At 66.2% G+C, this 56,107-nt stretch carries 60 protein-coding genes (2 of these 60 only partly in view); 21 read left to right on the top strand and 39 right to left on the bottom strand.

Going from position 1 to position 56,107, the window contains the following annotated elements:
* The 4 genes in view from EYZ64_RS01025 to EYZ64_RS01010 are tightly spaced (at most 9 nt apart) and all read right to left on the bottom strand, a layout consistent with a single transcriptional unit that may run on beyond the window.
* Positions 1–431 carry the 5' portion of a TIGR04338 family metallohydrolase gene (locus tag EYZ64_RS01025; RefSeq protein ID WP_135451482.1) on the bottom strand. Its footprint begins 40 nt before the window's first position, so 431 of the gene's 471 nt are visible here — the first part of the coding sequence; it begins with the start codon at positions 429–431; the stop codon falls past the left edge of the window.
* Positions 428–1,171 carry a DUF2786 domain-containing protein gene (locus tag EYZ64_RS01020; RefSeq protein WP_135451481.1) on the bottom strand — a complete coding sequence of 248 codons (744 nt, stop codon included), beginning with the start codon at positions 1,169–1,171 and terminating at the stop codon, positions 428–430. The genes EYZ64_RS01025 and EYZ64_RS01020 overlap by 4 nt, the downstream gene beginning before the upstream one ends.
* Positions 1,172–1,180: 9 nt before the next feature.
* Positions 1,181–2,173: an alpha/beta fold hydrolase gene (locus EYZ64_RS01015; protein WP_135451480.1), complete on the bottom strand. Its 993-nt coding sequence runs from the start codon at positions 2,171–2,173 to the stop codon at positions 1,181–1,183.
* Positions 2,170–3,009 carry an alpha/beta hydrolase gene (locus tag EYZ64_RS01010; RefSeq protein ID WP_135451479.1) on the bottom strand — a complete coding sequence of 280 codons (840 nt, stop codon included), beginning with the start codon at positions 3,007–3,009 and terminating at the stop codon, positions 2,170–2,172. The genes EYZ64_RS01015 and EYZ64_RS01010 overlap by 4 nt, the downstream gene beginning before the upstream one ends.
* A 24-nt stretch (positions 3,010–3,033) precedes the next feature.
* On the opposite strand from EYZ64_RS01010, the gene EYZ64_RS01005 reads away from it, so the two are divergent.
* Positions 3,034–4,059, top strand: a complete 1,026-nt coding sequence (locus EYZ64_RS01005) for a sigma-70 family RNA polymerase sigma factor (RefSeq protein WP_135451478.1) — start codon at positions 3,034–3,036, stop codon at positions 4,057–4,059.
* Positions 4,060–4,091: 32 nt separating this feature from the next.
* Here the strand turns inward: EYZ64_RS01005 and EYZ64_RS01000 are convergent, their stop codons facing one another.
* Positions 4,092–4,988 (bottom strand): endonuclease domain-containing protein, encoded by an 897-nt coding sequence (locus EYZ64_RS01000; protein WP_135451477.1) that lies wholly within the window; start codon positions 4,986–4,988, stop codon positions 4,092–4,094.
* 155 nt (positions 4,989–5,143) lie between these two features.
* Positions 5,144–5,635 carry a VOC family protein gene (locus EYZ64_RS00995; protein ID WP_135451476.1) on the bottom strand — a complete coding sequence of 164 codons (492 nt, stop codon included), beginning with the start codon at positions 5,633–5,635 and terminating at the stop codon, positions 5,144–5,146.
* A gap of 212 nt (positions 5,636–5,847) precedes the next feature.
* On the opposite strand from EYZ64_RS00995, the gene EYZ64_RS00990 reads away from it, so the two are divergent.
* On the top strand, positions 5,848–6,972 hold the full coding sequence (locus EYZ64_RS00990; RefSeq protein ID WP_135451475.1) for an NDMA-dependent alcohol dehydrogenase: 1,125 nt from the start codon (positions 5,848–5,850) through the stop codon (positions 6,970–6,972).
* 59 nt (positions 6,973–7,031) lie between these two features.
* Here EYZ64_RS00990 and EYZ64_RS00985 read toward each other — a convergent pair whose 3' ends face one another.
* Positions 7,032–7,448, bottom strand: a complete 417-nt coding sequence (locus EYZ64_RS00985; protein ID WP_135451474.1) for a YkvA family protein — start codon at positions 7,446–7,448, stop codon at positions 7,032–7,034.
* Positions 7,449–7,526: 78 nt separating this feature from the next.
* Complete coding sequence (locus EYZ64_RS00980; RefSeq protein ID WP_167857662.1) at positions 7,527–8,303, bottom strand: SDR family NAD(P)-dependent oxidoreductase; 777 nt, start codon at positions 8,301–8,303, stop codon at positions 7,527–7,529.
* Between the two features lie 72 nt (positions 8,304–8,375).
* Here EYZ64_RS00980 and EYZ64_RS00975 point away from each other — a divergent pair, with 72 nt between their 5' ends.
* Both EYZ64_RS00975 and EYZ64_RS00970 read left to right on the top strand, forming a co-directional pair.
* On the top strand, positions 8,376–9,095 hold the full coding sequence (locus EYZ64_RS00975; protein WP_135451472.1) for a pirin family protein: 720 nt from the start codon (positions 8,376–8,378) through the stop codon (positions 9,093–9,095).
* Positions 9,073–10,317 (top strand): PQQ-dependent sugar dehydrogenase, encoded by a 1,245-nt coding sequence (locus tag EYZ64_RS00970; RefSeq protein WP_135451471.1) that lies wholly within the window; start codon positions 9,073–9,075, stop codon positions 10,315–10,317. Before EYZ64_RS00975 ends, EYZ64_RS00970 begins: the two co-directional genes overlap by 23 nt.
* On the opposite strand, the gene EYZ64_RS00965 is transcribed toward EYZ64_RS00970, so the two are convergent.
* Positions 10,314–11,588, bottom strand: a complete 1,275-nt coding sequence (locus EYZ64_RS00965; protein ID WP_135451470.1) for an MFS transporter — start codon at positions 11,586–11,588, stop codon at positions 10,314–10,316. The two genes, EYZ64_RS00970 and EYZ64_RS00965, sit on opposite strands and share 4 nt — an antisense overlap.
* A 46-nt stretch (positions 11,589–11,634) precedes the next feature.
* Here EYZ64_RS00965 and EYZ64_RS00960 point away from each other — a divergent pair, with 46 nt between their 5' ends.
* From EYZ64_RS00960 to EYZ64_RS00935, 6 genes are all read left to right on the top strand, one after another.
* A complete protein-coding gene (locus EYZ64_RS00960) occupies positions 11,635–12,309 on the top strand; it encodes an ArsR/SmtB family transcription factor (RefSeq protein ID WP_286174538.1) in 675 nt (224 codons plus the stop codon).
* Between the two features lie 16 nt (positions 12,310–12,325).
* On the top strand, positions 12,326–12,760 hold the full coding sequence (locus tag EYZ64_RS00955; protein ID WP_135451468.1) for a helix-turn-helix transcriptional regulator: 435 nt from the start codon (positions 12,326–12,328) through the stop codon (positions 12,758–12,760).
* Between the two features lie 5 nt (positions 12,761–12,765).
* Complete coding sequence (locus EYZ64_RS00950) at positions 12,766–13,176, top strand: VOC family protein (RefSeq protein WP_135451467.1); 411 nt, start codon at positions 12,766–12,768, stop codon at positions 13,174–13,176.
* Between the two features lie 3 nt (positions 13,177–13,179).
* On the top strand, positions 13,180–15,543 hold the full coding sequence (locus tag EYZ64_RS00945) for an ATP-binding cassette domain-containing protein (protein ID WP_135451466.1): 2,364 nt from the start codon (positions 13,180–13,182) through the stop codon (positions 15,541–15,543).
* A 306-nt stretch (positions 15,544–15,849) separates the two neighbouring features.
* Positions 15,850–16,581 (top strand): TMEM165/GDT1 family protein, encoded by a 732-nt coding sequence (locus tag EYZ64_RS00940; protein ID WP_135451465.1) that lies wholly within the window; start codon positions 15,850–15,852, stop codon positions 16,579–16,581.
* A 63-nt stretch (positions 16,582–16,644) separates the two neighbouring features.
* Positions 16,645–17,724, top strand: a complete 1,080-nt coding sequence (locus EYZ64_RS00935; protein ID WP_135451464.1) for a phosphodiester glycosidase family protein — start codon at positions 16,645–16,647, stop codon at positions 17,722–17,724.
* An 8-nt stretch (positions 17,725–17,732) separates the two neighbouring features.
* Here EYZ64_RS00935 and EYZ64_RS00930 read toward each other — a convergent pair whose 3' ends face one another.
* The 3 genes from EYZ64_RS00930 to EYZ64_RS32275 form a co-directional block, all read right to left on the bottom strand.
* Positions 17,733–18,266, bottom strand: coding sequence for an adenylate/guanylate cyclase domain-containing protein (locus EYZ64_RS00930; RefSeq protein ID WP_135451463.1), 534 nt, complete (start codon positions 18,264–18,266; stop codon positions 17,733–17,735).
* Positions 18,267–18,471: 205 nt separating this feature from the next.
* Positions 18,472–18,750: a barstar family protein gene (locus tag EYZ64_RS00925; RefSeq protein WP_135451462.1), complete on the bottom strand. Its 279-nt coding sequence runs from the start codon at positions 18,748–18,750 to the stop codon at positions 18,472–18,474.
* The gene (locus EYZ64_RS32275; protein ID WP_286174537.1) at positions 18,747–19,193 is read right to left on the bottom strand and encodes a guanyl-specific ribonuclease; all 447 of its coding nucleotides are present in this window, start codon (positions 19,191–19,193) and stop codon (positions 18,747–18,749) included. The genes EYZ64_RS00925 and EYZ64_RS32275 overlap by 4 nt, the downstream gene beginning before the upstream one ends.
* Before the next feature lie 81 nt (positions 19,194–19,274).
* Between EYZ64_RS32275 and EYZ64_RS00915 the strand changes: the two genes are divergently transcribed.
* Positions 19,275–21,410 (top strand): acyltransferase family protein, encoded by a 2,136-nt coding sequence (locus EYZ64_RS00915; protein ID WP_135451461.1) that lies wholly within the window; start codon positions 19,275–19,277, stop codon positions 21,408–21,410.
* Between the two features lie 46 nt (positions 21,411–21,456).
* Here the strand turns inward: EYZ64_RS00915 and EYZ64_RS00910 are convergent, their stop codons facing one another.
* From EYZ64_RS00910 to EYZ64_RS31910, 4 genes are all read right to left on the bottom strand, one after another.
* The gene (locus EYZ64_RS00910) at positions 21,457–22,830 is read right to left on the bottom strand and encodes a cell envelope integrity TolA family protein (protein ID WP_135451460.1); all 1,374 of its coding nucleotides are present in this window, start codon (positions 22,828–22,830) and stop codon (positions 21,457–21,459) included.
* Between the two features lie 334 nt (positions 22,831–23,164).
* Positions 23,165–24,712: a carotenoid oxygenase family protein gene (locus tag EYZ64_RS00905; RefSeq protein WP_135451459.1), complete on the bottom strand. Its 1,548-nt coding sequence runs from the start codon at positions 24,710–24,712 to the stop codon at positions 23,165–23,167.
* A gap of 17 nt (positions 24,713–24,729) precedes the next feature.
* A complete protein-coding gene (locus EYZ64_RS00900; RefSeq protein ID WP_135451458.1) occupies positions 24,730–25,377 on the bottom strand; it encodes a TetR/AcrR family transcriptional regulator in 648 nt (215 codons plus the stop codon).
* A complete protein-coding gene (locus EYZ64_RS31910; protein WP_167857642.1) occupies positions 25,374–25,676 on the bottom strand; it encodes a hypothetical protein in 303 nt (100 codons plus the stop codon). Before EYZ64_RS31910 ends, EYZ64_RS00900 begins: the two co-directional genes overlap by 4 nt.
* Positions 25,677–25,679: 3 nt before the next feature.
* On the opposite strand from EYZ64_RS31910, the gene EYZ64_RS00895 reads away from it, so the two are divergent.
* Positions 25,680–26,369 (top strand): hypothetical protein, encoded by a 690-nt coding sequence (locus EYZ64_RS00895; RefSeq protein WP_286174536.1) that lies wholly within the window; start codon positions 25,680–25,682, stop codon positions 26,367–26,369.
* Here the strand turns inward: EYZ64_RS00895 and EYZ64_RS00890 are convergent.
* The 14 genes from EYZ64_RS00890 to fadD5 form a co-directional block, all read right to left on the bottom strand.
* The gene (locus tag EYZ64_RS00890; protein WP_135451456.1) at positions 26,320–27,018 is read right to left on the bottom strand and encodes a YoaK family protein; all 699 of its coding nucleotides are present in this window, start codon (positions 27,016–27,018) and stop codon (positions 26,320–26,322) included. The two genes, EYZ64_RS00895 and EYZ64_RS00890, sit on opposite strands and share 50 nt — an antisense overlap.
* Positions 27,019–27,034: 16 nt before the next feature.
* The gene (locus EYZ64_RS00885) at positions 27,035–27,964 is read right to left on the bottom strand and encodes a mammalian cell entry protein (RefSeq protein WP_135451455.1); all 930 of its coding nucleotides are present in this window, start codon (positions 27,962–27,964) and stop codon (positions 27,035–27,037) included.
* A complete protein-coding gene (locus tag EYZ64_RS00880) occupies positions 27,931–28,491 on the bottom strand; it encodes an Rv1363c family protein (RefSeq protein ID WP_135451454.1) in 561 nt (186 codons plus the stop codon). Before EYZ64_RS00880 ends, EYZ64_RS00885 begins: the two co-directional genes overlap by 34 nt.
* The gene (locus EYZ64_RS00875) at positions 28,488–29,465 is read right to left on the bottom strand and encodes an RDD family protein (RefSeq protein WP_135451453.1); all 978 of its coding nucleotides are present in this window, start codon (positions 29,463–29,465) and stop codon (positions 28,488–28,490) included. The genes EYZ64_RS00880 and EYZ64_RS00875 overlap by 4 nt, the downstream gene beginning before the upstream one ends.
* Positions 29,462–30,103, bottom strand: coding sequence for an Rv1363c family protein (locus EYZ64_RS00870; RefSeq protein ID WP_135451452.1), 642 nt, complete (start codon positions 30,101–30,103; stop codon positions 29,462–29,464). Before EYZ64_RS00870 ends, EYZ64_RS00875 begins: the two co-directional genes overlap by 4 nt.
* Positions 30,073–31,626: an MCE family protein gene (locus tag EYZ64_RS00865; RefSeq protein WP_167858060.1), complete on the bottom strand. Its 1,554-nt coding sequence runs from the start codon at positions 31,624–31,626 to the stop codon at positions 30,073–30,075. Before EYZ64_RS00865 ends, EYZ64_RS00870 begins: the two co-directional genes overlap by 31 nt.
* Before the next feature lie 6 nt (positions 31,627–31,632).
* The gene (locus EYZ64_RS00860; protein ID WP_167857661.1) at positions 31,633–32,787 is read right to left on the bottom strand and encodes a virulence factor Mce family protein; all 1,155 of its coding nucleotides are present in this window, start codon (positions 32,785–32,787) and stop codon (positions 31,633–31,635) included.
* Positions 32,788–32,807: 20 nt separating this feature from the next.
* Entirely contained in the window at positions 32,808–34,448 is a 1,641-nt protein-coding gene (locus tag EYZ64_RS00855) for a virulence factor Mce family protein (RefSeq protein WP_135451449.1), read from the bottom strand.
* 9 nt (positions 34,449–34,457) lie between these two features.
* Positions 34,458–36,035 (bottom strand): virulence factor Mce family protein, encoded by a 1,578-nt coding sequence (locus EYZ64_RS00850; RefSeq protein ID WP_135451448.1) that lies wholly within the window; start codon positions 36,033–36,035, stop codon positions 34,458–34,460.
* Positions 36,032–37,063: an MCE family protein gene (locus EYZ64_RS00845; protein ID WP_135451447.1), complete on the bottom strand. Its 1,032-nt coding sequence runs from the start codon at positions 37,061–37,063 to the stop codon at positions 36,032–36,034. Before EYZ64_RS00845 ends, EYZ64_RS00850 begins: the two co-directional genes overlap by 4 nt.
* Positions 37,060–38,280: an MCE family protein gene (locus EYZ64_RS00840; RefSeq protein WP_135451446.1), complete on the bottom strand. Its 1,221-nt coding sequence runs from the start codon at positions 38,278–38,280 to the stop codon at positions 37,060–37,062. Before EYZ64_RS00840 ends, EYZ64_RS00845 begins: the two co-directional genes overlap by 4 nt.
* Before the next feature lie 4 nt (positions 38,281–38,284).
* Positions 38,285–39,154, bottom strand: a complete 870-nt coding sequence (locus tag EYZ64_RS00835) for an MlaE family ABC transporter permease (protein WP_135451445.1) — start codon at positions 39,152–39,154, stop codon at positions 38,285–38,287.
* Position 39,155: 1 nt separating this feature from the next.
* Positions 39,156–39,893, bottom strand: a complete 738-nt coding sequence (locus tag EYZ64_RS00830) for an MlaE family ABC transporter permease (RefSeq protein ID WP_167858059.1) — start codon at positions 39,891–39,893, stop codon at positions 39,156–39,158.
* A 304-nt stretch (positions 39,894–40,197) separates the two neighbouring features.
* On the bottom strand, positions 40,198–41,787 hold the full coding sequence (gene fadD5 / locus EYZ64_RS00825; protein ID WP_135451443.1) for a fatty-acid--CoA ligase FadD5: 1,590 nt from the start codon (positions 41,785–41,787) through the stop codon (positions 40,198–40,200).
* Between the two features lie 126 nt (positions 41,788–41,913).
* Between fadD5 and EYZ64_RS00820 the strand changes: the two genes are divergently transcribed.
* Positions 41,914–42,606, top strand: coding sequence for a GntR family transcriptional regulator (locus EYZ64_RS00820; RefSeq protein WP_135451442.1), 693 nt, complete (start codon positions 41,914–41,916; stop codon positions 42,604–42,606).
* A gap of 410 nt (positions 42,607–43,016) precedes the next feature.
* The gene (locus EYZ64_RS00815) at positions 43,017–43,343 is read left to right on the top strand and encodes a hypothetical protein (RefSeq protein WP_135451441.1); all 327 of its coding nucleotides are present in this window, start codon (positions 43,017–43,019) and stop codon (positions 43,341–43,343) included.
* On the opposite strand, the gene EYZ64_RS00810 is transcribed toward EYZ64_RS00815, so the two are convergent.
* Positions 43,315–43,755, bottom strand: a complete 441-nt coding sequence (locus EYZ64_RS00810; protein ID WP_167857660.1) for an SRPBCC family protein — start codon at positions 43,753–43,755, stop codon at positions 43,315–43,317. The two genes, EYZ64_RS00815 and EYZ64_RS00810, sit on opposite strands and share 29 nt — an antisense overlap.
* On the bottom strand, positions 43,724–44,188 hold the full coding sequence (locus EYZ64_RS00805; RefSeq protein ID WP_135451440.1) for an acyl-CoA thioesterase: 465 nt from the start codon (positions 44,186–44,188) through the stop codon (positions 43,724–43,726). The genes EYZ64_RS00810 and EYZ64_RS00805 overlap by 32 nt, the downstream gene beginning before the upstream one ends.
* A 36-nt stretch (positions 44,189–44,224) precedes the next feature.
* Between EYZ64_RS00805 and EYZ64_RS00800 the strand changes: the two genes are divergently transcribed.
* Positions 44,225–45,316 carry an alcohol dehydrogenase catalytic domain-containing protein gene (locus tag EYZ64_RS00800; protein ID WP_135451439.1) on the top strand — a complete coding sequence of 364 codons (1,092 nt, stop codon included), beginning with the start codon at positions 44,225–44,227 and terminating at the stop codon, positions 45,314–45,316.
* Here the strand turns inward: EYZ64_RS00800 and EYZ64_RS00795 are convergent.
* The gene (locus tag EYZ64_RS00795) at positions 45,313–47,022 is read right to left on the bottom strand and encodes an acyl-CoA dehydrogenase (RefSeq protein WP_135451438.1); all 1,710 of its coding nucleotides are present in this window, start codon (positions 47,020–47,022) and stop codon (positions 45,313–45,315) included. The genes EYZ64_RS00800 and EYZ64_RS00795 overlap by 4 nt on opposite strands.
* A complete protein-coding gene (locus EYZ64_RS00790) occupies positions 47,019–47,792 on the bottom strand; it encodes an SDR family oxidoreductase (RefSeq protein WP_135451437.1) in 774 nt (257 codons plus the stop codon). The genes EYZ64_RS00795 and EYZ64_RS00790 overlap by 4 nt, the downstream gene beginning before the upstream one ends.
* A 39-nt stretch (positions 47,793–47,831) precedes the next feature.
* Between EYZ64_RS00790 and EYZ64_RS00785 the strand changes: the two genes are divergently transcribed.
* A complete protein-coding gene (locus EYZ64_RS00785; RefSeq protein ID WP_135451436.1) occupies positions 47,832–48,650 on the top strand; it encodes a class I SAM-dependent methyltransferase in 819 nt (272 codons plus the stop codon).
* On the opposite strand, the gene EYZ64_RS00780 is transcribed toward EYZ64_RS00785, so the two are convergent.
* The gene (locus EYZ64_RS00780) at positions 48,647–49,324 is read right to left on the bottom strand and encodes a TetR/AcrR family transcriptional regulator (protein WP_135451435.1); all 678 of its coding nucleotides are present in this window, start codon (positions 49,322–49,324) and stop codon (positions 48,647–48,649) included. The genes EYZ64_RS00785 and EYZ64_RS00780 overlap by 4 nt on opposite strands.
* 126 nt (positions 49,325–49,450) lie before the next feature.
* On the opposite strand from EYZ64_RS00780, the gene EYZ64_RS00775 reads away from it, so the two are divergent.
* Complete coding sequence (locus EYZ64_RS00775) at positions 49,451–49,561, top strand: hypothetical protein (RefSeq protein ID WP_003883225.1); 111 nt, start codon at positions 49,451–49,453, stop codon at positions 49,559–49,561.
* Here EYZ64_RS00775 and EYZ64_RS00770 read toward each other — a convergent pair whose 3' ends face one another.
* Complete coding sequence (locus EYZ64_RS00770) at positions 49,562–50,089, bottom strand: CGNR zinc finger domain-containing protein (protein WP_135451434.1); 528 nt, start codon at positions 50,087–50,089, stop codon at positions 49,562–49,564.
* An 85-nt stretch (positions 50,090–50,174) separates the two neighbouring features.
* Between EYZ64_RS00770 and EYZ64_RS00765 the strand changes: the two genes are divergently transcribed.
* A complete protein-coding gene (locus tag EYZ64_RS00765; RefSeq protein WP_135451433.1) occupies positions 50,175–51,035 on the top strand; it encodes an alpha/beta fold hydrolase in 861 nt (286 codons plus the stop codon).
* A gap of 98 nt (positions 51,036–51,133) precedes the next feature.
* On the opposite strand, the gene EYZ64_RS00760 is transcribed toward EYZ64_RS00765, so the two are convergent.
* From EYZ64_RS00760 to EYZ64_RS00750, 3 genes are read right to left on the bottom strand one after another with little or no spacing between them, the layout of a single operon-like run.
* Positions 51,134–51,922 (bottom strand): ABC transporter ATP-binding protein, encoded by a 789-nt coding sequence (locus tag EYZ64_RS00760; RefSeq protein WP_135451432.1) that lies wholly within the window; start codon positions 51,920–51,922, stop codon positions 51,134–51,136.
* The gene (locus EYZ64_RS00755) at positions 51,903–52,934 is read right to left on the bottom strand and encodes a taurine ABC transporter substrate-binding protein (RefSeq protein ID WP_135451431.1); all 1,032 of its coding nucleotides are present in this window, start codon (positions 52,932–52,934) and stop codon (positions 51,903–51,905) included. The genes EYZ64_RS00760 and EYZ64_RS00755 overlap by 20 nt, the downstream gene beginning before the upstream one ends.
* Complete coding sequence (locus EYZ64_RS00750; protein ID WP_135451430.1) at positions 52,931–53,794, bottom strand: ABC transporter permease; 864 nt, start codon at positions 53,792–53,794, stop codon at positions 52,931–52,933. The genes EYZ64_RS00755 and EYZ64_RS00750 overlap by 4 nt, the downstream gene beginning before the upstream one ends.
* A gap of 189 nt (positions 53,795–53,983) precedes the next feature.
* Here EYZ64_RS00750 and EYZ64_RS00745 point away from each other — a divergent pair, with 189 nt between their 5' ends.
* The 3 genes in view from EYZ64_RS00745 to EYZ64_RS00735 are tightly spaced (at most 16 nt apart) and all read left to right on the top strand, a layout consistent with a single transcriptional unit that may run on beyond the window.
* Complete coding sequence (locus tag EYZ64_RS00745) at positions 53,984–54,655, top strand: TetR/AcrR family transcriptional regulator (RefSeq protein ID WP_135451429.1); 672 nt, start codon at positions 53,984–53,986, stop codon at positions 54,653–54,655.
* Positions 54,652–55,509, top strand: coding sequence for a 3-hydroxyacyl-CoA dehydrogenase (locus tag EYZ64_RS00740; RefSeq protein WP_135451428.1), 858 nt, complete (start codon positions 54,652–54,654; stop codon positions 55,507–55,509). Before EYZ64_RS00745 ends, EYZ64_RS00740 begins: the two co-directional genes overlap by 4 nt.
* A gap of 16 nt (positions 55,510–55,525) precedes the next feature.
* Positions 55,526–56,107: the 5' portion of an oleate hydratase gene (locus EYZ64_RS00735; RefSeq protein WP_135451427.1), read on the top strand. The gene runs 1,188 nt beyond the window's last position; 582 of the gene's 1,770 nt are visible here — the first part of the coding sequence; it begins with the start codon at positions 55,526–55,528; the stop codon falls past the right edge of the window.

Below are 56,107 nucleotides of genomic sequence, written 5' to 3'. Positions count from 1 at the left end.
AGCCCGACCTCCGGCCCTATGATCGCTGTGCACAGCTCGATGTGGGTCGCGACGAAGTCCGGTCCGTGGGGCGGGTCCGCATGGCTCAGGTGATGGGCAAGTTCGTGCAGTACCACCAACTCCCGCAGTGCCCAGGTGTCGCGCTCGGGCACGGCGATGACGGCTTTGCCGTCGATCAGCTCGTAATGCGCAGCAGTCACGCCCCGACGGCGACGCACGGCGACCGGATCAGCACCGACCCGGGCGACGACGTCGTCAACATAGCGCTGCACCGAGTCCACCGACCCGAATTTCGCCTCCGGAGGCAAGGTGAGCGAGGTGCCGAAAAAGTCGATGGCCCGCGAACTGTGTTGTGCCGCACGGTCGAACATGGTCCGCACGAACTGCTCCGCGGCATAGACGCGGGCCCGCTGGGTGTCGCGCGCGCTCACTGCTCCAGGGCGCCGCGCGCGCCGGAGATCTCCTGGCTCCCCCCGAGACGGGCGTGGCGACCGGCACGGTCCCCGGCCCGGCGCGCCGCCGACGAGTACCCGGCCGACGCATTCGTCGCGCGCCAGGTTCCGCGGGCCTGCGACGCCGATCGGTAGAAGCTCTTCAGCTCGACATCCTTGTTCCGCAACGCGATTGCCGTTCCGGGGCGGTCATTGCGGTCGGCCTCCTGCTGGGCCTCCTCTTTGGCTTCCGACAACCGCTGCCCGATGCGGGCTCCGAACGCCAACTGGAAGTTGAGCCGGGCGGTGATGGTCGGCGTCGGGCGGTGCGCACCCGAGGAGATGTAGCCGTGGGACGCCTTCACCATCTGGAGCACCAGGCTGGTGTAGAGCGCGTGGGTGGCGTCGATGTCCTCGGCGAACCCGTAGGCGTAGACGAACGTCGAGTTGGACGCGACGTCGCACTTCACATCGTTGGCCATGCCGATCACCACGAACAGCTGCACATACGTGCGCAGACCCTTGGTGCCGGCCTCCCCGATGGTGATGGTGCGTTGCACGGGCATCTGCGCCTTGGTGCGTTCGGCCGAGTGGGACCGGGCCAGTGCCAGGTCGATGGATGTCGCCGTGGCCAGCCGTTGAGCCGCCGCCATGAACGCTTCGGCCTCATGGGTGTTGTCGGTGCCTTCAGCCTGACGCAACAGTGCTGCGATCCGCGCCAACATCTTGTCGTCGCTCACGCGACAAACCTAGCCATCTGCACCGACAAACTTGCCGACCGCGTCCACCACCTGCGGTGACAACGATCCAGGCTTGCCGTAGTTGGCGATGCTGTCGGTGGGATCGTCGCGCAGTACGTGGTTGACGCCCTTGAGCTCGACGAGCGTGAGCGCGGTGTGCTTGAGCGCGTCGATCAGCGGGCGCTCGATCTCGCAGCTGGCCTGGGAGTCGGAGTCCGAGCAGGTGAGCAGCACAGGCATGCCGTCGGGCAGCGCAGCGGCCAGCTTCAGCGGGTCGATCTTGTCGGCCTCGATGATGGCGTTGAGGTTGTCCTTGTTGACGATCGCGCTCAGGCCCTCGGGGAGATTCGCGGGCACGGTCCCCTTCGTGCGGATCTCGTCCACGGCGCCCAGCCAGGCCGTCAGCACCTCGGGGGTGGCGCCGGAACGCACGCGATTGGTGATGATGTCCAGGTAGCGGCCGGACAGCGGCTGAAACAGCGCCAGCGAGTGAACCTTCGGATCGCCGGCACCGGCCAGGGTCATGGCATGGATGGCACCTTCGCCCACCGCGTAGATCGACAACTCGGCCGCGTCGGTATCGGGCCGGCCGGCCAGGAAGCGCAGCGCGGCGGCCGCCCCGCTGGTGTACACGCCGCTGACCACCTCGGTGGGTTTCTTCTCGTAGGGGCCTAGCTTGGTGGCACCGGTGCCGATCTTGTCGTAGCGCAGGCTGGCAACACCCTTGTCCGACAACGTTTCTGCGAGCTGACGCATGTTGCCGACCGGTCCGACGACCTTGTTGTCGCCGTTGCGGTCGGTGGGCCCGCTCTCGGAGATCAGGAGTGCGGCCGGGCCCTTGGCCTCCCGGTGGCGGTAGGTCCCGTGGATCGTGAGACCGTCGGCGTCGAACGTGATGTCGGTGTCGGTCCACGCCGGTTGCCGGCCTTCGTCCGACGCCTCCCTCGAACCGCAGCCGGCCACCAGCAGCACTGAAAGCAGAACCGCCACAGCCTTTCTCACAGGTGCGTCTCGATCCAGGTCGTCACGTCGTCGAGGACAAGCTCCTTCTCGGGCTCGTTGAACACCTCGTGGAACAGGCCCGGGTACACCTTCAGGTGCACGTCCGGCGATCCCACACATTCCACGAGGTGGCGGCTGCCGTCGGCGGACACCAGGCGGTCCTTCTCGCCGTGCACCACCAGCAGCGGCGCGGTCAGGGCCGAGGCTCGCTGCGGCATCGTCTCGCCCACGATCATCAGCGCCCGGGCGATGCCCGCGGGGACCTTCCCGTGCCACACCAACGGATCGGCCTTGTAGGCCGCCACCACCTCGGGATCGCGGGACACCGCGTTGGCGTCGAGATTCTCCACGGGCAGCCCGGGGGCGATCTTGCCGAGCACCTTGGCCACAGCCGCCAGCGCCGACGACACCGCTGCCTGCGCGGCCACCGCGGGCCCGGACAGCACCATCGCGGTGTATTCATCGGGATATTCGACGCCGTAACTGAACACGATGGCGCCACCCATGCTGTGCCCCAGCACGAGGAGCGGGAGCTGCGGGTACTCGGCGGCGGCGATGCCGACCAGCATGTGGAAGTCTCCGACGTACTCGGACATGTCGCGCAGGTACACCCGCTTGCCGCCGGAACGGCCGTGACCGCGGTGGTCCAGGGCGTAGACGACCAGCCCTGCCTGCCCGAACCGCTGCGCGACGTGGTGGTACCGCCCGGCGTGTTCGCCCAGGCCATGAGAGAGGACGACCACGCCTCTCGGCGCGATGTCGGGCGTCCATACGTCGTAGACGATGCGGACCCCGCCGACGCCGTCGAAGGTCTGTTCACTGCGCGTGCTGGTCACCCTGGCGAGAGTATTCGATCGAAGTTGTCGGGGGTGCTGCGTAAGCTCGCGAATGTGACGGTCCTCGCTCACCGCCTAGACGACGACAGCCCGGCCGATGCGTTCCTGGCCGACGCCCAGCGCTACCGCCGTGAGCTGTTGGCGCACTGCTACCGGATGACGGGCTCACTGCACGATGCCGAGGATCTGGTGCAGGAAACCTACCTGCGCGCCTGGAAGGCCTACGGCGGTTTCGAGGGCAAGTCCTCGGTGCGCACCTGGTTGTACCGCATCGCCACCAACACGTGTCTGACTGCGTTGGAGGGCCGGCAACGCCGCCCGCTGCCGTCGGGGCTGGGCAATCCGAGTTCGTCGCCCACCGACGAGATCTCCGAACATCACGAGATCCCGTGGCTGCAGCCGCTGCCGGATTCCAGCGACGACCCGGCGGATCCCAGCACGATCGTCGGGACCCGTGATGCGGTGCGGCTCGCGTTCGTCGCAGCGCTGCAGCATCTGTCAGCGCGCCAACGCGCGGTGCTAGTGATGCGTGAGGTACTGCAGTGGAAGGCCGCGGAAGTCGCCGGAGCCATCGGCACTTCCACAGCCGCGGTCAACAGCCTGTTGCAGCGGGCCAGGGCCCAACTCGACGCTGTGGGCCCCAGCCAGGACGACGAGATCGACCCGCCGGACTCCCCACACGCCCAGAACCTGCTGCGCAACTACATGGCCGCGTTCGAGGCCTACGACATCGACAAGCTGGTCGAGCTGTTCACGGCCGAGGCCGTCTGGGAGATGCCGCCGTTCGACACCTGGTACCAAGGACCGCAGGCCATCGGCGACCTGTCCCGGTACAAATGCCCGGCCGAGGAACCCGGGGACATGCGGTTCATCGCGACGAGCGCCAACGGCCAGCCCGCCGCGGCGATGTACATGCTCAACCGCGAGACGGGCCGGCACGAGGCGTTCCAACTGCATGTCCTCGAGGTACGTCCCGAAGGGATCTCGCATGTGGTGGCCTTCATGGAGCAGTCGCTGTTCGAGAAATTCGGGCTGCCGGCCTCACTCTGACTCGTAGGCCGCCCTGGGCGTTGAGTGGCCAGTTACGCCACACGATCGTCTGAAATCCGTGCAATAACTGGCCACCCGGCGCCGCGGGCCCGCAATGCCGCGCAAACCCGAGCCACGATCACCTGCGGTCGGCGATTCAGCAGATCAGCTCCGACCCTGATGATCAGCCAACCCTGCGCGGCGAGCTCGGCGTAGCGGTCGATGTCGTTGGCCCGCACCCGAGGATCGGTCCAGTGCTGGGCGCCCTCATATTCGACTCCGACCTTGAACTGGGTGTAGCCCATATCAATTCGCGCAGACCGCCTGGCGCCAAAGTTTCCGCGCACCACGATCTGCGTCTGTGGCTTCGGCAGTCCTGCGTCGATGAGCACCAGGCGAGTGCGGGTTTCCGGTGGCGATTCCGCACCTCCATCCATCAGGTTGAGGACCTCGCGGAGTTGAACCAGCCCTCGAACCCCCGGATGCCGCTCGAGGAGTGGCGCAAGATCGGCCGCGCACAAGCGGGTCGCCTGCGAGAGGGCGTCCACCTGGATGACAGCCTCGTCCCTGCCTGAGCGTCGCCCCAGATCGAAAGCTGTACGTGCGGGCGTTGTCACCGGGAGACCTGTGAACAGGCGGGTCTCGTCGGCATGCAACTCGTCGCGGTGAACGAGGATCCCCGTGGTCGGCTTTCCATTGCGGCGGTAAAGCTCGGCAGGTGCTGCCGGGTCGATCCACTGCGTGCCATACACCGCCGACGCCGAGAGGCCCGTCAACGTCGCTTGGCGCCCAGACCACAGCCACGCGGCCACTGCGCGCTTCGCCGCCGTCATCTCGGCATCCTTGACGAGGTAGACGTCGCGGTAGACAGCCTCATAGCGACTCGCCAGCCCGCGCCGGGTCACTGTCCCTGCAGCCAACGCCTCTGTTCCGAGAAAGGGGTGGTCCATGCGGCTACGGTCGCCGCGCGGTCCGACACACGCCCGCCGAGCCCGGCGGGGTGGCACACCTGCTGTGGATCAATGCCGCTCTGGGGATATCCCACGAGCGGTTAGTTATTGCGCGTCAAATCGGTCTCAGCGTGCGCTAACTGGCCACTCGGCAGCTACGAACCGCTGTGGGCCGCCTGCAACGCCGCGATGTCGAACTTGCCGACGGTGCTCAGCACAGCGGACATCAGCCGGGAGTCGGCCGCCGGGTCTCCCTTGCCCAGCAGGTCGTAGTACTCGGTCGGGGTGATCTGCCAGGCCAGCCCGTACTTGTCCTTGAGCCAACCGCAGGGCAGTTCCTCGCCACCCTCCACCAGCGCAGCCCAGAGCTGGTCGAGCTCCTCCTGGCCAGTGACGCGCACCTCCAGTGAGACGGCCTCGTTGAAGGTGAACTGCGGGCCGCCGTTGATGCCGACGAAGCGTTGCCCGGACAGCTCGAACTCGACCACCACCGGCACGTCCTGCGGGGACGGTGAATCGGGGTGCGAGGCGATGGTGTTCACCACCCGGCCGTTGCCGCCGAACGCGGCGATGTAGTGCTGCGCGGCCTGCTCGGCCTCCCGGTCGAACCACAGATTCGGGACGATGCTTGCGTTGATCTCGGTCATGGTGGGGTAGACCCGCGTCGGTCTTGGTTTTCATCGCCGAGTGGCCACTTACGCCACGCGCCCACCGAAGATCCGTGCAATAACCGGCCATTCGCCGTGGTGCACCCACGTGTGCCAGAGCTCGCCGTCCGACGACGAAATCAAGCTTGAATCGTCGCAGGTCAAAGGCCAGTTACTCAGTAGTACTGCAACCTGTTCTATTATCGCCTTCCATGAAGACCAAAGGCGCCCTGCTGTGGGAACTCAACTCGCCATTCAAGGTCGACGAGATCGACCTAGGCGACCCCGTCGCCGATGAAGTACAGATCCGGATGCATGCCGCGGGCATGTGCCACTCGGACTACCACCTGACCACCGGCGCCACCCCGATGGCGCTGCCCGCGCTCGGCGGCCATGAGGGCGCCGGCGTCGTCACCAAGGTCGGCAAGAACGTCACCGGCATCGAGGAGGGCGACCACGTCATCCTCGCCTTCATCCCGGCCTGTGGTGAATGCCCGCCGTGTCTGAAGGGCTTCCGCTCGCTGTGCGACCGCGGTGCGGTCCTGCTGGGCGGCAAGGCGATCGCCGACGGCACCAGCCGCATCACCGCCGGCGGCCATGACGTGTCGCCGATGAACCTGCTCGGCACCTTCGCGCCGTACATGACCGTCCACAAGGATTCCGTCGTCAAGATCGACAAGGACATCCCGTTCGAGACCGCGGCCATCATGGGCTGCGCGGTGCCCACGGGCTTCGGTTCGGCCACCAACGTCGCCGACGTCAAGCCCGGCGAGACCGTCATCATCGTCGGCGTCGGCGGTATCGGCATGAGCGCCCTGCAGGGTGCGGTGATCTCAGGCGCCAAGCACGTCATCGCGATCGATCCGAACGAGTGGAAGCGCGAGCAGGCCATCAAGTTCGGCGCCACCCACGTCTACCCGTCGATGGCCGAGGCGATCGCGCCGGTCATCGACACGACCTGGGGCCTGATGGCGGACAAGGTCATCATCGCCGTCGGCGAGATGAAGGGCGAGTACATCGAAGAGGCGATGATCCTCACCGCCAAGACCGGCACCTGCGTGGTGACGGGCATGGGTTCGATGATGGACGCCGACGTCAAGCTCAACCTCTTCCTGTTCACCATGTTGCAGAAGACGTTGAAGGGCAACATCTTCGGCGGCGGCAACTCGCACGTCGAAACGCCTCGGCTCACCGCGCTGTACAAGTCGGGCCTGCTCAACATCGACGACATGGTCACGCGGACCTACAAACTCGAAGACATCAACCAGGGCTACCAGGACATGTTGGACGGCAACAACATTCGCGGTGTCATCAAGTTCGACGAGTCTGACTGGTAACGATCTCTGCACAAGCAGCGGCGAAAACCCCCTTTTCAGCGTGGAAAAGGGGGTTTTTGCTACCTACGGTCGAGGCCCGTCAGGCGCACCAAGGCGTCGAACCCGTCGTCCGTGCCGGGCCAGTGCGCCCGCACGGCGTCCAGCCCGGCGTGGTGCACGACGCTGCGTAGCACCACGGTCACGATGATGGCGTCGTCGGCGTAGCCGAGCACGGGAATGAAGTCGGGGATCAGATCGATCGGCAGCGCCAGATAGACGACCAACAACGCCAGCCGGACGCGCACGCCGCGAGGCAACGTCTTGTCGCCGGCCAACCGTGGGATCAGCCGCAGCAGGTCGGGAAGTATCCGCAGCGCCTCTTTGAGCAGGTTTCCGCGGGGCCGCATGACGAGCAACGCGACGACCAGCACCAGCCAGCTCAGCAGCAGGGCGGCGGCGAGGCCGATCAGGGCGTCGCCCCACCAGGTGTCGACCACAGGACGATTCTGCCGACCAGACGCAAAACTGCCCCTTTTCCTGGCGGAAAGGGGCAGTTCTGTGTCTGGTCGCGAGAGTTACTTGGGTGGCATCCGGATGCCGCCGTCGACGCGGACGACCTCGGCGTTCATGTACGAGTTGGTCAGCAGCTCGACAACCATGGAGGCCAGCTCATCGGGCTTGCCGAGGCGGTGCGGGAACAGCACCGACTCACCGAGCTTGGCCTTGAATGCCTCGGAGGCCTCACCCTCGCCGTAGATCGGGGTGTCGATCAGGCCGGGCGCCACGGTGTTGACGCGGATGCCCACAGCGGACAGGTCGCGGGCCACCGGCAGGGTCAGGCCGACCACGCCGCCCTTGGAGGACGAGTAGGCCGCCTGGCCGATCTGGCCGTCGAAGGCCGCGACGCTGGTCATGTTGACGATGGCACCGCGCTCGCCGGTGTCGGTGAGTTCGTTCTTGCTCATCTGGGTGGCTGCGATGCGGATGCAGTCGAAGGTGCCGACCAGGTTGATGTCGAGCACCTTCTTGTACAGGCCGAGATCGTGCGCCGAGGAGAACTCGCCGTCCTTGCCGATGGTGCGCTGGGCCCAACCGACGCCGGCCGAGTTCACCAGGGCGCGCAGCGGGCCGAGGTCCGCGGCGGTCTTGACCGCATCGATGATCTGATCGGTGTTGGTGACGTCGACGGTGACGAAGATGCCGCCGATCTCCTTGGCGAGGGCCTCGCCCTTGTCCGCCTGCAGGTCAGCCACGATGACGCGGGCTCCCTTGGCAGCCAACTGGCGGGCAGTCGCCGCGCCGATACCTGATGCGCCACCGGTGACGATGGCGCTTGCTCCGTTGAGTTCCACGCCCAACAGACTAGGCCCCGGCATCAGCCGTTCCACCGGTTGGTCAACGCGGGCCGTCGGTAGGCTGGCGCCATGGCTTCGGGGACGTCCAGGGTCGATATCCGGCGCGCGGACGATCGCGGCGCCAGCACGACCGACTGGCTGAATTCGCGGCACTCGTTCTCATTCGCCGACTACTACGACCCGGCCAACACCCACCACGGGCTGTTGCTGGTGAACAACGACGACATCGTCGCGCCCGGCGCCGGCTTTGACACTCACCCGCACCGGGACATGGAGATCGTCACGTGGGTGCTGTCGGGGCAGTTGGCGCACGAGGATTCGATGGGCAACTCCGGGGTGATCTACCCGGGCCTGGCCCAGCGGATGTCGGCCGGCACCGGTGTGCAGCATTCCGAGAAGAACGGATCTGCCAGTGAGCCCGTGCATTTCGTACAGATGTGGGTGCTCCCCGATACCGCCGGAGTGACGCCGAGCTATCAGCAGCAGGAGATCGAGCTGTCCAACACGCTGACACCGATCGCCTCCGGCGCCCTCGACGCGGCCGTCACCCTGCACAACCGCAATGCCACGCTGTACGGCGCCCGCCTGCAGCCCGGCGATTCGGCCGAACTGCCGCAGGCCCGCTACGTCCACGTGTTCGTCGCGCGCGGGTCGGTCATGCTCGACGGATCCGGGCCGCTCGCCGAGGGTGACGCCGCCCGGCTCACCGATACGGGCGGACGGGTCACAGCTGACACTGAAGCCGAGATCCTGGTCTGGGAGATGAATGCGGGTCTGGGCGGCACGTAGCGCGATCGCACTGATCGCCGCGGTCACCCTGGCCGCGTGCGGAACGAGCCCCGAACCCGCGCCGGCATCGTCATCCAGCGCACCGCCCGCCGGGCTGGTGCCTACGCCCCTACAGGTGTCTGAGGAACTCGCGCAGGGCCCGCTCGACGAACCGCGCCAGGCCCTGATCCCCGCCGGGTGGACCATCGAGGTGATCGCCCGCGTGCCCAAGGCCAGGATGGCCGCATTCGCCCCGGACGGCGCGTTGCTGGTGTCGGTGCCGGACACGGGGCAGGTGCTGACGGTGCGCCCTGACCAGCGCACCCTGCTCGACGGGCTGGAGCAGCCGCACGGACTCTTCTTCGCCGGGACGACACTGTATGTGGCCGAGAGCAATCGGATCGACGCCTTCGACTACGTCGACGGCCGGGCCGTCAACCGCCGCACCATCGCGGGTGACCTGCCGGACGCCAAGAGCCCTGAACTGCGTGGCGCCTATTCCCACGCACTCAAGAGTGTGGTCGTGGGATCCGATGGGGCGGTGTACTTTTCGATCGGCTCGACGGGCAACGCCTCTGCCGATGACCGCAGCGCCACGCCACCGCGGGCCACCATCATGCGGGTGCCGCCGGGCGGCGGGCCGGCGGCACCGTTCGCCACCGGGGTGCGCAACGGCACGGGCCTGGCCTTTGCCCCGGACGGCTCGCTGTGGACGGCGGTGAACAACCGCGACAACGTGCCCGATCCGCAGGGCCGGGTGCGGCAGGACTATGTGGACGACCACCCGCCGGAGACGGTGGCCAAGGTGACCTCAGGGCGCGAATTGGGTTGGCCCTACTGCAATCCCGACGGTACACCGCCCGCCGGGTTCATCCGGGACGTGGAGACCAACGCCGACGGCAGCAAGCTGGATTGCGCGGCGCTGGCACCGGTCGAACAGACGTTGGCCGCGCATTCGGCCCCGCTGGGGATGAATTTCGCCGAACTCTCCGGCTATGGTCCCGGTGCATTGGTCGGGGTGCACGGCTCATGGAACCGGCGGTCCCCACAGGCCCCCGAGGTGTCGTTCTTTGGTTGGCACAACGGCACATTGGGCCCGCAGCAGACCCTGGTAAGCGGATTCCAGGGTGACGACGGCGCCCGCTGGGGCCGCCCGGTAGCCGCGATTACAGGTCCGGACGGCGCGGTGTACATCACCGACGACTACGCCGGCGCGGTGTATCGGCTGACCCCGGCGGCTTAGTCGTCAGCTCCGGATCGCGGGCGATCGGTGATCCACCGGGCCGCAAGAAGGCCTGAGACCGCTGTCAGCACCCCGGCTGCGACGACTGCGGACTCCAGCCCCAGCCAGTTGCCCATCGCACCGGCGACCAGTGCGCCGACGGCGTAGCCCGCATCGCGCCAGAACCGGTAGGTACCAAGCGCATTGGGCCGCCAGCTCGGGTGCGCGTGATCGGAGACCACGGCGATCAGCGCCGGGTAGACCATGGCCGTGCCGATCCCGAGGGCGACCGCCGAGGTGACACCGGCCAACAACGGCCAGTTCAGCAGCGCCAGAGCCAACCCGAATCCACCCGCCTGGACCAGCATTCCGGCGACCACCAGAGGTTTTCGGCCGATCCGGTCGGCGAGATGGCCGGTGGGGATCTGGCCGAGCCCCCACAACAGCGGGTAGAGGCCCTTGATCAGCCCGATGGCGGCTAGGCCGAGTCCGTGATCGGTGAACAACAGCGGGAACACGCCCCAGGTGAGGCCGTCGTTGAGATTGTTGATCAGCCCGGCCTGGCTGGCGCCCCGCAGGCTGCGGTCACCCCAGCTGGTGCGGGCGAAGATCGTGCGCAACCCGCCGTCTGCAGCGGGCGCCGGATGTGGGTGGCGCTCGAGTTCGAGGGCCACGTGCGCCGCCGTGTCCCGTACCGCCAGCGACAGCCCGAGCCCGGCGACGACGAACACCACGCCGATGAGCTCGGGGGCTGGGCGGAGCCCGTACGCGGTGGCGAGATATCCGGTCAGCAGCGCGGTGGCACCCACCGCCACATAACCGGCGGCCTCGTTCAGGCCGGTGGCCAGTCCCCGCCGCTCGGGGCCCACCAGATCGATCTTCATGTTGACCGTCATGGACCAGGCCAGGCCCTGATTGAGGCCCAGGAGCACGTTGGCGGCCACGATCCAGCCCCATGACGGACCCCAGGCCAGCATGAACGGAACCGGCACGCCGATTGCCCACCCCGCCAGCAGCAGGTGCTTGCGGCGAAACCGTGCGGTGAGCGCTCCGGCCGCCAGATTGGTCAGCGCCTTCGTCACGCCGAACGCGATGATGAACGAGAAGACGGTCAAATCGTTTGTCAGGCCGAAGGTTTCGGATCCGATCAACGGAACCGTGGTGCGTTCCAGACCCACCAGGGCACCGACGCAAACGTTGACGACGACCAGAAGGGCGAATTGCAGCCAGTTCTCCCGCAGGCCGAGCTCGATGCCACGGGTTCGGCGATTGTCGGCATCGGTGGAGCTCATGTCACGACTGTACGTTATTCCATGTAATTATGGAATAATGCCAGACATGGATCGCTCACCAGCGAAAACACGTCTGTACGAAGAGTTCGCCGCCAGCGGGAAGGCACTCTCCCATGCCAGCCGGCTCGAGCTTCTCGACTTGCTGAGCCAGGGCGAACGCAGCGTCGAGGCGCTCGCCCGCGCGGCAGGTCTGAACCTGACCACCGCCTCGTCGCACCTGCAGGTGCTCAAACAGACTGGCTTCGTCGAAACCCGTCGAGAAGGTGTCAAGGTCTACTACCGCCTCGCCGGCGACGATGTCGCACAGCTCCTGGTTTTGTTGCGCACGGTTGCCGACCGTCGCAGGTCCGAAGTCGGTGCCGCCCGCGACGCTTACCTCGGCGAGCCCGTGGGTACGGGCATCGAGCGTGACGAATTGTGGTCGCGACTCAACGACCACACCGGCGATGCGCGTGTGGTGGTGCTCGATGTCCGGCCCGACGAGGAGTTTCTCGCCGGCCACATCCCGGGCGCGGTCTCGATACCGGTGGACGAACTCGCCGAGCGCATCACCGAACTGCCCACCGACGCCGACATCGTCGTCTACTGCCGCGGTGAATACTGCGGGTACGCGCACGACGCCGTGCGGACCCTGACTGCCGACGGCCGCCGTGCCATCCGCCTCAACGACGGGATGGTCGAATGGCGGCTCGCCGGGCATCCGGTCAGCACCGGACCCTAGACGTACGATCGCGGTTGTGGCCGACCAACAGCTAGGCGATCTCAAGCTGCTGCGCCGGGTGCGGGACCGCATCGACCGCGAGTACGCGCAGCCGCTGAACGTCGAAGCGCTTGCCCGCGGGGTGAATATGTCGGCCGGACACCTCAGCAGACAGTTCAAGATCGCCTACGGCGAGTCGCCGTATTCGTACCTGATGACCCGCCGTATCGAGCGCGCGATGGCACTGCTGCGCCGCGGCGACCTGTCGGTCACCGAAGTCTGCTTCGCCGTCGGCTGTTCCTCGCTCGGCACGTTCAGCACCCGGTTCACCGAACTCGTCGGGATGCCGCCCAGCCGCTACCGCGAACAGACCGCGTCGGTGACCGACGGCCTGCCGTCGTGCATGGAGAAACAGGTCACCAAACCGATCAGGAATCGAGAAGCGCCCGCGACCCGCCTCCACCTAGCGTGAAAAACATGGAACTCACCATTCACTCAAGCATGCTGCCGCTCGACGACCCGGACGAGTCCCTCGCCTTCTATCGCGACGTCCTCGGCTTCGAGGTCCGTCTCGACGTCGGCAAGGACAAGATGCGTTGGATCACGGTCGGTCCGCCGAACCAGCCCGACACCTCCATCGTCCTGTACCCGCCGACGGCCACCCCCGGCCTCACCGACGACGAGCGTCGCACCATCACCGAGATGATGGCCAAGGGCACTTTCGGAACGCTCCTGCTCGCCACCAAAGATCTCGACGGCACCTTTGAAAAGGTGCAGGCCGGAGACGTCGAGGTGGTCCAGGAACCCACTGAGCAGCCATACGGTGTGCGCGACTGCGCGCTTCGCGATCCCGCCGGAAACATGGTCCGTATCCAGGAGTTGCCCTAACCGATGAGCACCGAGACCCATCCTGCCGACAGTCACGATCTGATCCGGGTCACCGGTGCCCGCGAGAACAACCTCAAAGACGTCGACATCGAGTTGCCCAAGCGCCGGTTGACGGTGTTCACCGGCGTCTCGGGGTCGGGCAAGAGCTCGCTGGTGTTCGACACGATCGCCGCCGAATCACAGCGGTTGATCAACGAGACCTACAGCGCATTCGTGCAGGGCTTCATGCCGAACCTGGCCCGCCCCGAGGTCGACGTTCTCGACGGGCTGACCACCGCGATCATCGTCGACCAGCAGCGGATGGGCGCCGACCCGCGCTCCACGGTCGGCACCGCCACCGACACCGGGGCGATGCTGCGCATCCTGTTCAGCCGGCTGGGCACTCCGCATATCGGTTCGCCGCAAGCGTTTTCGTTCAACGTGGCCTCGATCAGCGGGGCGGGGGCGGTGACGCTGGAGAAGGGTGGCCGCACGGTCAAGGAGCGGCGTGACTTCAACATCGTCGGCGGGATGTGCCCGCGGTGCGAGGGTCGCGGCGCGGTCAACGACATCGACCTGACCGCGCTGTATGACGACACCAAGTCGCTGAACGAGGGCGCGTTGACCATCCCCGGGTTCAGCATGGACGGCTGGTACGGCCGGATCTTCCGGGGCTGCGGATTCTTCGATCCGGACAAGCCGATCAGCGAGTTCACCAAGAAGGAACTCGATGCGCTGCTGCACAAGGAGGCGACCAAGCTCAAGGTCGACGGGGTCAACCTGACCTATCTCGGGCTGATCCCCCAGATCCAGAAGTCGTTCCTGGCCAAGGACGTCGAGGCGATGCAGCCGCACATCCGGGCGTTCGTCGAGCGCGCGGTCACGTTCACCACCTGCCCGGAATGTGCCGGCACCCGGCTGTCGGTGACCGCGCGCTCGGTGAAGATCGAGGGTGTCAACATCGCCGAGGTGTGCGCGATGCAGATCACCGATCTGGCCGCCTGGCTGGGCACGGTGAAGGACAAATCCGTTAGCCCACTGCTGGCGGCGTTGCAGCACACGCTGGACTCGTTCGTCGAGATCGGGTTGGGCTATCTGTCACTGGACCGCCCGGCCGGCACCCTGTCCGGCGGAGAAGCCCAGCGCGTCAAGATGATCCGTCATCTGGGGTCGTCTCTCACCGACGTCACCTACGTGTTCGACGAGCCAACCATCGGCCTGCACCCGCACGACATCGCCCGGATGAACAACCTGCTGCTGGCCTTGCGGGACAAGGGCAACACCGTGCTGGTCGTCGAGCACAAGCCGGAGACGATCTCGATCGCCGACCATGTCGTGGACCTGGGACCGGGCGCAGGCTCGGCCGGGGGCGAGGTGGTCTTCGAGGGCAGCGTGGCGGATCTTCGGGCCGGCGACACCGTCACCGGACGCCATCTGGGATACCGCGCGGCGCTGAAGAACGAGGTGCGGGAAGCCAACGGCGCGTTGCAGATCCGCGGTGCCGACACTCATAACCTGCGGGACGTGGACGTCGATATCCCGCTCGGTGCGCTGGTGGTGATCACCGGGGTCGCGGGTTCGGGCAAGAGTTCGTTGATCGCCGGCTCGGTGGCCGGCCGCGACGGCGTCGTGGTGGTCGATCAGAGCCCGATCCGGGGCTCGCGTCGCAGCAACCCGGCCACCTACACCGGGCTGCTCGACCCGATCCGTAAGGCCTTCGCCAAGGCAAACGGCGTCAAACCGGCGCTGTTCAGTTCGAACTCCGAAGGTGCCTGCCCGACATGCAATGGCGCCGGGGTGATCTATACCGACCTCGGGGTGATGGCCACCGTCGAGACCACCTGCGAGGAATGTGAGGGCAAGCGGTTCGGCGCCTCGGTGCTGCAGTACACCCTCGGCGGACGCGACATCGCCGAGGTCCTGGCCATGCCGGTCAGCGAGGCGGAGCAGTACTTCTCCGAGGGCGAAGCCAAAGTGCCTGCGGCACAGAAGATCCTGTCCCGGATGGCGGACGTGGGCCTGGGCTACCTCACGCTCGGGCAGCCGCTGACCACCCTGTCCGGTGGCGAGCGGCAACGGCTCAAGCTGGCCGCGCAGATGGGGGACAAAGGTGACACCTACATCCTCGACGAGCCGACCACGGGTCTGCACCTGGCCGACGTCGAGCAGTTGCTCGGCCTGCTGGACCGGCTGGTGGACTCGGGGAAGTCGGTGATCGTGATCGAGCATCATCAGGCGGTCATGGCGCATGCCGATTGGATCATCGACCTGGGTCCGGGCGCCGGGCACGACGGCGGGCGCGTCGTCTTCGAGGGCACCCCGGCGGATCTGGTCACCGAGCGTGCCACGCTGACCGGTGAGCACCTCGCCGAATATGTGGGTGCCTGAACCAACATTGTCAGGGCACCCGAACTTTCCGGTGTTGACCCCCAAACTTATTGTCGAATAAGCACTTTCGGACGGGACGGTTTGCATCGTCCCGTCCGGAGTGCGTATGGTGGGTGACAGCGAAGGGGAGTAGCCCCCAATCGGATATTCGACATGCTGGCCGCGCAGCGATGCAGAAACGGCCCGGTTATCCGAACCGGTCACTGACCGGTGGGCGAGACCTTCGGCCGTAGACCGCATTTTGGGTTGCCGGCCGGAGGCATCTACTCAGCCCCCAACGGCAGCCAACGACCGAGGAGTTGTTGAGTGCTTGCTGCTCTGCTCTTGAGTTTCGCTGTCATCTTCGTCGCCGAACTCGGCGACAAGTCGCAGTTGATGGCCATGACCTTTGCGCTGCGCTACCGCTGGTGGGTGGTGCTCATCGGCATCACCGCGGCCACCACCGCAGTTCACCTGATCTCTGTCGCGGTCGGCCACTACCTCGGCGCCGCACTGCCGACGCACCTGCTCGGCATCCTCGCCGGGGTGGCGTTCGTGTTCTTCGGGCTGTGGACCCTGCGCGGCGACAAGCTGTCCGACGATGAGGCGACCAAGGCCCAGCGCTCGACCGCCCCGGCGTTCTTCACGGTCACCTCGGCCTTCCTGCTCGCCGAACTCGGAGACAAGACGATGCTCGCGACCATCACGCTGGCCGCCGACAACGACTGGGTGGGGGTCTGGATCGGTTCCACCATCGGCATGGTGGCCGCCGACGCACTGGCCATCGTGGTCGGGGCGATCGCCGGCAAGCACCTGCCCGAGCGCGTGATCCAGCTGGGTGCCGCGGCGCTGTTCGTCATCTTCGGTGTCGCAATGCTGCTGGAGGGCGCGTTCCCAGCGGCCCCGGTGTGGGCGACCACCGCGGGTGCGATTGCCGTGACGGCGCTGTGTGCGGCGGGCCTGCGGGCGCTGCCCGCGCATTTGCGACCGGCCGCGATGCGCAAACCCGAGGCTGCCGAACCAGCAAACTCCGATCACCCAGGCGCGATCACCCCTTGACCCCGCCGTGACCAGGCTGTTACGTATGTTGACAGAGTTTCCTGTGTGGTTATTGTGTAGTTCGTGCCAGGCCTGGCAAAACTCCTCCAACGTGCGGTCGCCACTGCGTCCGCCGTTGCCGTGTGCGCGGCACTAGCCACCACCGGCTCCCCCGTCGCACGTGCCGAGGACGCCCGGGCACTGCTGCTCGGCGCGATCGCCAACACCAAGGGCGCCTACCTCGTCTACAACTTCGGCGGCCAGTTCGCCGCGCCGTTCCTGTCCGCCGACGGCCGCGCCTACACGCTGAACAACGGCGGCCACCTGATGGCCATGAAGAACGCCTCCAGTCGGCTCAACCCGCGCCTGCTCGTCGACAGCCATCAGGGCTATCAGTCCCGCTGTGAGCGCACCCCCGGTGCACGTACCAGTGAAGGACTCTGGCAGGCGTCGGAAACCTATGCACCCCTTGCCGCCTGGCAGGTCCTCGGGCAGCCGACCATCGCGGTCAATGCCAACTTCTTCGACGTGCGCGGGCAGAAGGGCGGCTCGTGGCGGGACACCAAGTGCTCGTCACCGTTGGGCGCCTACGTGGACAACACCCGCGGGCAGGGCCGGGCCAACACCGCGGTCACCGGCACCCTGGCCTATGCCGGCAAGCAGGGCCTGTCCGGCGGCGACGAGCGCTGGGCGGCGCTGGCCACCATGATCCTTCCGATGGGCGGCGCACCGTACGTCGTGATGCCGAAGGGGCCCGACGACTATGACTCGGCCTCCCCGGTGATCCAGCGGCTGCTGGATCAGAACGCCCGGTTCGTCGCGGTGGCCGGCATCGGGCTGCTGGCCCCCGGTGACACCGGTCAGCTCAATGACCCGGGCCCCAGCGCGGCGCGTACCGCCGTCGGCTACAACCGGGCCGCAGATCAGCTGTTCGTGTTCCAGGGCGGCAGCTACACGCCGGACAACATCCAGGACCTGTTCCGCGGCCTGGGCGCGGACAACGCGTTGCTGCTCGACGGTGGCGGCTCGTCGGCGATCGTGTTGCGCCGCGATTCCGGCGGCATGTGGAGCGGCGCCGGATCCCCGCGCGGGAACTGTGACACCCGCCAGGTGCTGTGCGATTCACGCGAGCGGGCACTACCCAGCTGGCTCGCCTTCAACTGAGCGGCCGGCTAGTTCATCAGGATTTCGGCGAGAACAGCGTTCGGTATCCGCAAGGGCTGCAGGTACTTACGCAATCCCGGGTGACATAGCTGCAGAAGCCGTTCCTGCGGCTCGGCGTCTCCCATGCGTTGGCGGCCAAGGTATTTCAGTGTCGCGCCGGAGGGAAGATCACCGGCCACCGATGTCGCCGTCGTGCCCGAGATCAAGGTCTGCCCGCCGTGGGCGATGTCGCGCAAACGCTTGGTGCCGGTGCGTGCGCTGTGCACGCCGATACACAGATCAAACGGATCCAACGGCGTCAACTGCAGGTACAGCGCGCAGGACACCGCGTCAGACGCACGATCGAAGGTGGCTGTGAAACCATCGCAGGCAGGTCGCCTCGTCGACAGCGTGCCGCCGTGGAGTGCGACAAAGTGGGTCATCGTCGCTCGAAAGTACGGAAGAGCGGCGGCCATGTCCGCGGTTTGCGTTTGCCACAAGCGTGCGGATCCCTCGGTGCGGGCCATCAGCCACGTCGCCTCGGTCGACAGCTCTTCGGTCACTCGCGCGTTGCTCCCGCCCGTTCTTGCCTGATGCCCCGCGCCAAATGGCACGCAGAACGCCAGCGTAACCACTTTCCATGGGTTGCGTGGCCACGGTCAACACCGTTGCCGCCGAACGTGGTTGCCAACCCGCGGCAGAAGCGGTGTTGCCCCCGTGGGACGCGCGTAAGCGGCTACCCACCAGATTTGCTGGGCCGCGTCACGGTCAGTTCTCGAGCCACAGGTCGACGCCTTCGGCGGCGAAGATCGACAGCACGGTGCTCCAGGTGTCTTGCCCGAGCGCCTTTTTGATGTTCCGGTAGGACGTCATGGCGAACCGGAACTTGCGGTCCTCCGGAGTGCCGAAGCCCCCGCGCAGGCAGTCGGCCAGCGCGTCCAGATTCGAGCCGAAGTAGCCGCCGTCGCCGTTGACCGCCCGGCCGATCTCGGTGAAGAAGTCCGCCTTGGAAGCCACCTTGGTCCCATCGATCCGATACGTCTTCACATGCCTCCGATCAGGCAGAAGGATTCGTAGTGGTCGCCGGTGTAGTAGTACTCGGGCGGGTCGTTCTGTGGCGCGCCGCCGGTGATGATGCGCCGCTTGCCCCGGTTCTTGTTGCCGGGCGTCGGGACCGTGTACTCGTGGTAGTAGCCGCGCTCATGCTTGGGCAACCGGCCTTCGTAGTTTCCGAAGACGACGCCGTCGTTGCGCGGGTAGGGAAACGGTCCCCCGGATTGGATGAGCTCCACGGTCTTGTCCGCTTCAGGCGGAAGACCGCTCAGGTCGCACCTGCCGTCCGCTGCCGCAGACTTCGTCGGTGATGCCGGTGCGGATGCCGGCGCCGATACCGGCGGCGCCGCCGGAGATGACGTGGGTTGAGTCGGGGCGCAACAGCCCGAAAGCAGGCCGCACAGCACTGCCAGCGCCGCAATGCGTGATCGTCCCATCGGCACGAGGCTAGCAACAGGCGGCGCAAATCCAGGGCCAACGGCGCCAGTCGTGCGACGATCGTTACTCGAGTGAACAGAGTGACGACCCTCGCGGAGCCCACGCCCCGCCGCGGAAGCCCCGCGAGCGGGCGAAAATCCCTGTCGAACAGGCAATTTCGTCCCGATATCGAAGGGTTGCGGGCGGTTGCAGTGCTCGCCGTGGTGCTGTTTCACGCCGGGGTGCCCGGGTTCGGCGGCGGATTCATCGGCGTCGACGTGTTCTTCGTCGTGTCGGGATTCCTGATCACCGGGATGTTGTGGCGCGAGGCCTCGGGCACCGGGACGGTGCGGATGGCCCAGTTCTATGCCGGGCGGGCCCGACGACTGCTCCCGGCCGCCGCACTGGTCCTGGTCGCGACATCGATAGCGGCCACTCTCCTGCTCCCACCGCTGCAGGCCCGCTCGGTGCTGGCCGACGCGATCGCCAGTGCCTTGTATGTCGGGAACTACCGCTTCGCGGCGGAGGGCACGGACTATCTGCAGGCTGAGACGGCGGCGTCTCCGCTGCAGCACTACTGGTCGCTGGGCGTAGAGGAACAGTTCTATCTGTTGTGGCCGGCGCTGATCCTCGGCACTGCCTGGCTGCTGACCCGTAGCGGCCGCGGCACCCGTTCCGCCCTCCCGTACGCGTGTGTGTTGGCGGTGGTGGCCGGTGCCTCGCTGGCGGTCTCGCTTTCCTGGACCCAGACGATGCCGCCATGGGCGTTCTTCTCCCTGCCGACCCGCGCCTGGGAGCTCGCCGCCGGTGGGCTGATCGCATTGACCGCAGCGCACTGGCGCAGCTTGCCGCCGGTCTGTGCGGCACTGGTCGGCTGGGGTGGTCTGGCACTGATCCTGGCCACCTGCACCCAGCTCGGCACGGCCACTCCCTACCCCGGGTCCGCGGCGGTGCTCCCGGTGATGGGGACCGCACTGGTGATCGGGGCGGGTTGTGCGATACCCGATCTCGGGGTGGGACGGCTGCTGTCAAAACCGGTGATGCGCGGCATCGGCCGGTTGTCGTACTCGTGGTACCTGTGGCACTGGCCGGTATTGCTGTTGGCGCCCGCGCTGTTCGGCCACGGTCTCGGATTGGCGGGCCGGCTGGCGATGATGGTGATGTCGCTGGGCCTGGCCATCCTGACCCTGCACCTGGTCGAGAACCCGGCCCGGTTCGCCGCGGCGCTGCGAGGATCGTCATGGCGCAGCCTGGCCGTCGGCGCGACAGCCACCGGGGTAGCCGTCTGTGCGGGGCTGGCGCTGTTGGCAGTGCGTCCGGTGCCGACGGGAACCGGGCAGGCCGCAGTCCCGGTCGCCCTGGTCGGACCATCCCGCGCGGCCGCTCCGACGCTGACGCCCGAACAGCGGATACAGGCGGCCGTCGCCGCCTCGGCCGATCTGCGCGCGGTGCCGTCCAATCTTTCGCCGCCGCTGGGCAACATCACCAAACCCGAGGCGTTCGTCAACGGTTGCGTACTGTCCTGGCAAGACGTCGACATACCTGACTGCGCGTCCGGTGACACCGCGTCGGCCACCAAGGTCGCACTGATCGGCGATTCGCATGCGGGGATGTGGCAGCCGGCCCTGGAAACCGCTGCACAGCAACAGCGTTGGCGGCTGGAGACATATGCAAAAGTCACCTGCCCGCCGATGAAGCTCCCGATCCTCAGCCCCTACCTCGACCGCGAGTTCACCGAATGCAAGCAGTGGCGGGCGGACGTGCTGACCCGGGTGGCCAAGGAACGCCCGGCTCTGATCGTCCTGGACATGGTGCGCCGCTACGGTGCCGATTTCGGGTTCGTCAGCTACGACCCGACCTGGCTGGACGGGTTGACGCGACTCGTGTCGCAGTTACGTGGAACCGGAGCGCGAGTGCTGGTGCTCGGCCCTGTACCCGACCCGCACACGACGGTGCCGACCTGCTTGTCGGCACACATGGACGACGCCTCGGCCTGCGCGCCCGACCGGTCGATCGCCGTGAACGACACCGGAATTGCCGCCGAGTCCGCGGCGGTGCAGGCTGGCGGTGGACAGTACGCGCGGCTGGACCAGTACTTCTGCACCGACCAACGCTGCCCGGTGATCGTCGGCAACACCCTGGTCTTCCGCGACGACAACCACATCACCGCCGAGTACGCGCAACTGCTGTCGCCGGTGATGACCCACCTGACCCAGAGTGCGTTGGCGCCCAATTAGTTTGCATTCCGATGCCCAGCCGGCCGCCGGGAACGCTCAACGGCTTTCAGGAATCGCTCTTGGATTCCTTCTTCGAACTGCCATCCGCACCAGCGGACCCGGAATCAGAAGCAGAGGGCTTGCGGTCATTCGACCGGGACTCCGTGTTGCTTCTGCCTGCGGCCGTGTGCTTCTTGCTCGTCGAAGCACTCAAGCTTGATTCCTTCTTCGGCCCGGTGGTGGCGTCCTTGGCGTCGGCCTTCGTTTCCGCCTTGGCCTCAGTCTTGGTTTCAGTCTTGCTGTCGGCCTTGGATTCAGTTTTAGCTTCGACCTTGGTCTCAGCCGTGGTGCCAGCCTTGGTTTCCGCCTTGTTTTCGGCCTCTGCCGCCGACTTGGGAGCAGCCTCGGCTTCGGCGTCGGTGGCTTCCGTTGACTCCGCCTCGTCCTTCGGCGTCTTCTCGAGTGCCTCGGGCACCTTTGCGATTGCCGAGGCGGCTTCAAGCGCCGCGCCGGCAACCTCAGTGGGCGTGTTCTCCTCGACAGCCGCGCTGACAGTCTTGCGCTCTACGGCGCCGGCGGCGGGTTTGATGTCGGCCACCAAGTTCGTCACGGACACCCCGACCTTGTCCTTGCTTCCCTCGACGGACGGCGCCACCGTCGACTTCTGCGAAACCAGCGACACCGCACCGGTCGTCGACACGGCCGGCCCATTGATCGATTCATTGATCGCCTCGACCAGGCTCGTAAAGACGAAGCGGGTCACCCCCCCAAGTCCGGTGGGCGCACCTTCCTCGCCATCCGGATACCCGAAGAAGAACGACGAGGTGAGCCCGGATGCGAACGATCCTTCACCGAACTTTTCGTTGCTGAAGGCCAGGAAAGCCTTGCCGATGGTCTTGTTGACGCCGCCATCGAGGAAATCGGCGATCGACTGCGACTGCTCCGAGTCGGGACCGTTGACCTCATCGCTGATCAGAAGCGCGACCGCGCCCACGACCCCGACGACGCCTTGTTTGACGTAGGCACCCAACAACACCGACGGCACCGAGTCCGGGCCGAACACCTGGTCGCTGACCGCGAGCGCGACGTACGCGGTTACCGCGGACGAGCCGCCGTTGAGGTACGCGTTGAGCAGGCCGCCGAAAAAATCGGCGGGTTCGTCGACAACCAGCGCGGTTCGGTCCGCCTGCTCCGCTGCACCGCCGTCGGGCTGGACCGCAGCCAACGGCACCACCGGCACGGTGCCGCCGGAGACCCGATCGACCAGGGCCACGCCCCGCAGCAGGCTCGCCGGCTCCACCACCAAGGGCTGGCTGAGGGCCACGAGATCGACATTCTCGGACGAGATCCGCTGGTCCGCCTGGGCCACCACCCATTGGTCGCGCGGTGTCAACGGTGGCGAAATCGCCGGTGCCGCAGCGATTGCGCTGGCGGTCACCAACGTAATGCCGACGGAGATGTGCGGTCGAACGACCATACGTGCGGGCCTCCCGAGACGGAGTGGACTCTTGTCACAGAGAAGATATGGCAAATGCACAGACTCCGCTCAGTGAGCAGGGTCAGTTCAAATTGACTCCACGGCAAGGCGTACGAACAGCCTGAGCAATGCCAGATATCGTTCGCACCAAAAGACTTTCGAGAGAACGACTCGAAAGTGGACGACCTCAAAGCTCTTGCCGCGGCGCAGCACGCGGCTCGCCGGCGTGAGCCACCCCACTCACCGCGCGGCCCACCTGGCCCAAGTACGTTGGCGCCCAACTGGATCAGAGTGCGGGTCAGAGTGCGGCAACCCGATCGGTAAATGCGCCGTGGTAGCTCATCGGCAGGTGGAACGGCAGCCACGCCTCGGCGATCGGTCCGGCATCGATCCGCGGGGCGTCGAACACCATGAGGCGGCTGCGATGCTGCGTTTCGTCGTAACCCACGGTCAGCACCCATCCATCGCCTTCGGCGGTGCTGTCAGGGCGCGGCACGAAGATCGGCTCGACGAGCTTGTGGCCGGGCGGGCAATACGTCTGCACGCTGCCGTCGGTGTGGTTGAAGCGGCCGATCCCCTCCCCGCCACCCTCCCCGTCATTAGGGACGGTCACATAAGTCACCGAGTGCGGTTGAGTTGAACAGCGCTGATCGATCTGCGGGAATTCGCAGCCCATCTGGGCCAGCGGTTCAACCAGGACCCGGTCGTCCGGTGTGATGCGGAAACGGGTGAGCCGCACGGTATCCGGTACGTCCTCGGCCGGAACGTCCTGGTACAGCCGGGACATGTCGCTGCGACTGTCGGCTCCCCAGGCGTGCATTCCGCCGAAAGTTTCGGGCGCGAAGCGGGGTAGTTCCACCACCACGTCGGCGCCGTCCTCGTAGGCGTTGGCGTAATGCCACATGTAGAACGGATCGGTTTCGATCGTCCGGACCCGGCCGCCGTCGCGCGGGGCGAGGATGAAGTATGACGGCTCGTTCTGCTTGAACTGCATGGCGTCCCAATAGGTTTGCCGCCCCAGCGCGGCCCATGGGTTGATCCGCAGCGGCGAAAGCATGAAGACGGCGTAACGCGGGGTCAGCGCCATGTCATGGATGAGCCCCATGCCCGGCAGCGGCACCGCGCGCAGGTACCGGGTGACGCCGCTGCTGTCGGTCTCGTACAGGCGCAGCCGGACCCGGGGAACAGCCTCACCGGCGAGCTCCCGCAGCCGTCGGATCTTCTCGTCCCGGCTCGGCGCACTGCGGATGTGCCGCAGATCGAGGCGGGGGAAGTACGGCTCGAACCCGAAGTTGACTCGGGAGTCCGCCGTCGCGTCATAGGTGTAGTGCGCCGAGTACGCGCCGATCGGGCCCTTGAGCACACCGTCGAGACTGCACATGCCGATGGTGTTGAGGGTGTCGAGATCCATGCCATGCGGACGCCCGCCCTCCCACAGGGCGAGCAATCGGTCCTGGCCGATCATCACGTTGGTGTTGGCGGTATTGGCCGGGAGCCGAAATGCGTTGGCCCGTATACCCCCTGGGCGCTGGTGGGCGAATCCTCGTTTCACCATCCGGCCCGCTGCGGTGGTGGTCAGATAGTGCTCGGTGCGGACGAAGCGGTTCTTGAACCGCACTCCGTTGCCGTCGATCGCGAAGGCGACCACCATGCCGTCGGCGTCGAACAGGCTGTCCACCCGTGACGCGCCGATGTTCCAGCGGCCCGATCCGTTGCGGTAGAGCGTGCCCGTCAATCCCCGCGGGATCGTGCCGGTGACCTCGGTCAGCGTCAGGTCATATTCGCCCGGGACGTCCTCCCAGTACCGCGAGGGACCGTCGACCTGAGGTGAGGCGGGAGCAGCCATAAAAGACATTGTGTCTTTTATGGCGCTCCGCTGTCAATAGCCGAAACATCGAAGGGGCTGAACGGCAGAGCCGAGCCACCGTCCCAGCACAGCGTCGTCAGGTGCTCGACGAGCTCAGCCCGGGGCATCGACGAGTCCCGGAGCCACCATTGCGCGCTGACCATCGCCGACCCGACGATGGCCCGGGCCCACGGCGCGGCCGCCGCGGTATCGGCACCACCGGCCGCCATGGACGCCGCCAGCATCGCCTCGACCGCGGCGGCGAGTTCGTCGAAGATTCCGGGCATCTCATGACCCCCGGCGGCGTGGATACCCAATGCCCGGTAGAGGTTCGGATCGTCCTGCATCCAGCCGCAGATGACATCGAAGAACAACGACATACGCTGCCGCAGGTCGGCCGAACCGGCTGCGCGCCTGGTGATCTCGACCAACAGCCGGTGGGCCTGACGCTCACCGAGAGCCGACAGGATAGCCGCCCGATTCGGGAACACCGCATAGACGGCCGAGCGTACGAAGCCGGCCTCTTTCGCCACCTCGGCGATGCCCACGTCGGGACCATGGGTGCGGATCGCACGCTCGGCGGCGTCGAGCAGATCCGAGCGCCGCTGCTCGACGTCGACGCCAGGTCCGGCGGGCCTACCGCGCCCACGCCTTGCCGAAGTCACGGGTCAATCGTAGTTTCCGGCGCTCGGTGCACCAGGCCGGCCAGCCGTCGGCCGGCGTCTTTCTTGGTGTCCTTCTTGGCAGGCCTCACCGAATCACCGGCCTTCTTGACGTTGTCCTTCACGTCGCTGACCGCCTTCTCAGCGCCTTTCTGGATAACCTCCGCCACGCCTGATCCACGACGTAATCCCCCGGGCTGTGCGCCTTTCGGTATCCATCCGGCAAGATAGCTGCGGTGGGGATAAGCCTGTTGCCTTTCACTCGCCTCTCGGACGCTGACGTCGCGGGCGCGCTCGATCATGCGGTGTCCGTGATCAATCCGGTACTCGATGTGTTCAGCCGTTTCGATCCCATGGGGCTGAGGCGACGTACCCATCGCGAGGAGTCTGGCCAGGGCGCGGTCGGCAAGTCCCTCGACATCGCGGCCGCTTTGCTCAACATCGCTGAGCTGCCGGGTACCAAGGCCTGGGCCGAGATGGATCAAGACGGCCACGTGAAATGGTGGGTGCATCGCGTCGGGGCGGTGACCACCATCGTCGTCGCCTTTCCGGGGGCATTCGGGGTCTTCGCCGATCGGCTCGGCGTGCAGGACTTTCTGGGTTTCACCAACCAGGCCATCGTGTTGTGCGCGGTGGCCCGCGAGGACGGCGTCACCGACTACGAGGATCAGGTGCAGCTGCTCGGTGCTGTCCTGTGCGACCGTCAACTCCCCGACGCCGTGGCCGACGCCCCGGAGGACACGCCCGACGCGTCGCAATCTCTGCCCGAGAAGGTCTGGGGGTTCGCCGGCACGTTACGGGCGGTCAGCGACGAGTTCACGAAAAGACCTCACCCACAGAAGCTTTACCGCTATCTCGGCATGCTGCCCGTGGTCGGAGCGGTGGCCGACTATTTCGGTGAATTCACTGCCCTGCTTCACGCTGCCGACGAGGGTGCCGCGTGGATCAGCGAGCACTCTCCGCAGGCGTCGGCCCCGGAGCAGGCCCGAACTTGAAGATCAACGCACTGATCGCCACCACCACGGCCGCCAGCGCGATCACCGGCGCAACAGTGAACCGCGACACCGTCGCCCCCAGGATCGCACCGCCGCACATCGTCAGCACCACGCCGTAACGCAACTTCTCGCGGTCCCCGGTGCCCCCGGCCAGCCTGCTGTCGAACCCGATGCCGACGATCGTCTGCGTCAGCACCGTGGTGCTCAACTCCTGGATGCCGAACTGGCGCGCGGTCGCGTTCTGAATGCCGAAGGTCATCGCGAGAACGATCAGGATGAACTTGCGGTTGTCCTGATAGTCCAGCACCCCCGATCCCGTGAGAATCGAAAGCACGCTCAGCAGAACGACTTCCACACCCAACGCAGTGGTCAGCCAGTTCCGGACGTGGCTGTCGAGATGGCGGCGGAGCCGCCCGCCCACGACGGTGCCCAGTACGAACCCGAGGAATGCCACCAGGGCCCCGGTCACGTCCACGCCTGAGCGCGGTACGAACCAGAATCCGAGGAAGATCACGTTGCCGGTCATGTTGGCGACGAACACATGGCCCAGCACCAACACACTGACTGCGTCGACGATCCCGGTGGCGCTCGTCAACAACAGCAGTGCCACAACGGTCGACCGCTGCGTCACCGGTGAGGCGATGGCCATACCTACATCCTCGCCGCTACAGCTGCGGAGACAGGTCCAATTGGGTCAACGCCGGCATCTGAGTGATCAGCCAATCCCCGTCGGTGCGCTGCAATATCAGCCGATACGACATGTACCGCAGCGACGGAACATTCTTGGTCACCGGGCTCGTCGACACCGTATTGGTGTAGACGATCGCAGTGGCCTCATCGCGACTGATGGTCTCCACCGCGGTGCCCAACACCTCGGTGTTGTTGGTGACCTGCGCCTGCTTGTTCGTCGGCACGAGGGAATCGATCAACTTCCGGTACTGGTTCGCGAAGTCGCCCGACAGGTACTTCGCAGCCCGATCCGGCAGGGTTTCGATGTCGTCCGGGTTGTAGGTCCACAACGTGGTGATCGCCTCGGCCGAGGTCCGCGCCACTTGAAGTTTGGTCGCCACCAATGCCCGGTCGGCCAGGTACGGCTGCAACATCGCACCCCCGAATGCCCCCGCCGCCACGAACACCGCCGCCGCACCGACGGCGAGGTACGTCAGCCGCTTGCCGGCCTCGCGGTGTGGAACGAGGACCACATCCTCATCCGGCTCAGCCTCGCCCGGTTCGGCCTCGGTGTCGACCTCAGCTTCGGTGTCAGCGTCCGGCCCGGCGTCGGCATCTGGTGTGGCCTCAGCGTCGGGTGCCGGTTCAGCCGTCGGTTCCGGCTCGGCGTCTGACGCGGGCTCTGCGTCCGCTTCAGGTTCGACGTCACCTTCGGGCTCGACGGCCGCCTTGCGAGCCGCCTTGCCCGTGGGGGTACGCCGCTCCGGAGCGTCGCCGGCTTCGTCGGCCGCCGAGTCGGCGGGCGACTCGACCGATTCCTCAACCACCGGTTCGGTACGGCTACGCCGCCCGAAACGCAGTCTGCGGCGCGGCTTGTCAGGCTCGCCGGTGGTCAGATCACCTGAATCAGCTGGCTGATCTTCCACTGCTGTCCTTCCCAAATCGTCGTCGCAATCCAACGGCTGCCGCTTTCGATCACGGACTTCCCGTCAGGGGTCCGGGTGTTGACCTTCGTAGCGACCAGAACGTCGGCACTACCGTCGTCGTTCCATCGCGCGATGCCGGCATCGACTACCGAGCCCTCGGTCGGCTCGGCCCGCGCCACCTGAACGACGATCTCGTTCTGCTTCTCCTGGAACATCTTTCGGAAATCGCCGGTCGCCTGGGACGCGATGCGGTCGGCATAGTCGTTGGCGTGGAACGGATCCACCGTCGTGTACACCGTCATGAACTCACGCACGTAGTCCAGCGCGCCCGCGGTCTTGATCTCGGCACGGCGATCCGATTCGTGCCGGACCAGAATCAACGCGCTGCCCGTGATGGCCGCGGCGATGATCAGGGCCGAGATCATCCCGACGATCGGCAGGCCCCAACGGATCGGTTCCTTGGGTTCCTTGGGCTCGACGGCGAAGTAGTCGCGTTCGTCGGGCTCGATCCGACGACGCGGGCTCACTGTGCGCCCCCGCTCAGAACCGGCCGTTTGAGCACCGTCAGGCTGTCGACAAGCCAGTGGTCGTCTGACTTCAGGAATTCCACCCGCACCGTAGCTGTGATGAACTTCAGCTCCTGCGGATTGGTGCCGCGCTGGCCCTGCAGCGCCAGCAGCATCGTGGCCGCGTCCTTGGTCACGCCGGGCAGCACCGCGCTGCTCACGGCCGAGTAGTCATTCGTCGTCGGACCGGCCTTGCGCACCGCGTCCTGCTGGGCGACCAACTGCGGCCGGTAGTTGTCCGTGGCCAGCGACTGCGCCTTGGTGAAATCCGCGTCGACGGAATCCACCCCGTAGCTCAGCAGCTGCTCGACGATCCGCGGGCCCTGGTCGGCGATCTGCGTGCGGGCCTCGTCCACTGCCCGATCATGCCGGTACACCACCACATATCCCAGCCCGCCCGCGATTCCGCTGAGCAGCGCGAGCGTCAGCAACATCGCGCCGGCGCGACGCCGGACGTCAGCCTCAGGCCGATCGACCCGACGCACCTCGGTGCGGGTCAGCAGATCGGCGAAGGTCCGGTTCCGCGAATCCCACAGCGGCCACAGCCAACCCAGGAACACCGCCGCGGTGTCCAGCAGATGGGCCAGGTCGCGCAGCAGCAGCCGCCCCAGACCGGCATCACCGGCCGGCGACACCACCCGAATACCGAACACCGACCGGCCCGGACTCCAACCCGTCAACGCCGGCAACAGGATGCGATTCACGCTCGAAACGGCGACCAGCAGGACCAATCCGCCCGCGTACACCGCCCACCACAGCCACGTGCCCAACGCCGTGCCCTGAGCAACCAGAGTCACCGTGGCGACCAACCCGGCAGGCGCGAGCACATCGATCGCGAACGCGCCGGCCCGAGCCGGCCACGACGCCAACCGGGTCTGGTCCGTCCCGATCCCCCCAGCGGAGATCGTTTCGGCGTTGTCCAGCACAGTGGTCACGACGTGACCTGGTCGAGCCGGGCGACTTTGTAGTTACCGTCCTCGGCGCGCGCCATCTTCACCCGCAGCCGGTAGCCCTGCTCTTCATCGGACTTCTCGGTGTTGGTGACCAACACACGCACCGCGACCAACAGGTCCATCGACCCGTCGTCGTTGTGCTTCTCCACCGCCGCCCGCAGGTCCGAGACCTTCACCTGCACGTTGGCAGCCTGGTAGGCATCGAGCAGCATGCCGCTGTAAAGGCCGGCCTGGGCCCCGAAGTCACCGGTCGCGCATTCGATGATCTTGGTCTGGGCCGCGATCATCGCCTGGGTATCGGGCGCCTGGGTTGCCGTCACGCAGTCCTTGGCCGCGGCCAGGGCCTCGGCCTCGTCGCTGGCGATGCGTTCACTGTCCTGATGTGCCCGCAACGCCAGGTAGCCGCCGACGCCGACGGCCGCCGCCAGGACAAGTAGCCCGGCGAGGATCGCCGCCATCCAACCCCGTCCCAGACGAGATGGCCGTGACGTGCCCTCCTCGGCGTCCGTGGCCGAGATCGGTTCAGCGATCTCGGTGACGGCCTCCGCTTGCGGTTCGGTGGTGTGGGGGTCCTGCTGGTCGGCGAGGTTCAGCTGGCTGGTGCCAGCATCTCCTTCCATCCGTCATCTCCTGGTTTATTCGAGTTGGTGACGGAGTACTTCACACCGCCGGGACCGACCACCTCGCCGCTGGACGGACTATAGGTGGCGGTCGAACCTGCTGCCGGAGGGTAGATGCAGGGGTTCGGCTGCTGTCCACTACAACTCACATTGCCACCCCGCGGCGCGGTCAGCGGGTCGCTGCGTGGCGCCGTTGATTCCGGTGGTGGGAGCTGACTTGCCGGCAACGGGTTCAACCCATTATTCACCGAAGGCGCGGGGATGACCCGGCCCGGATCGACGGGCTGATCGCAGCGCGCGGCCGGGGCCGGGCAGTTGCGGATCTGATTCGGGTCGCCGTACCACGGGTTGGTGCCCAACGGCTGGTAGGGCGCATCGCTGTGGCACTCGGCCGGCGAGGCGGCCCGCTTGCCGGGCACGTCGGCACACGGGTAGTTACGCGCACCGCGCACCGCATTGTTCGCGTCCTTGGGGATCTTGCAGTACAGGCCCGACGGCAGCGGCGCCGTCGACGTATCCGCAGGTGAACGCCACTCCGACGCGGGCAGGAACCCGGTCAGGCACGGTGGCGGCACGTTGATGCCGAGACCGAAGTGCAGCAGGCCCTTGGGCGCGAAGATCGTCGCAGTCTGGGCAACCGCGCCACCCTGGGGCAACGCCACCAACACCTGCTCGACGTTCTTGTTGTACCGCTTGAGCATGTCGATGACGATTTCCAGGTTCGCCAGCGTCTGCGGCAACGACTCCCGGACATCGCCGAACACCGAGTTCAGCTGATCGGCTGTCGGCGCCGCCTGCTGGATGCCACTCCGCAACGCAGCGTCGTTCTGAGCGCTCTGAGCCGCCAGCGTGTTCAGGTTCTTCGCCCACCGCGAGATCGCGTCGCCCGAATTCACCTGGCTGTCGATGATCGGCCCGGAGTTCTCGACGATGTCGTTGACAGGACCGATGTTGTCCTTGAAATCACTCGCGATCGCCTGGGTGGAATCGACCAGTCGCTGCAGTGACGGCCCGAGCCCACCGACGGCCGTGGCCGTCTCGTCGAGCAGGGTTGCGATCTTCTCCTTGGGCAACGCCGCCAGACCCCGCTGAGCGGCGTCGAGCGACGGTCCCACCTCGGCGGGCACCGAGCCCTTCTCGATGGTGTCGCCGTCACGGAAGTACTTCCCGGTGCTGCCGCCCTCGGACACCAGGTCGATGAACTGCTCACCGACCGCCGACACCGAGTGCACGTTGGCACTGGCGTCCAGCGGGATCCGGTACTGGTCGTAGATGTTCATCTCGACCCGGGCGCCCTGCTCGGTGGGCTCGACGGAGGTCACCTTGCCGATCGTCGTACCGCGATAGGTGACGTTGGCCGTGGCGTACAAACCGCCCGAGTTCGGGAGGTTGGCGTTCAGCTTGTACATCCCGATCCCGGCCCAAGTCGGCAACCGTAGGTACACGAGCGCCAGCACGACCAGAGCTATCACGGTCAGCACAGTGAACAGAACGAGCTGCATCTTGATGAAGCGGGTCAGCACCATGTCTCACTCCCCCCTTTCCACAAGCGGGCCACCAGGTGCATCGTGCGGGTTCGGCGTGAACCGGACGTCCGGGATCATCGTCGCCGGATCGCGGCCCCACGCCTGCTCCAGCGCCCGGAGCATGCCCGAGACACCGGTGCCGGACAGGAACGCGTTGTCCACCGAGCTCAACGTCAGGTCGATCGTCAGCGACACGTTGATGTAGTCGCCGCGCACCGCCTTCGGGATGTTCTCGATGTTGAACGGCACCGTGAGGATCAGCTTGAGCGCTTCCACCAGGTACGGGGCCGAGCGTGCCAGCTGCTTGAGCGGCCGCTGCAGATTCTGCAGGTTGGTGTGCAGATTCGCGTTGCTGTTCGACAACGTGTCGTCGGCAGCCTTGGATAACCGGCCCAACGAGGTCACCGCATCGGCGAACAAGTCGCGTGTATCGGCGAAATGCTGGATCAGCGGCGGGAACTCGGTCAGCACCCGGTCCAACGTGTCATTGCGCGCCGCAACGATGTTCAACAGCCGGTTGGTCGAATCGATCGCCCGGGTGATGTCGTTGCGCTGCTGGTTGAGCTGGTCGGTGAACGTGTCGAGCCGGCCCAGGAAGTCGCGGATCTGATCGGCGCGACCGTTGAGGATGTTGAACACCTCGGTCTGGATGGTCTCGATGTTCGGGATGCCACCGCCGGTCAGGATGCCCGAGATACCGGCCAGCGTCCGCTCGATCGTCGGATAGGCCGACGACTGCGCCAGCGGAATGGTGTCCCCGCTGCGCAGCATCTCCTTGGACGCGTCCTTGTCCGGCGGATTGAGCTCGACGTGCTGCGAACCCAGCAAGCTGGTCTGGCCGATCTTGGCCAGGGTGTTCTTCGGCAGCTCGATGCCCGGCTCAAGGTCGACCGTCAACGTGGGCACCCAGTTGATCAGCTCGATCTTGCGGACCCGGCCGACGAACACGTCGCGCACCCGGACCCGGCTGTTGGCGTTGAGCGCCAACGTCTCCGGCATCTGCACGTACAGCGTGGTGCGGCCGGACTCCGTGCCCGGCCCACCCGGCAGTGGCACGTTGGCCACACCGCGCCACTGCCCACAAGAGGTGAGGATCAGCGCGGACGCCGACAACACCGCGACGCGTCGGCCGACGCGGCCCCAGTTGCGTGTCCTCATGAGCCCTGTCTTTGTCGTCATCAGCCCTGGCCTCCAGCCTCGGCAGGCAACGCGGGTCCGGCGGGAGCCGGGCCAGGTGCCGGAGCGGCCGGTGCGGGAGCCGACATCGGGTCACCCGGGATCACACCCGGCGCAGGCACCGGCGGCGGTCCGGGCTGCGGGTACCACGGCGGCGGCAGCGGGTTGCGCTCGTCGTACGAGTTCGGCGGTCCGGGCAGGTTGCCTCCCGGAGGAGCCCCGAACGCCGGCGGGGCCGGCGGGGCCGCGATGTCCGGGCCACCCATCAACTCGGACAACGACTCCGGCGTCAGCATCTGCTGCGTGGCCGGCTGCACCTGCACACCCTGCATACCCGGCGCCACCGTCCAGCCCGGCTCGTGGTTGCCGTGCGAGAACAAGGTGTCACGCGACCAGATACCCGGCACGGTGGTGTCCTTGTACCCACCCGGCGGCTGCAGGCGCGGATCCGAGTAGGAGATCTGCTTGGGCAGCGTCATCGCGGTGTTGGCCAGGTTCTGGCCGAACGGCAGGTAGTTGAACTTGATCGCGTCCAGGATCGGTGCCAGGTACTGCGCACACAACTCGGCCGAATCCTGATACCCCAACCGGCTGCCCGCCTGAATCGAACTGCAGATGAACTGCAGCGGGTTGGAGAAGTTGGTCAGGCCCGGCAGAACCGGCAAGCTCACGATGCCACCCTGGTTGGGCGAGACGATGTTGAGCACGTTGGCGGCCAGGTTCGGGTACGAGTGCAGACCCGTCTCCAGACCATTGCGCGGTTCCGGCTGCAGGATCGCCGTCGTCGCCTCCGACAAGTTGTTGACGTCGTGCGCGAGCACCCCGCCGTTCTTGTCCAGGAACTCACGAGTGGTCTTGAGCACCCGGTTGAGATCCTGCAGGGCCGTTGCCAACTCCTGATCGGTGTTGGTGAACGAGTTGGTGAACTGCGCCAGATCCTTGTTGAGCGCCACGAACTGCTGATCGCTCTTGTGCAGGGCATTGACGAACAACGCCAGGCTCTTGACCACCTGGAAGAAGTCGCCACGGCCCTGGTTGAGCGTGGTCAGCGCCTCCGACAACCCGTTGAGGGTGCGGTTGAGCTGTTCACCCTTGCCCTGGAAGCCGTCGGCGAAGGACTCGATGATGTCGCCGAACGGGCCCTTGGGCTGTTCGGCGGTCGGGCCCAGCTCGTCGAGCAGGCGGGTGATCTGGTTGCGCAGCTCGTCGTACTCAACCGGGATCTGGGTGTTCTCGATCGGGATCACCGCGTTGTTCTGCAACCGTGGCCCACCCGTGTAAGGCGGGGACAGCTGGATGACGCGCGAGGCCACCAGGCTCGGGTTCAGCACAGACGCCGTGACGTTCTCGGGCACCTTGTACTTGTTGTTGACGTGGAAGACGACCTTCATCTTGTCGCCGTCGGTCTCGATGCTGTCGATCGCACCGACCTTGACGCCCATGATGAGGACCTTGTCACCGGGGTACAGCGCGAGCACCTCGGGGAAGTACGCGGTGACCGTGGTGTTGGTCATCTTCTTGTACAGGTTCATGCCGAAGTAACCCAGCACCAGGGCAGCCACCACCGCCAGCGCACCGACGATGATGGATGCCCGGGAAGCCTTGGGCAACTTGATGTTTCGAACGTTGAAAACTGTTGACATAGCGGCGGCCTATCCCTGCGACCCGGGCGGAAGGAACGGCGGATTACCCGGCAGCGGCGGTGTCCCCACCGGCCCTGCGTCGGGACCCGGTCCCGGCGGCGCCGGGGGTGCGTTCAACGGGCCCGGATGCGGTGCGTAACCCGGGATGGGGCCCGGCGCCACCGGCAACGGTGCGATCGGAACGGTGCGGGCTCCGGGCGGACCGGGGGCCAGCTCGACCGGGGCACCCGGCTGATCCGGCGGCATGTCGCCCGGGATGGCCGCGCTGGGCACACCCGGCGAATGCGCGATGCCGTCAGGATTCGGCGCCGAGGTCGCCAGATCCGGCGGACTGTAGTTGGGTCCGTACGGGTTGTCACCGTAGGGCCCAACGGTTGCCCCTGCGCACGGCATCGGGTTGCCCGGGGACGGGATCCCGGCCGCGGTCGGCGTGTACGAGCACGGCGATCCGGGTGGGACGGCGGGTCCCGGGTGCTCCGGGGTGCCTTCCAGCGGAATCGGGGCCGGCGGCGGGGCGCCGTTCTCGAAGCGCTTGCCGTTCGGATCGGGGAACCGGGCCGACGGCAGGCCGGCGTTACGCCAGAACTCCTCGGGATCGATACCGCGCTTCTTGAACGCGGAATCGACGAACGGCTGCAGGATCTGCGGCGGGATCAGGTTGACCAGCATCACCTTGAAGTACGGGCCGGAGGCCAGGGCCTCGGCGAGTGAGGTGATGAACTTGCCTGCGACAGTGAGGGTGTCGGCCAGGTCCTGCTTGCGCTCGACGAGCAGGTCGCTGACCGTGCGCAGCTGCTCCAGCACGTGGTTGAGGTTCGGATTGTCGTTGATCAGGCCCTCGACCTGACGCGACACCGACGACACCCGCTCCAGCAGCATGCTGACGGCCTGGCCGCGCTCGTTGACCGCGGCCAGCAGGGTCTGGGCGTTCACCAACAGCTGGTTGACCTGCGTGCTGCGGTCACCGAGCACCGTGGCGATCTTGTTGGCGTTGGCCAGCAGCTTCTTGACGTCCTCATCGCGCTTGCCGATGGTCTCGGAGAACTTGGCCACGCCGTCCAGCGCGGCGCTCAGGTGCGGCGAGGTCTGATCGACCGTCTCCGACAACACGTTCAGCGATTCCTTGACCGACGTGGTGTCCCAGCCCGACGCGTTGCGCGTGACATCCAGGAACGCGTCGTAGATCTGATACGGCGTCGTCGTCTGCCCCAGCGGCAGCATCCCGCGCGGCGGCAGCGTCTGGCTGCCGCGCGGCTGGATCTCGATGTTCTTCCGACCCAGGATCGTGTCGGTACGGATCGCCGCGCGGCTCTCGGTACCGATCGTCTTCCCACCCAGGGTGTAGCCGATCTCGACCTTGTCGCCGTTGATGTCCATGCTCTTGACCGTGCCGACATCCATACCGGCGATGCGCACCTTGTCACCCAGGCTCAGGCCACCGGTATCGGAGAACTGGCCGTAGTACGTGGGGACCGCGAACAGCATCGGCACGCTCGTCAGCGTCGAGCCGACGCCGATGACCAGTGCCACCACCGCAACGCCCATGAGGCCTTTGCGGAAGCGGTCGGAACCTTGCAGTGTCCTCATCTCGGCGTGCACCTACCCGACGGCTGTGAACTGAGTTTGACGGTTCGGACAGGGCCACCTGGCTGCAACCCGTTGAGCTTCAACGAGAGGTCGCAGGCATAGAAGTTGAAGAAGTCACCGTAGATGCCACCGGCACGGCCGATGATCTTCAACGCTTCGGGGAACTGCACGAGGATGTCGTTGAGCTGCTGCTTCTGGTCGATCAGCGGCTGCTGGATGACCTCGAGGTAGCCGAGCGTGTCCTTGAGCAGCGGACGGTTGTCGGATAGCAGATCTGCCAGCGAGCCGGCCGCGTTGCTGATGTTGGCCACCGAGGATCCGATCGGATCGGCGCGGTTCTTCAGGCTGGTGATCAGTGTCTCGAAGTTCTTGAGGGTGTCGTCGAACTGCTGCTGATGCGCGACCGTGGTGTCCAGGACGATGTTGAGGTTCTTGATCACCTCACCGATGGCCTGGTCACGGTCGGCGATGCTCTGGGTGAGCTGTGCCGTCTGGTCCAGGATGTCGTTGATGGTGCCGCCCTGCCCCTGGAAGATCGTGATGATCGACTTGGAGATGGTGTTGACCTTCTCCGGGCTCAACGACTGGAACAGCGGACGGAAGCCGCCGACGAGTGCGTCGAGGTCGAGCGCGGGCTCGGTGCGTTCCAGCGGAATGGTGCTGCCCGGCGCGATCTTCGTGTCGCTCTCGCCGCGCTTGAGCTCGAGGTAGCGGTTACCGATCAGGTCCTGGTACCGGATCGCGGCCGTGGTCTGGTCGAACAACGGCAGCGACTTCTCGACGTTGAACGTGACCTCGGCCTGCTGGCCACCGTTGATCAGCTTGACGCCCGAGACCTTGCCGACCTCGACACCGGACGCCCGGACGAACTGCCCGGTGCGCAGACCGCTGACGTTCTTGAAGATCGCCGAGTACTCGGAGGTCCGGTTGAACCGGATCTGACCGAAGACCACGAAGATGATCGCAGTGAAGGTGAGCAGCACCAGTGAGAAGATGCCGAGCTTGATAATCGTGCCCTTGATGCTCATGGGTTGATCGTGTTCTCCCCCACTTGGCGGCCCCACACGTACTCGGTCACGAGAGGTTGCCCCATCTCGAGGTGGTTGTAAGGCGCGATCGATGCACCGGTATCCATCACCAGGTACGGCATGGGCCACAGGTCCTTGGTGATCGGCTGCCAGCAGCCGGGCCGTCCCTCGGGCCCGCCCTTGGCGTTGATCCGCGGCAGGTTGTCGGGATAGACGTACGGGTTGCCCACGCCGATCACCAACGACTGGGTCTGCAGCGAGTAGCCGTTACCGCCGAGCGCGCCGGCGAGCTTCGGGCCCGCGTCGTGGTAGTTGCGGATCGTGCAGAACAACGCCGGGCTGTACTTGTCGAGCAGAGCCGAACTCGGCAGCAGGTCCTGGGCGCCGCGGACCAGATACGGGCCGCCGCGCTCGAAGATGTCGCCGCCGGTGTTGCCGAAACCGACCGCGGCCACCAGGGCCTGGTCCAGATTTCCGCGCTGCTCGTTGAGCGTGCGCGCAGTGGTGACGGCATTGGTCAGGCCGTCGAACAGATCCGGACCGGCATTCGCGTAAACCTCGCCCAGGTCGGCCAGACCCGCGATGTCGCGGCGGATCTGGGGCATGCGCGGGTTCAGATCGGCCAGGATGTCGTTGCCGTTCACGATCGACTTGCCGAACTTGTCACCCAGGCCGTCGAGCGCTTGTGCGGTGGCCGTCAATGTCTGGTTCAGCTTGATCGGGTCGATCTGCTCGGAGATCGCGGTGATCGTCTCGAACAGGGTGTTGAACTCCGTCGTCACGCCCTGGGCGCGGATCGGTGTTCCGGGCGTCAACCGGTTTGCCGAGGGATTCTTCGGCGACAGGAACGAGATGTACTTGTTGCCGAACACCGTCGTGGCCCGCAGCTCGGCGGTCACGTTGTCCGGGATCAGCTTCAGGTACTGAGGCTTGACGTCCAGCGTCAGCTTGGCTTCCGGGTTGTCGTCGACGGTGACGACATCGACGGAAGCCAGCCGGCCGATCGGCACGCCGTTGAAGGTGACCTTCGAGCCCGGGTCCATCGACAGGCCGGCCCGTCCGGACAACACCGTCAGCTGCGTCTTCTTCTCGAACGTCCCGCGGAACTGCATCCACGTCAGCGCGAGGACCATGGTGGTGACGAGCGCAAGCACCAATCCGGCCAGCTTGTACGGCGGGATCTTGGGCTTGTTCAGAGGAGTTTGAGGCGTCGTCATGCCGCTACACCGTGAGGTTGAAGTTGGGGTCGGTGCCGTAGAGCGCCAACGATGCCAACAGGACCACCAACACGATTGCGATCAACGAGGTTCGCATCGACCTCCCTACTGCCTCACCCACACCGACGGCACCGCCACTGGCGTAGTAGCCGAAGTAGCAGTGGTTCAACATGACAACGATGGACATGACGATGACCTGGAGGAAGGACCACATCACGTCGTCGACGCGCAGGAACGTATGGAAGTAGTGCTCATACGTACCCACCGACTGCGAGTAGAAGACCGTCGTGACGAACTGTGCGGACAGGAAGGACAGCAGGACCGCCCCGGCGTACAACGGGATGATGACGATCGATCCGGCGATGAGGCGGGTGGACACCAGATACGAAATCGACCTGATCCCCATGACTTCCAGCGCGTCGATCTCTTCGCTGATGCGCATGGCGCCGAGTTCGGCGGTGGCGCCGGCACCGACCGTGGAGGCCAAGGCCTGACCGGTGACGACCGGGGCAACGACGCGGATGTTTGCCAGGGCGGCGAAGAAGCCGGTGAAGGCCTCGACGCCGATATTGCCCAGGGACGCGAAGCCCTGGATGGCGATCAGGGAGCCTGCCGACAGCGTGACGAAACCGATGATGGCCACGGTGCCGCCGATGACGGCCATCGCGCCGGTACCCATGCCGATCTCCGCGACGAGTCGCAGAGCTTCACGACGGTAGTGCCGGAACGCGTGCGGGATGGAGCCGATGGCCTGGATCACGAACCACGCGACGTGGCCCATGCTGTCGAGGAACCGGGCCGGAGTGCCCGCGATGTCTGAGGTGCGCGAGAACGCTCGAGGGAACCGGGAGCGAAGGACGGTTGCTGTACTCATGTCAATGCCCTGTTCCGAACCGCACACCGATGGTGGTGAGCACGACGTTGACTGCGAACAATGCCACCACGCACAACACCAGGGTCTCGTTCACCGCGGTGCCGACGCCCTTGGAGCCACCGGCCACCGTCAGGCCGCGGTAGCAGCCGACGAGTCCGGCGATCAGACCGAACAACGTGGCCTTGATGACCGAGATCATCACCTCGGGGAATCCGGTCAGCAGGGTCAGCGTGGACACGTAGGCACCGGCGGAGACGTTCTGGACATAGACGCCGAAGAAGAAGCCGCCAACCAGACCGATGGTGATCACCGCGCCGTTGAGCATGAAGGCCACAAAGGTGGAGGCGACCACGCGGGGAACGACCAGGCGTTCGATCGGGTCGATACCCAGCACCTCGAGCGCGTCGATCTCCTCACGCACGGTGCGGGCACCCAGGTCCGCGCAAATCGCCGTCGACCCGGCGCCGGCCACCACGAGCACCGTGACCAGAGGACCGAGCTGCGTGACCGCGCCGAGGGCTGCGCCCGCGCCCGACACATCGGCGGCACCGAACTCCGCCAACAGGATGTTGAGCGTGAAGATGATGAGCACGGTCAGTGGGATCGAGACCGCGAGCGTAGGCAGGAATGCCACCCGGATCAGGAACCAGCTCTGCAACACGAACTCTTTCCACTGGAAAGGCCGTGTGAGAAAGGCCTTTCCAGTGAGCACAGTCATCTTGAAGAAGCCACCGACCATAGCCAGCGGCTTCTCCAGTTGACCACGTACGTAGCCGACGAGCCCGTCGGCGGGCGCCGTCACCGTTGCGCCCCCTGGACGTGTCGCACGCCCCCTCCTCGTCGCCTGTCAGCTTGTGTGATCCGTCTCTCCCTACTCGCGAGTAGTAATTGAGACCACCGGACTGTACCCGATAAAAACCGGGCCGTGCACTGCATCGGGTGGATTGTGTCATCAACCGTTAGCAAGGGCGTGCAGGGACAGCAAACTTTCGGTGCGACCTGCAGAAACCGTTGACGCTGAGTTACTTTCGCAAACGTCAACCCTACTGGGCGTTGATAGGAGAGCCGAACCGTTCCCGAAGCTCGGTCTTGAGCACCTTGCCCGAGGGGTTGCGGGGCAGGGCATCGACGATTTCGAGCGCCTTCGGGTGCTTGTAGCGCGCCAGGCGATCGGTGAGGAAGCCGTCGAGATCCCCGAGATTCAGTTCGTCGCCGCGGGTAAGGGCGACCACGGCAACCGGAACCTCGCCCCATTTCTCGTCATGGCGGCCGATCACCGCGACCTCGGTGATGGCGGGGTGCCCGGCGAGGACGTTCTCCACCTCGGCGCAGTAGATGTTCTCGCCGCCGGAGATGATCATGTCCTTCTTGCGGTCGACAACCCAGATGTAGCCCTCCTCGTCCTGACGAACGAGATCACCGGAGTGGAACCAGCCGCCGGCGAACGCCTCGGCGGTGGCTCTGGGGTTGTTCCAGTAGCCCGCCATCAAAGTTGGGGCGCGGTAGACGATCTCGCCGACCTCTCCGACCGGGACGTCATTCAAGTTCTCGTCCACGATGCGGGCGGAGACGGTGGGGATCACCTGACCGACCGAACCGAGCTTGCGAATTGCATCGTCCGCCAACAACATGCAGGTGACCGGAGACATCTCCGTCTGACCGAATGCGGCGAGGATCTGGCTACCCGGGAAAGTCTCGGCCATTGCCCGGAGCAAGGTATCCGAAGCCGGCGCCGCACCCCATGACAGGGCTCGCAGGTAAAGATCGCGCGGATTCGCTTTCTGCTCGGCGCACACCGCCTGCCACTGTGCGGGTACCAGGAAGATCGCGGTGACCTTCTCGGCCGCCAGCACGTCGAGCAACGCACCCGGGTCGAACGCGCCGAGCGGATAGATCACTGTGGGCAGGCCGAGTGTCAGACCCGTGTTCACGTTTCCGGCGACCCCGGCGATGTGGAACAGCGGGACGCCGATGAAACCGACGTCATTGTTGATGTCGACGCCCGTGGTGAACAGGTTGGTCATGCCCTGCCCGACGAGGTTGGCGTGGGTCAGCACCGCGCCCTTGGGCCGGCCGGTGGTTCCCGAGGTGTACATGATCAGCGCGGGGGCATCGCTGGGGATGTCAACCGGTTGCGCGGGGTCACCGTCTTCGGCGATCAGGTCCTCATAGCCGAGGACGGCATCCTCGGTAGGCGCGTCGGCCACGATGACCGTCGACAACGTGGCATCGAGATCGCGTACCGCCGTGGCGACCCCGGCGAGCACGGGCTCGGTAACGATAACGCGGGCCTCGCAGTCGCTGACCAGGAAGGCCACCTCGGGTGGGGTCATCCGGAAGTTCACCGGCACCGCGATGGCGCCGAGCTTGTTGGCCGCCAGCATCGCCTCGATGAACTCGGGCCGGTTCAGCATCAGGATCAGCACCCGGTCGCCGAAGCCGACCCCTCGCCGGCTCAGGGCGCCGGCCAGCCTGGTCACCCGGTGGTCGAGCTCCCGCCACGTGGTGGTGTGCCCCAGAAACCGCAGGGCGGTCTTGTCGGGCCGCATCAGGGCATGCCGGGTCAGTTGATTGGCCCAGTTCTGACGACGGGCCAGGTATGGCTGCTCAGTGGGGAACGGCTCGGCAGTCAACGGATCTGTACTCCATCGGTATCGAGTTGCACGAATTTTATATTTGATCAAACATGGGGTTGCCCCGGTCACACTATGGCCTCGGCGCCTCGGCGACAAGCCCACCAGAAAGGCGACCGGATTCGCGTGAACGCACCTGCCAGAGCGGCCGTGCAACGTCGTCGCGGGGGACGGCGCGAGCAACTTTCCGACGAGGTTGCCGCCCAACTGCGGGCCGAGATCATGACCGGTGTGCTGCGGCCCGGGACATTCATCCGGCTCGACGAAACCGCCGCGGCACTCGGGGTGAGCATCACCCCGGTACGCGAGGCGCTGCGCACGCTGCGCGGCGAGGGCATGGTGCAGTTGGAGCCCAACCGCGGCCACGTCGTGGTGCCCCTGACCCGCGCCGACGTCGAAGACATCTTCTGGCTGCAGGCCACCATCGCGCGGGAGCTCGCCGCCACCGCCACGACCCGCATCACCGCGGCCCAGATCGATGAGCTGGAACAGCTCAACGCCCAACTCGCGACCGCGGTCGAAGCTCACGATCCCGTCGCGATCTCGTCCGCCGAGTTCGCCTTCCACCGGGCGTTCAACCACGCCAGCGGCCGGATCAAGCTGGCCTGGTTCCTGCTGCACGTCGCGCGGTACCTGCCTGCCCTCATCTATTCGACCGACCCGAAGTGGGGCACCGAGGCCGTGGAGAACCACCGGCTGCTGATCGACGCGCTGCGCCGGCGGGATACGACGGCCGCGGTGGAGCTCAACGCAAACCAGTTCACCGACGCCGCTCAACGGCTCATCGCGCGGCTGAACGATATCGGGATGTGGGACTGACGCCCGAGCGCTAGGACGTCGGCGCGTCGGCGCGGGAAAACGATGTTCGACCTGCCCGGCTACGAGCGACAATCCAGCGACAATCGCCTCATGAGCATCGTCGGCACCGTTGTTCACAGGTGCGATCAATACTCACGTCACTCCAGGGCGCACCAGCCTCGCTGGTAACAGATTTCGAGCTGCCCACCTGCCAGCGACAGAGTCGCTAATAGCCGGGCACGGGGCGGGTGAGGCTGACGGGGCCAGCGGTGCCGGTTAGACAGAAACCCCCAGCGACAATGGGTTCGGCGTGACCCATGGTGCCCACGTGGCGATTGTCGCTGGATTGTCGCGAGCAGCCGGGCACATCGGATGCCCCTCCGAAATCTGTGACTGGTGTGACTGTCAGACCCCCTTGGCACCGTGACTCCATGACGGACAAACTCCTGCTGCGGGGCACCAACCTCCGCTACGTACTGACCATGCAGCTGCTGCAGCGCGGCACACAGTCGGTAGCCGATCTGGTCGACGCGCTCGAGGATCAGGGATTCACGACCTCGGGACGCGCGTCGAAGGCAATCTCCGATGCCCTGCGCTGGGAGATGCGCCACGGCCGGGTCTATCGGATCAGGCACGGCCGATATCGCCCAGCCGAGATGCCACGGGCTACCGAATACCGCATCCGCAATCGCGTACTGGCGCTGCGCGCGGCAGCGGCCGACCGCGCGGCTAAGCGGACAGCTGCTGCACCCTGGTGACGAGGGCGTTGGCCAGGTGGTCCAGGGTGTCGCCGATGAGCTTCTTGACCATCATGGCCGGGATCGGCAGCTTGACCTCGACCTCGAGGTCAACCTGGAGCAGCGTGCTGTCCGGCCCGAGGGGCACGACCGAGAACCTCTGCTCCTGCTTGGTGAAGTGGTCGCCCTGCTGCAGCACGGTGTAGATCTGGTTCTCGGCGGGGTAGTAGACCGCGTTGATGAAGGTGCCGGATTGACCCTGGATCTCGACGTCCATACGCAGCTGGCTGGGCCGGCCATCGTCGTAGCGGGCCAGGATCCAGCAACCCTTGATCTCGGGGTTCCACTGCGGATAGGCCTCGAAATCACCGACGATCGCCATGATCTTGTCGGCAGGGGCATCAACCTCGACGGTCTTGCTCACGAGTGGCATCCGGCGATGATATCGACTGCAGCAGATCGCGGATCACGTCGGGAATCGGTACGGGGCGGCGCGTGGTCCGGTCCACGTAGACATGCACCCAGTGGCCGACCGCCGCCACCGGCCCGTCCGGCTCGAACAATCCGAGCCGGTAGGTGACGCTGCTGTTACCCAACCGGGCCACCGCCAGGCCGACCACCAACGGGTCGGGGAATTTCAACTCCGCGAAGTAGCGGCACCCGGACTCGGCGACCACACCGAGCCAGGGCGCGGTGACCGGATCGATGTCGCAGTTGGTGTTGATCCAGCCGTTGATCGCCGTGTCGAACAGTTCGTAATACACCGCGTTGTTGAGGTGGCCGAACATGTCGTTGTCGGTCCATCGGGTCAGCACCGGCCAGTGCAGCGGAAAATCCTCGCGGGTCAGGTCGGCAACGTCGGTCATGGCTGAAGTCTGACAGCAGGTGACAGGCTGGTGCGTATGAAGATCCGCGGAGCCGTCCTCGAGCACATCGGCCTCTCCCGCCCGTACGCCGAGTCCCGACCGATCCGGGTGAGCGACCTTGAGCTCGCCGAACCGGGCCCCGGCGAGCTGCTGGTGCGCATCGAGGCCGCGGGGCTGTGCCACTCCGATCTGTCTGTCGTCGACGGCAATCGGGTACGCCCGGTCCCGATGCTGTTGGGGCATGAGGCTGCCGGAATCGTGGAAGCGGGTGACACCGATCTGCCGGTGGGACAACGGGTGGTGATGACGTTCCTGCCGCGCTGCGGCGAGTGCCCGGCGTGTGCCACCGACGGCCTGACACCGTGCGGCCCCGGATCGGCCGCCAACGGCGCGGGCACGTTGATGAACGGCGACATCCGGCTGACCCGCGACGGCCAACCCGTGTTCCATCACCTCGGGGTGTCCGGATTCGCCACCTACGCCGTCGTCGACCGTCGCTCGGTGGTGCCCGTTCCGGGTGATGTCCCCGCCACGGTCGCGTCGCTACTGGGCTGTGCGGTACTCACCGGCGGTGGCGCGGTGCTCAACGTGGGCACGCCGCGGCCCGGCCAGACCGTGGCAGTGGTCGGCCTGGGCGGCGTCGGCATGGCCGCGGCCCTGACCGCGCTCGCGCACGACGACGTCCGTGTCATCGGTGTGGACCAGCTGCCCGACAAGCTGGCCCGAGCCCGTGAACTCGGTGTGCACGAGACCTACACCCCCGAGCAGGCCGCCGACCTCAAGGCCGACGTCGTGATCGAAGCCGCGGGCCACCCCGCCGCGTTGGAAACGTCGATCGCGCTCACCGGGCCGGGCGGGCGCACCATCACCGTCGGCCTGCCCCGTCCGGACGCCCGAATCTCGTTGTCGCCGTTGGGCTTCGTGGCCGAGGGCCGGTCACTGATCGGGAGCTACCTGGGCTCGGCGGTACCGGCCCGCGACATCCCCCGGTTCGTCGAACTCTGGCGGGCCGGGCGGCTGCCCGTCGAGCAGCTGGTGTCCTCGACCATCACCCTCGATCAGATCAACACCGGCATGGACGAGCTGGCCGAGGGGCGGGCCGTGCGCCAGATCATCGAGTTCGGTTAGAACCAGTTGTCGCGCATCTCCAGTGTGGTGCGGTCCAGGCTCGCCAGCAGGTCCAATTGCGGGGCGGTCCTGGGTAATTCGTAGCGGAAGAAATAGCGGGCGGCCTGACGCTTGCCGTCATAGAAGTCGCCCGTACGTCCTTCGGCGGCCAGGTACTGCTCCAGCCAGATCCATGCCACCACGATGTGCCCGAACGCCTCCAGGTACACCGCACTGTTGGCCATCGCGGCCTCGACGTCACCGGAGGCGAACATCGCGCCGGTGACCGCGACCAGCCGCTGCCAGGCCGCGTCCAGCTGAGCGGCCAGCTCAGGCGCCACACCCGTGGCCTGCGAGACGGTTGCCGCGATCCGCTCCCCCAGTGCTGCCAGGCCGGCCCCGCCGTTCTGGGTCACCTTGCGGCCCAGCAGGTCCAGGCTCTGGATACCGTGGGTGCCCTCATGGATCGGGTTGAGCCGGTTGTCGCGGTAGTGCTGCTCGACGTCGTACTCGCGGGTGTACCCGTAACCGCCGTGCACCTGGATCGCCAGGCTGTTGGCCTCCACACACCACTGCGAGGGCCAGCTCTTGGCGATCGGGGTGAGAATGTCGAGCACCGCGGTGTCACCGGTGTCCACGAGCTTGGCGCAGTACAGCGCGAGCGCCAGCCCGCCTTCGACATAGGCCTTCTGCGCCAACAGCATTCGCTTGACGTCGGCATGCTCGATGATGGGCACCTGCGGGGTCGAGGGGTCCCTGACACCCAACGGCCTGCCCTGCGGGCGCTCGCGCGCGTACTGCACCGACTTGAGATAGCCGGTGTAGCCGAGCGCGACCGCGCCCATCCCGACGCCCAGGCGGGCCTCGTTCATCATGTGGAACATGTAGACGATGCCGCGGTGCGGCTCGCCGACGAGGTAGCCGACCGCGCCGTCGAAGTTGAGCACGGTGTTGGTGATACCGCGCTGCCCCATCTTGTGATTGAGCCCCGAGATGGCCACGCCGTTGCGGGTGCCGTCGGCCAGGAACTTCGGCACGACGAACAGCGAGATGCCCTTCGTGCCGGCCGGGCCACCGGGAATCTTGGCCAGCACCAGGTTGACGATGTTCTCGGTGAGCTCATGCTCGGCGCCGGAGATCCACATCTTCGAACCGAACAGCCGGTAGCTGCCGTCGGGCTGCGGTTCGGCACGCGTGGTGATGTCGGCCAGTGACGACCCGGCCTGGGTCTCCGACAACGCCATGGTGCCCGAGAACCGGCCCGCCAGCATGGGTTTGACGAACGTCTCGATCTGCTCGGCCGAGCCGAACCGGGCCAGCAGGTTGGCGTTCGCGATGGTCAGCATCAGATAGCCCGAGGTCGACACGTTCGCCGCGGAGATCCACGCGAATGCGGCCTGCGCCACCGTGGCCGGCAGCTGCGCGCCGCCGATCTCCGCGTCCATCCCCATGGCGAGCAGATCGGCCGCCGCGAAGGCGTCCCACGCTTCTTTCACGTCAGGGATCAGCGTGACGGTCTGCCCGTCAAACGTCGGCTCGTTGGCATCGCTGAGCTTGTTGTGCGGCGCGAAGTAGCGGGTCGCGAGTTGCTCGCACAGATCCAGCACGCCGTCGAAGGTTTCGCGGGAGTGTTCGGTGAATCGGTCCAGCGTGGTGAGCCTCTCGACGTCCAGCCACTCGTAGAGCAGGAAGTCCAGGTCGCGCCGCGACATGATGGTCGACTTCATCGGATCGTGCTCACGCCGCCGTCGACCGGGATGACTGCGCCGGTGATGTACGCGCTGGCCCGGCTGGCCAGGAACACCGAGATGCCGGCGATGTCGTCGGGTTGCCCGATCCGGCCGAGCGGCAGGGCCGACCCGACGGCCTCGGGTCCGCCGCGCAGCATCTCCTTGGTCATCCGGGATTCGAACAGGCCCGGCGCAATCGCGTTGACCAGGATGCGTGGGGCCAGTTCACCGGCGAGGTGGCGGGTCAGCATGTGCACGGCGGCCTTGCTGGCGCTGTAGGAGAAGTTGTCCCGCCCCTTTCCGGGCGCGACGATGCCGTCGATGCTGCCTGTGTTGATCACCCGCGCCGGATCCTCTTCGGTGGCAGCGGAATTCAGCAGCGGCGTGAGAGCGCGGGTCAGTAGGAACACGCCTTTGACGTTGACGTCGTAGACCTTGTCGAACCCGGACTCCGGGAACTCCTCGTACGGTGCGCCCCAGGCCGCGCCGGCGTTGTTGAACAGTGCGTGGATCGCATCCTCGCGCCCCGTCACGGCCGCGGTGAGCGCCGCGACCCCTTCGGCGGTCCCGAGGTCGGCAGGCACCGCGGAGATCCGGCCGAGAGGGGACAGCGCGTCCACCGCCGCGGCCAGCTCGGCCTCCTTGCGGCTCGAGACGTACACGGACGCCCCGGCCTGCAGCAGGCCACGGGCCATCATCAGGCCGATGCCGCGGCCGCCGCCGGTGACGACGGCGACCTTGCCGTCCAGTCGGAACAGATCAGTCATGCCCACCAGTCTGCGTATAACGGACTGTGGGAGGCAATCATGGCGACGACCAAGATCGACTTCAGCTCGGTGGAGTGGGGTTCCGTCGAATGGACCAACGTGTGCACGCTGTATCTGCGGGCCTGCGAAAGCCGTTTGTCCCGGCCGGTTCTGGGCGATCACGCGGCCGCTGAGGCCGTGGACCGCATCGACTACGACTTCAAACGCATGCACCGGGCCTCGCAGCCATGGGCCAACCAGTTCCTGGTCGGGCTGCGCGCCAAGAAGCTCGACGACTGGACCGTCGACTTCCTGACCCGTCACCCCGACGCGGTCGTGCTGCACCTCGGCTGCGGCCTGGACACCCGGGCATTCCGGGTGAACCGTCCCGAATCCGTCACGTGGTTCGACGTCGACCAACCCGGGGTCATCGACCTGCGGCGCAAGCTGTACGACGACGGCCCGGGCTATCGGATGATCGGATCGTCGGTAACTGAAACCGGCTGGCTGCAGGAGACGCCGACCGGGCGCCCGACATTGATAGTCGCCGAAGGCCTGCTGATGTATCTGGACGAGGCCGACGTGCGCGCACTGCTGCAGCACCTCACCGACCGCTTCGAGCACGGCGAGATCGCGTTCGACACGATCGCCCCAATCGGCCCCAAGCTGTCCAGACTGTTCACCAAAGGCATCGTCAAGTGGGGCATCAGCGATATCCACGAGCTCGAGCGATGGAATCCGCGACTCCGCCTGCTCGACCGGGTTCCGGCCTACAGCGACTGGCAGCAGATCCCACTCACCGCCCAGAGGCAGTTGTTCCGGTTCGTCAACGCCACCCTGGCCGGGCGCTACGACGTGCTGAACCGGTTCGTGTTCTAAGCCTTCTCGTCGACGTCGATGCCGAGCGGGGATTCGTTGCGGATCGCCTCGTCGCGGATCAGCCCACGCAACAGCGCCGTGCTGAACTCGACGGCGATCTCCTTGGCGGTCCGCCTGCCGTGGGGGCGCAGCCAGCGGTAGGAGCCCAGGGTCATCCCGATGTAGCCGAGCGCCAGGACATGCGAATCGCAGTCGTAGAACTCACCGCTGGCGATGCCGCGGTCGATCACGTCGCGGACATGCTCGTAGACCTGGGTCTCAGCGCGCCGAATGTAGGCCACCTGCTCCTCGGTGAACCATTCCGCGATGTACGGGCCTTCCTGGAAGTACACGGCCGCGCGCTCCAGGTCGTTGGCGATGCCGACCAGCAATCGCCGGGTGAAGTTGTAGATGGTCTCCCGTGCCGAGGCGGTGGGGTCGTCGTGCAGGGCCTCGACGGTGAAGTCCGCGGTGCTCTTGTAGATGTCGTAAAGGATCAGCGACTTACTCGAGTAGTAGTGGTAGACCGTGGCCTTGTTCAGGCCGACAGCCTCGGCCACGTCGTCCATCCTTGTGCCGTGATAGCCGCGGGCGGCGAACAGTTTGGCCGCGACAGTCAGCAGCTCGTCGCGGCGGGACGTCCCGTTGGCAGCCGCGCCTCCGCGGCCCCGGCCGCGCTCTGCATCGGATGACATAGCACACTCACTATCAGCATCGCCCGGACCTTGCCCAGGAAATCAATCAACTAGATGGTTGAAGAGTGTAGGCAATTCTCTTCGCGGCCCTGTTCCGGCCTTGCCTAGTGCGTCTAGACTCCGGGCATGGATCCGAATCCTGACTACGACCTCAGCGACGAGAGCGACTTCTTCTTTCCGTGGCTGGCCTGGGGTCTGCGCGGCGTCTACCCGCCGCCGGCCTATCCCCCGGTGTAATCAGGACTGTTCGTCAGCCTTCGCAGTCCTGGCGCGCTGGTGATAGCGGCGCGCCTTCATGCGGTTTCCGCAGGTAGCCATCGAACACCAGCGAGCGGTGTTCGGCTTGCTGCGATCAATCAGGAACAACCGGCAGTCCGGATTCCCACACGCGCGTAGCCGCCCCGGACTCCCGACGCGCAGTGCGTCCCAGGCCAGGATGGCCCGCACGGCGCCGCGCCGCGCCTCATCGGTATCGAGTTCCCACCTCACGCCGCCCTTCGTGGCGCACGCCCGCAATGCCACCGCATCGAGAAGCGGCGCCAACGCGGCCGCCGTCTCGGCCCCGCGCACCACTGCCTGGAGCACGTTCCTGGCCTCGACCAGTTCCGCCAGTTCGGCCTCGGTCACCCCATGCTCGCGCAGCCAGATCCCCGCCTGCACGCGGTCCGCGAGTATGTCGCGCTGCCTTCCATCGGTCACCGGCGTGGTGTTGAGCAGATCCAGCAGCAGGGCGTCGTCGCTCAGGCCCACCTCCAGCAGCTCCATATCTAACCTCCAAACAACTATTGACAGGTTATGCCCTCCGGCGTTAGATGTCACTAACCACTAAAACTAGTTATAGGAGTTAGTCATGACCGTTCACCATCGCTACGCCACCGTCGACGGGCAGCGGTTGTTCTACCGCGAGGCGGGTGCCCCGGACGCACCGGCGATCGTGCTGCTGCACGGCTTCCCGACGAGCTCGTACATGTTCCGCGACCTCCTTCCCCGGCTGGCCGAGCGCTACCACGTCATCGCGCCCGACCACCTCGGCTACGGACACTCCGATGCACCGGCAGCCGACGAGTTCGACTACACCTTCGACGCGCTGGCCGACCTGACCGACGGCCTGCTGCACCAACTCGGGGTGTCGCGCTACGCGATCTACGTCCAGGACTACGGCGCCCCGATCGGCTGGCGACTGGCACTGCGGCATCCGGAGGCCATCACCGCGATCGTCAGCCAGAACGGCAACGGCTATGACGAAGGCTTCGTCGAGAGCTTCTGGACGGGAGTGTGGGCCTACCAGCGTGAGCAGACCCCCGAGACCGAGGCGGGCGTGCGGACCGCATTGAGTGTCGACGGCATCAAATGGCAGTACCTGACCGGGGTTTCCGACGAGAGCCTGGTCAACCCGGACACCTGGGTGCATGACGCGGCGATGGTGGTCCGGCCGGGCAATGATCTGGTGCAGCTCAAGCTGTTCCGCGACTACGCGACGAACGCGCCGCTGTACCCGGCGCTGCACGAATACCTGCGCACCAGTGGGGTTCCCGTGCTCGCCGTGTGGGGCGAGGGCGATCCCATCTTCGGCCCCGACGGGGCGCGCGCCTTCGCCAGGGACGCCGTCGACGCCGAGATCCATCTGCTCGCAGGCGGGCACTTCCTGCTGGAGACACATGTCGACGAGGTCGCGCGCCTGATCGACGGGTTCCTGCGGCGCCGCGCCTGACGCCACGTGTTCAACGCATCGGCTCCGCCTGCTGTTGCATGCACCCCTTGAAACCGCCCACGGGTTTACGACCATGGCGTCACATTCGTTGCAAACGGTTAAGCGGCGGCGAGTTTGACCGCCTCGCTCACATCTGTCCGCAACTTGAGGTACTCCGGCGAGCGGCGCAGTTCGTGAGCGTCGACGCCGGTGCGCGGCAGTTCCACCGGTAGATCCAGGGCGATCTTCCCGGGCCGCCGGGTCAACACCACGATGCGGGAGCCCAGGAACGCGGCCTCGTCGGCGCTGTGCGTCACGAAAACCGTTGTGCGACCGGACTCCGCGCTCACCTGACGGACATCCTCCTGCAAGCGCTCGCGGGTCAGCGCATCCAGCGCCGCGAACGGCTCGTCCAACAGGAACAACGGGGTCTCGGCGGCCAGCGCCCGCGCGATCGCGACGCGCTGCTGTTGTCCGCCGCTGATCTCCCAGATCCTGCGCTTGGCGGTGCCTTCCAGGCCCACGCGCTCCAACAGTTCCTCGCGCCGCTCGGCGTGCCGCTCACGAGGCACGTTGGCGTACTTGAGGGCCAGGTCCACATTGCCGCCGACGGTGCGCCACGGGAACAGCCGCGGCTGCTGGAACACCACGCCCGAGGTGACCCCGGGCGTCGGACGGGAACCGGACACCTCGACCTCGCCCTCCGACGGGGTCTCGAAACCGGCGATCAGGCGCAGCAGTGTGCTCTTGCCGCACCCCGACGCCCCCACCAGGACCAGGAACGAGCCGGGCTCGACGTCGAGATCCACCGGGCCGAGCGCGGTCACCTCCTCCGAACCGCGCCCATAGCGGTGCGCGACGTTCTTGATCAACAGGGCACCGGAGGCATCACTGCTTGACGATGACATCCGGCAACCCCTTCGTGTAGATGGCATCTTTGAACGTCTGCAGCGGCGCCGCCGCGGGGATCTGCTTCTGATCGGCCAGGAACTGCGACGCGCTCTGCAGGTTGGCGGCGATGTTGCCCGGTGCGCCGTCACTACCCAGCCACTCGGGGGAGGCCACCTGGGCCGGGGTCAGGTAGACGCCCTGCTTGAGTTGTCCGGCAACATCTTCCGGACTCAGACCGACCTCGGCCGCGATCGCCTTGGCCGCGGCCTGCGGGTCGTTCTTGATGACGTTCAGCGCGCGCGCCTGCTGCTGGCGCCAGATGTCGACGACTTCCGGGTGAGCGATGGAGAACTCGTCGGACACGGCCGCCAGATCCAGCGTGGGCTTGCCGTCCTTGGCCAACTGCCGGCTGGTGATCAGATCCTTCCCGGTCTTGCGCAGCTGGTCCAGCGTGGGCAGCCAGCTGTAGGCCGCGGCGATGTCGCCCCGCTCCCAGGCCGCAAGGATGGCCTGCGGCTGCAGGTCGATCAGCTGAACATCACTGGGAGACAGCCCGTTCTGCGCCAGAGCGGCCAGCAGGCTGTAATGCGCGGTGGACGCGAACGGGGTGGCGACCCGCTTGCCCCGCAGGTCGGCGATCGAGTTGACGCCGGCGCCGTCACGAGCCACCAGGGCCTCGTTGTCACCGGCCACGTCGAGCACGAACGCCACCTTGTACGGAATGTTCAGCGGGGCTGACAATCCGCGGGCCACCGGACTGGAGCCGAGCGCACCGAAGTCCAGTTCCTTGGCGATGAACGCGGTGTTCACATCGGCCCCGGAGTCGAACTTGGTCCACTTGATGTTGTAATCGGGCAGCGCCTCTTCGAGCCACTTGTTGTTCTTGACGATCAGGTCCCCACTCGGAAAGGACTGGTAGCCAAGGCGAATGGTCGGCTTCTCGGAGTTTTGCCCGGAGTGGTCCACCGCGCAGCCGGACAGCGCGACCATCGACAGCGCGGCAGCGGCCAGCAACGACTTGAATTTCATATCTTCCCTCTCCATGGGACAACGCGCCGCTCCACGGCGCGCAAACCTCCGTCGATCACCAGGCCGGAGATCCCGATGGCGAAGATCCCCACCAGCACGACCGGTGTGTTGTTGTAATTGCTTGCGTCCTTGACCAATCCGCCGATTCCGGGGATGCCGTTGAACAGTTCGGCGGCCACCACCGACGAGTACGCCATGCCCACGGCCAGCCGGATTCCGGTGAACGTCTCCGGCAGCGCCGAGGGCACCACGACGTCGCGGATGACCTGCGCCCGGCTTGCCCCCAGGGCCCGGGCCGCCTCCTGCAGCCCGACGGGTGCGGCCACGACCGCCGCGGTGGTGGCCACCGCGGCCGGCGGCAGCGCGGCCAGCGCGAGCAGCGTGATCTTGGGCGCCTCGTCGATGCCGAGCCAGATCACGAGCAGGAAGAAGTAGGCCAGCGGCGGCAGGGCGCGCAGGAACGTCAGCCAGGGTTCGAGCACGCTGCGCAGCCAGCCGACCGAGCCCATCAGGAGACCGAGCGCGACTCCGACGACGACGCCGATGATGACGCCGGCCAGCACGCGGCGCAGCGTCATGTACAGGTGCTCGTAGAGCAGATACCCCGCGTAGCCGCGGGCCCCGTCACGCGTGGAGGAGACGTCGATGAACGCACGCCAGACCGTCGACGGGTAGGGCACGAACGTCTGATTCCAGATCCCGGCCCAGGCGACGGCCTGCCACGCCGCGAAGAACACCACGACCGACAGCAGCGGCAACGCCGAGCGGGTCAGCAGGGTGCGCCAGCGGTTCGACGGCGCAACGGGACGTGGCGGGCCGGCTTCGGCCTCGCTGGGGACGATATCGACGAACACAGACACTGTGGGCCAGCTTTCTGTTGCTGAAGGCAGGGGTGGCGATTGGCTTCAGCGACAACAGCAACCGGGCAGTGTTCCGTTCACCCGGGTATTGCTACCGGCGGGCGCGTCTGTGGTGAAGGTCTGAAATCGAGGTGAGTTTATTTGCCGCCCCGGGTTGACACGGCGCGCAGTAAATGAGTACGTTCATTAATGAGCGCACTCATTAACGAGGTGATCATGACCGGCCGTCGGACGCGCAACATGCACGACAAGCAGCAGCGGATCTTCGCCGCGGCGAGCACACTGTTCGAGGCGCACGGGTTCGAGGCCGTCACCGTGGCCCAGATCGCCGACGCCGCCGACGTCGCCGCGGGCACCTTGTTCAGGTACGCGTCATCGAAAGCCGAACTCCTACTGATGGTCTACAACGACCAGTTCCGGCAGGCGATTGAGACAGGTATGCGCAACGCGGCCGACATCGACGATCCGAGCGCTGCCGTGTTCGCGATGGTCGCACCCGTCATCACCGAGGCCGCACGCCAGCCAGACAACGCGACGGCATATCAACGCGAATTGCTGTTCGGCGCCCCCACCGAGCGTTTCCGCGCCGAAGGCCTCGCGCACGTCAAAAGGCTCGAAGACGCGATCGCCGCCCGCCTGACGCACTGCCGCCCAGCCGATCCGGCCACCGACACCGAGTTGCGGGCCAACGCCGACCGCGCCGCCAGAAGCGTCTTCGCGGCCCTGCATCTGTTGGTGGTCCAGCCCTCGACCGGCGTGAAGTGGGGCGCCGACGGTGCTCACGAACTGCTCCAGCAGATCAACCAGATCGTGCTGGGGTTCCTGGCATCAACAACACCACGAGGAGAAGAGACATCGTGACCAACTCGATCAAGACGGTGACCGTTCTCGGGACCGGAGTGCTCGGTTCCCAGATCGCGTTCCAGTCTGCGTTCAAGGGCTTCACCCTCACGGCCTACGACATCAACGACAAGGTTCTGGAAGCGGCCAAGGACCGCTTCGAGAAGCTGGCCGAAACCTACGCCAACGAGGTACCCGATGCCCGTGACGGCAAGGCCCAGGATGCGTTGAACCGGCTCACACTGACCTCCGATCTGGCCGCCGCCGTGGCTGACGCCGATCTGGTCATCGAGGCGATCCCCGAGATCCTCGATCTCAAGCGGGAGACCTACCAGAAGCTCGGTGAGCTCGCGCCGGCCAAGACGATCTTCGCCACCAATTCCTCGACGCTGCTGCCCAGTGACCTCAAGGATTCCACCGGGAGGCCCGACAAGTTTCTGGCGCTGCACTTCGCAAACCGTGTGTGGCAATTCAACACCGCCGAGATCATGGGGACCACCGACACCGACCCGGCTGTTTTCGCCGAGGTCGTCGAGTTCGCCAAGGCCATCGGCATGGTGCCCATCGAACTGCACAAGGAGAAGGCCGGCTACGTCCTCAACTCCCTCCTGGTGCCGTTCCTCAACGCGGCCGCCGAACTGGCCGCCGGCGGCTACGCCGACCCCAGCGCCGTCGACGACACCTGGCGGATCGCCACCGGCGCACCCGTCGGCCCGTTCCAGATCTACGACATCATCGGCCTGACCACGCCCTACAACATCATGGTCAACGGGGACGCCGAAGCGCAGAAGCTCGCGGCCTGGCTCAAAGAGAACTACATCGACAAAGGCAAGTTGGGTCTCGCCACCGGCGAGGGCTTCTATAAGTACAACTGAGGAGAAAGTGGGCGAGATGTATTACAGCAGTGGCAATTACGAAGCATTTGCACGTCCCCGCAAACCCGAGGGCGTAGAAGACAAGACGGCCTGGTTCGTCGGAGCCGGCCTGGCGTCGATGTCGTCGGCGGTGTTCATGATCCGTGACGGTCAGCTCCCGGGCAACAAGATCACCGTCCTGGAGCGATTGGCGCTGCCCGGCGGCGCCCTCGACGGGATCAAGGAACCCGAGAAGGGCTTCGTGATCCGCGGTGGCCGCGAGATGGAAGACCACATGGAATGTCTGTGGGACCTGTTCCGGACCATCCCCTCGCTCGAGATCGACGGAGCCAGCGTGCTCGACGAGTTCTACTGGCTCAACAAGGACGATCCCAATTCCAGCCTGTGCCGGGCCACCGAGAACCGCGGCCAGGACGCCCACACCGACAACAAATTCGCCCTCAACGCCAAGGCGCAGAAGGACATCGTCAAGGTGTTCCTCGCGACGCGCGAAGAGATGGATAACAAGCGCATCAACGAGGTCTTCGGTAAAGACTTCCTGGAGAGCAACTTCTGGCTGTACTGGCGCACGATGTTCGCGTTCGAGGAGTGGCACAGC

It is taken from the genome of Mycobacterium sp. DL99 (assembly GCF_004762045.1).
In the GTDB taxonomy this organism is placed as follows: Bacteria; Actinomycetota; Actinomycetes; order Mycobacteriales; family Mycobacteriaceae; genus Mycobacterium.
The sequence above is the reverse complement of the archived record's forward strand: the minus strand, read 5'-3'. Positions and strand labels throughout refer to the sequence as shown.

Coding starts and splice junctions, on each gene's coding strand:
- EYZ64_RS00890 (WP_135451456.1), bottom strand. CDS start 27,018: ATGGCCATCGCCTCACCGGTGACGCAGCGGTCGACCGTTGTGGCACTG.
- EYZ64_RS00830 (WP_167858059.1), bottom strand. CDS start 39,893: ATGGTCGGTGGCTTCTTCAAGATGACTGTGCTCACTGGAAAGGCCTTT.
- EYZ64_RS00975 (WP_135451472.1), top strand. CDS start 8,376: ATGGCTTCGGGGACGTCCAGGGTCGATATCCGGCGCGCGGACGATCGC.
- EYZ64_RS00850 (WP_135451448.1), bottom strand. CDS start 36,035: ATGAGGACACTGCAAGGTTCCGACCGCTTCCGCAAAGGCCTCATGGGC.
- EYZ64_RS00800 (WP_135451439.1), top strand. CDS start 44,225: ATGAAGATCCGCGGAGCCGTCCTCGAGCACATCGGCCTCTCCCGCCCG.
- EYZ64_RS00840 (WP_135451446.1), bottom strand. CDS start 38,280: ATGACGACGCCTCAAACTCCTCTGAACAAGCCCAAGATCCCGCCGTAC.
- EYZ64_RS00965 (WP_135451470.1), bottom strand. CDS start 11,588: ATGAGCTCCACCGATGCCGACAATCGCCGAACCCGTGGCATCGAGCTC.
- EYZ64_RS00810 (WP_167857660.1), bottom strand. CDS start 43,755: ATGCCACTCGTGAGCAAGACCGTCGAGGTTGATGCCCCTGCCGACAAG.
- EYZ64_RS00990 (WP_135451475.1), top strand. CDS start 5,848: ATGAAGACCAAAGGCGCCCTGCTGTGGGAACTCAACTCGCCATTCAAG.
- EYZ64_RS00855 (WP_135451449.1), bottom strand. CDS start 34,448: ATGTCAACAGTTTTCAACGTTCGAAACATCAAGTTGCCCAAGGCTTCC.
- EYZ64_RS00765 (WP_135451433.1), top strand. CDS start 50,175: ATGACCGTTCACCATCGCTACGCCACCGTCGACGGGCAGCGGTTGTTC.
- EYZ64_RS00835 (WP_135451445.1), bottom strand. CDS start 39,154: ATGAGTACAGCAACCGTCCTTCGCTCCCGGTTCCCTCGAGCGTTCTCG.
- EYZ64_RS00970 (WP_135451471.1), top strand. CDS start 9,073: ATGCGGGTCTGGGCGGCACGTAGCGCGATCGCACTGATCGCCGCGGTC.
- EYZ64_RS32275 (WP_286174537.1), bottom strand. CDS start 19,193: ATGGGACGATCACGCATTGCGGCGCTGGCAGTGCTGTGCGGCCTGCTT.
- EYZ64_RS00860 (WP_167857661.1), bottom strand. CDS start 32,787: ATGAGGACACGCAACTGGGGCCGCGTCGGCCGACGCGTCGCGGTGTTG.
- EYZ64_RS00755 (WP_135451431.1), bottom strand. CDS start 52,934: ATGAAATTCAAGTCGTTGCTGGCCGCTGCCGCGCTGTCGATGGTCGCG.
- EYZ64_RS00795 (WP_135451438.1), bottom strand. CDS start 47,022: ATGAAGTCGACCATCATGTCGCGGCGCGACCTGGACTTCCTGCTCTAC.
- EYZ64_RS00805 (WP_135451440.1), bottom strand. CDS start 44,188: ATGACCGACGTTGCCGACCTGACCCGCGAGGATTTTCCGCTGCACTGG.
- EYZ64_RS00780 (WP_135451435.1), bottom strand. CDS start 49,324: ATGTCATCCGATGCAGAGCGCGGCCGGGGCCGCGGAGGCGCGGCTGCC.
- EYZ64_RS00960 (WP_286174538.1), top strand. CDS start 11,635: ATGGATCGCTCACCAGCGAAAACACGTCTGTACGAAGAGTTCGCCGCC.
- EYZ64_RS00785 (WP_135451436.1), top strand. CDS start 47,832: ATGGCGACGACCAAGATCGACTTCAGCTCGGTGGAGTGGGGTTCCGTC.
- EYZ64_RS00775 (WP_003883225.1), top strand. CDS start 49,451: ATGGATCCGAATCCTGACTACGACCTCAGCGACGAGAGCGACTTCTTC.
- EYZ64_RS00905 (WP_135451459.1), bottom strand. CDS start 24,712: ATGGCTGCTCCCGCCTCACCTCAGGTCGACGGTCCCTCGCGGTACTGG.
- EYZ64_RS00945 (WP_135451466.1), top strand. CDS start 13,180: ATGAGCACCGAGACCCATCCTGCCGACAGTCACGATCTGATCCGGGTC.
- EYZ64_RS00745 (WP_135451429.1), top strand. CDS start 53,984: ATGAGCGCACTCATTAACGAGGTGATCATGACCGGCCGTCGGACGCGC.
- EYZ64_RS00995 (WP_135451476.1), bottom strand. CDS start 5,635: ATGACCGAGATCAACGCAAGCATCGTCCCGAATCTGTGGTTCGACCGG.
- EYZ64_RS00845 (WP_135451447.1), bottom strand. CDS start 37,063: ATGAGCATCAAGGGCACGATTATCAAGCTCGGCATCTTCTCACTGGTG.
- EYZ64_RS01000 (WP_135451477.1), bottom strand. CDS start 4,988: ATGGACCACCCCTTTCTCGGAACAGAGGCGTTGGCTGCAGGGACAGTG.
- EYZ64_RS00870 (WP_135451452.1), bottom strand. CDS start 30,103: ATGGAAGGAGATGCTGGCACCAGCCAGCTGAACCTCGCCGACCAGCAG.
- EYZ64_RS00950 (WP_135451467.1), top strand. CDS start 12,766: ATGGAACTCACCATTCACTCAAGCATGCTGCCGCTCGACGACCCGGAC.
- EYZ64_RS00770 (WP_135451434.1), bottom strand. CDS start 50,089: ATGGAGCTGCTGGAGGTGGGCCTGAGCGACGACGCCCTGCTGCTGGAT.
- EYZ64_RS00815 (WP_135451441.1), top strand. CDS start 43,017: ATGACGGACAAACTCCTGCTGCGGGGCACCAACCTCCGCTACGTACTG.
- EYZ64_RS00760 (WP_135451432.1), bottom strand. CDS start 51,922: ATGTCATCGTCAAGCAGTGATGCCTCCGGTGCCCTGTTGATCAAGAAC.
- EYZ64_RS00790 (WP_135451437.1), bottom strand. CDS start 47,792: ATGACTGATCTGTTCCGACTGGACGGCAAGGTCGCCGTCGTCACCGGC.
- EYZ64_RS31910 (WP_167857642.1), bottom strand. CDS start 25,676: ATGATCGAGCGCGCCCGCGACGTCAGCGTCCGAGAGGCGAGTGAAAGG.